Origin of the sequence: Actibacterium sp. MT2.3-13A, from assembly GCF_018139985.1 — a bacterium.
GTDB lineage: Bacteria > Pseudomonadota > Alphaproteobacteria > Rhodobacterales > Rhodobacteraceae > JAGSOU01.
Genome location: NZ_JAGSOU010000002.1, coordinates 53,669 through 109,570 on the forward strand (window position 1 = coordinate 53,669; position 55,902 = coordinate 109,570).

Consider the following 55,902-nt stretch of genomic DNA (forward strand, 5'->3'; position numbering starts at 1 on the left):
GGAGTATTTTCGCCAAGAAGAACGGGGGGCGGCCCGGAACGCGCGCGCGCCGGGCCGCGATGGGGTCACGACATGATGTCGTAGGCGCGTTCGCCATGCACGTTGAGGTCGAGGCCGCCGACCTCGGTCTCCTGGTCGACGCGCAGCGGCGTGACCAGCGCACAGAGCTTGATCAACGCATAGGTGACGACCACGGTGAAGACGCCGACCACGGCCAGCCCACCCAGCTGGGCGGCCCAGCTGCCCGCGCCGAGCACCGCGATCATGATCGTGCCGAAGATTCCGCCCACGCCATGCACCGCGAAGACGTCGAGCGTGTCGTCGATATGCAGTCGGTTGCGCACCAGGTTCACCGCCTCCTGGCACAGCACGCCGGCGATGGCGCCGATGATCAGCGCTTCGACCGGGCCGACGAAGCCGGAGGCGGGCGTGATCGAGGCGAGGCCTGCGATGGTGCCGGTGACGAGGCCCACGAGGGACGCCTTGCCGTATTTGACCTTTTCCCACAGCGCCCAGCTGAGCGAGGCGGTGGCCGCCGAGATATGGGTGACGGTCAGCGCCAGCGCCGCGCCGCCGTCGGCGGCGAGCTGCGAGCCGCCGTTGAAGCCGAACCAGCCCACCCACAGCATCGCCGCGCCGATCATCACGAAGCCCGGTGCATGCGGCGGCGTGGTCTTGTTGCGCCGCGGGCCCAGCACCACGGCCAGCAGGATCGCGGCGAGGCCGGCGGTCTCATGCACCACGATGCCGCCGGCGAAGTCCCGGACGCCAGTCGCGCCGAAGATCCCGCCATCGGCAAGGAATCCGCCGCCCCAGATCCAGTGCACGACCGGAGCGTAGCACAGCAGCATCCACAGCCCCGAGAACAGCAGCACGAAGCCGAAGCCGATGCGTTCGACATAGGCGCCGACGATCAGCGCGGGGGTGATGATGGCGAAGGTCATCTGGAAGGCGAAGAACAGCACCTCGGGCAGGGTGCCGCTGAGGCTGTCGGCATCGACGCCGCGCAGGAACGCCTTGCCCAACCCGCCCCACCAGGCGCCCCCGTCGCCGAAGGCGACCGTGTAGCCCGCGGCGAGCCAGAGCACGCTCATCAGGCAGGCGATGGCATAGACATGCATGAAGACGCTCAGCACGTTGCGCGCGCGCACAAGCCCGCCGTAGAACAGCGCGAGCCCCGGCAAAGTCATGAATAGCACCAGCGCCGTTGCGACGATGATCCAGGCGGTATCGGCCCCGTTCATTTCCCCTTCCTTTCCCTTTTTCTTGGTGTTGGAGGCGAAAGAGCCGCTGGCGGGCGCAAAAAAAAGGGGCAATGGGCGAAAAACGGGCCCAACGCCCGGGCGTTTTGCGAAACGCCCAAAAAAGTGGCGGATGTTTTGTGGGTTTGCCTGATTTGCGGGCGGGCGATGCCTAGGATCTCAGCGCGTCCAGAAGCAGCTTCAGCGCGTGCTCGACCGTGGCGCGGCGCACGTTCGACCGGCCTATGGCGCCGAATTCGACGGTCTCGCTGCGACTCGGCGCGCCGTGCGCGGCCAGGCCGAAACAGACGCGTCCCTCCGGCTTGTGATGTGAGCCGCCGGGCCCGGCGATGCCGGTGACGGCGACGGCCAGCCCGGCCTGCGAATGCGACAGCGCGCCCTCGGCCATCTCGCGGGCTGTCTCTTCAGAGACCGCGCCGTGGGCCTCCAGCGTGCCGGGCCGCACCCCCAGCATCTCCTGCTTGGAGAGGTTGGAATAGGTCACGAAGCCGCGGTCGAAGACATGCGAGGAGCCCGGCACCTCGGTCAGCGCGCCGGCGATCAACCCGCCGGTGCAGCTTTCGGCAGTGGCGATCGTCACGCCCTTTTCGCGGGCGGTCGCGATCAATGTGCCGGCCGGATCAAGAGTCATGCCATGATCACCCCGTGATACAGCCCCGCCGCCAGAAACACGCCGATCCCGGCAAAGAGGCCGGCGATCAGGTCATCCAGCATCACGCCGACCGTGCCGCCCATTCGGTCGGCGCGGCCGACCAGCCAGGGCTTCCAGATGTCGAACAGGCGGAACAGAACGAAGGCCCCGACCCAGCCCGGCCAGGGGAAGTTCCAGCTGTCCAGCCCGGCCATCCAGAACCCCAGCGAGGGCGCCAGCAGGGCCAGCCATTGCCCGGCCACCTCGTCGATCACGATCTCGGACGGGTCGGTGTCGGAGGCCTCGCGGGTGGCCATGTCGCGCGCGACGGACCAGAAGCCAAGCGCGGTGACGGCGACGGTGGCCAGCGCCAGCAGCGGGAAGCCGCCCAGCCCGTGGATCAGCAGCCCCAGCGCCACCGCCGCGGCCGAGCCCCAGGTGCCGGAGGCCGGGCGCAGCGTGCCGACGTAAAAGACGGTGGTCAGAATGCGGATGTTCATGCTTTCACCAGGGTTGCGGTGGCCAGGGCGGCGATGCCTTCCTCGCGGCCGGTGAATCCCAGCTTTTCCGAGGTGGTGGCCTTGACGCTGATGCGCTCCTCCGCGACGCCCATGATCGCGGACAGCGCGGCACGCATTGCCTGGGCGTGCGGGCCGATCCTGGGGCGCTCACAGATCAGGGTGACGTCGGCATGGCTGAGGGTGAAGCCCGCCGCGCGGACCTGTTCCATCGCGTGTTCGAGGAAGATGTGACTGGCAGCGCCCTTCCATTGCGGGTCGGAGGGCGGGAAATGCTGGCCGATATCGCCCAGCGCCAGCGCGCCGTAGATGGCGTCGGTCAGCGCGTGCATGCCGACATCGGCGTCGGAGTGGCCCTTCAGCCGGTGGCTGTGCGGGATCTTGATCCCGCAGAGAACCACCGCCTCGCCGGCCTCGAACGCATGCACGTCGAAGCCGTTTCCGGTGCGGATATCCATGCCATCTCTCTCCTGAAGGATGCGGGCCGCGCGGTCGAAATCGCCGGGGAGGGTGATCTTGATGTTGTCCTCTTCGCCCTCGACGATGGCAACGTCAACCCCGTGGGCCAGTGCCACCTCGACATCGTCGGCCGCGCCCGCGCCGTGGATGGCGTGGGCGCTGCGGATCGCGTCGAGGTGAAAGCCCTGCGGGGTCTGCGCGCGGTAAAGCCCGGTGCGCGGATGCGGGGCGACCACGCGGCCGCCGGCGCCGCGCCACAGCGCGTCGGTGACGGGCAGGGCGGGGGCGGCGCCGCGGTGCTCGGCCAGCGCGTCGAGCACCCGGTCGATCAGATCGGCGCTGACCAGCGGGCGCGCGCCGTCGTGGATCAGCACGGTTTCAGCCGCCTCGACCGCGGCCAGACCGGCCAGCACCGAGGCGTCGCGCGTCGCGCCGCCCTCGACCACGGTCAGTCGGTCGGCCAGATCGCCGAGGCAGTCGCAGAACAGGTCGGCATCGTCGGGGTGGCGGACCACCACGATCTGGCCGATCCGCGGGTGATCGGCAAAGGCGGAGACCGCGCGGGCCAGCACAGCCTGGCCCCCAACCGCGCGGTATTGCTTTGGAATCTCCCCGCCCGCGCGGGTGCCGCGCCCGGCGGCGACGATGATGGCGGCGCTCTTCATCGGACCTCTCTTCTTGCCTCATTTCCGTGTATGACGTGCCGGTCCAAGGGGCAATGGCGCAGTTTGCCCCCGGGCTGTGCCCAAATTTTGGTCAAAATGCGTTTCTGCCGCATTTCGCGCCACATGCGCGATTGCCTTTTCGCGTCGGGGCGATTAGCTCAGATGGGAAACTGCACAAGGATTAGGCATTTGGCCATTCAATTGGCAGATATCGCGCTCGACCCGCCGGTCTTTCTCGCCCCGCTGGCGGGGATCACCGACCTGCCGTTCCGCGACCTCGTGGCCTCCTTCGGGGCCGGACTGGTGGTCTCCGAGATGGTGGCGAGCCAGGAGATGGTGCAGGCCAAGCCCGGCGTGCGCGAGCGCGCCGAACTGGGCTATGGCCTCGAAAACACCGCCGTGCAACTCGCCGGGCGCGACGCGCATTGGATGGCCGAGGCCGCCCGCATGGTCGAGGCCAATGGCGCGCGGCTGATCGACATCAACATGGGCTGCCCGGCCAAGAAGGTGGTCAACGGCTATTCCGGCTCGGCGCTGATGCGCGACCTCGACCACGCGCTGGGCCTGATCGAGGCGGTGGCGGGCGCGGTGTCGGTGCCGGTGACGCTGAAGACCCGGCTGGGCTGGGACGAGGGCCTGCTGAACGCGCCGGAACTCGCCCGCCGGGCCGAGGGGGCGGGGGTGCGGATGATCACCATCCACGGGCGCACGCGCTGCCAGTTCTACAAGGGCCGCGCCGACTGGGCGGCGATCGCGAAGGTCAAGGCGGCGGTCTCGATCCCGGTCATCGCCAATGGCGACATCGTGGACGCAGGCTCGGCCCGCGTCGCGCTGGAGCTTTCGGGCGCCGACGGCGTGATGGTCGGGCGCGGCGCGCAGGGGCGGCCATGGCTGCTGGCCCAGATCGCGGCGGCGCTTTGCGGCGTGCCCGCGCCTCAGGTGCCGCAGGGCGCGGCGCTGACCGACATGGTGGCGGGGCATTACGAGGCGATGCTGTCCTTTTACGGCGCGGCCCTGGGCCTCCGCGTCGCGCGCAAGCACCTGGGCTGGTACATGGACGAGGCCGGCACCCCGCCCGGATCGCGCCGCGCCGTCCTGACCGAGCGCGACCCGCGCCGGGTTCTGGCGCTGCTGCCCGGCGCGCTGTCCTGCAAGGAAAGGATCGCGGCATGACCGTGCAGCACGATCGGATCTGGTCCTCGCTGCCGATCCCGGCCTTCATCCTCGACCCGCAGGACCGGATCGACGAGATCAATCCCGCGGCAGAGACCTTCGTCAACGCCTCGATCCGGGCGCTGCAGGGTGTGCCGGTCTGGGACCGGCTGGCGGTGGACGCGCCGCTGGACGAGGCCTTCGCCCGGGTGCGCGAGAACCACTCCGAGCTGTTCATCAACGATGTCGATGTCAGCTCGGGGCAGCGCGCGCCGGTGTTGTGCAACCTCCAGATCGCCCCGCTGAGCGACGCGCCGGACAAGCTGCTGCTGCTGGTCTCCCCGCGCGAGATCGCCGGACGCCTGGGCCGCGCGCATTCCTCGAAAACCGCGGCCAAATCCGCGATCGGCATGGCCGAGATGCTGGCCCATGAGATCAAGAACCCGCTGGCGGGCATCACCGGGGCGGCGCAGCTTCTGTCGATGAACCTGACGCCCGAGGATCAGGAGCTGACCGACCTGATCGTCGCCGAGAGCCGCCGCATCGTGAAGCTGCTGGAGCAGGTGGAGCAGTTCGGCAACCTGCGCCCGCCCGAGCGCAGGCCGGTCAACATCCACGACCTGCTGGACCGCGCGCGGAAATCCGCGCTGGTGGGTTTCGCCGCCGAGATGCAGATCGTCGAGGATTACGACCCCTCGCTGCCGCCGACCTGGGTCGATGGCGACCAGTTCCTGCAGGTCTTTCTGAACCTGCTGAAAAACGCCGCCGAGGCGGCCGAGAAGGGCGGCGGCACGATCCGGCTGCACACCTTCTACGACCAGTCGCTGCGGCTGCGCGCGACCGACGGCTCGGACCGGCCGCTGCCGCTGCAGGTGGAAATCATCGACGACGGTCCCGGCCTGCCGCCCGAGATCGCCGGCGACATTTTCGAGCCCTTCGTCTCTGGGCGCGAGAACGGCACCGGGCTGGGGCTGGCCCTGGTGTCAAAGATCATCTCGGACCACGACGCCTGGATCGCGGTGGATTCGGTGCCCGGGCGCACCGTGTTCCGCATCTCGCTGCCGGTGGCGCCGAAACCCACGGAGGATGACTGATGGATGGCACGGTTCTGGTCGCCGATGACGACCGCACGATCCGCACGGTTCTGACCCAGGCGCTGACGCGCGCGGGCTGCAAGGTGCACGCAACCTCGTCGCTGATGACGCTGATGCGCTGGGTCGAGGAGGGCAAGGGCGACCTGGTGATCTCGGATGTGGTCATGCCCGACGGCAACGGTCTGGAGGCGCTGCCCAGGATCGGCGAGATGCGCCCCGGACTGCCGGTGATCGTGATCTCGGCGCAGAACACGATCATGACCGCCATCCAGGCCGCCGAGGCCGAGGCCTATGATTACCTGCCCAAACCCTTCGACCTGCCCGACCTGATGAAGCGCGCCGCCCGCGCGCTGGAGACCAAGCGCCGCGCGCCCGCCCCGCGGCAGGCCGGCGCGGGCGAGGCCAATGACGACCTGCCGCTGGTCGGGCGCACACCGCAGATGCAGGCGCTCTACCGGCTGGTGGCGCGGGTGATGAATACCGATCTGCCGGTTCTGATCACCGGCGAGAGCGGCACCGGCAAATCGCTGATCGCGCGCGCGATCCACGATTTCTCGGACCGCCGCACCTTGCCCTTCGTCACCGCCACCGCCGGCGAGTTGGAGGGGATGGACGGCCCCTCGACGCTGCTGGCGCGGGCGCGCGGCGGCTCGATCCTGTTCGACGAGGTGTCGGACCTGCACGACGAGGCGCAGGCGCGCATCGTGCGGATGCTCGACGGTCTGGGCGACAACGCGCCGCGGGTGATGGCCTCCAGCCAGACCGACCTGATGCGGCGGATGGAGGCGGGAGCGTTCCGGCAGGACCTGTTCTACCGCCTCGGCGGGGTCACCATCGCGGTGCCCTCCTTGCGCGAACGGGTCGACGACATCCCGCTGCTGGCCGATCATTTCCTCGCCCGCGCCGAGCGCGACGGCCTGCCGCTGCGCCGCTTCGCCGAGGACGCGATGGACCTGGTGCGCGCCTATTCCTGGCCCGGCAACGTGCGCCAGCTGGAAAACACCGTGCGCCGGCTGGTGGTCACCAATTCCGAAGAGGTGATCACCCGCGCCGAGGTCGAGCAGGTGCTGGGCAACCAGCCCGAGATCGAGCCGCTGGTCGGCGGCGGCGACGGCGAGAAGCTCTCGGCCTCTGTGGCCAAGCACCTGCGCCGCTATTTCGATCTGCATGGCGGCGTGCTGCCGCCGCCGGGCCTCTATCAGCGCATCCTGCGCGAGGTGGAGCTGCCGCTGATCGAGATCGCGCTGGACGCCACCGGCGGCAACCAGGCGAAATGCGCCGACCTGCTGGGCATCAATCGCAATACTTTGCGCAAGAAGATCACCGATCTGGATATTCGCGTGACACGCCGCCGGAAGTTGATGTAAAAAGGCAACATCTGTGGCGCTTCGGTGTCAGGCTTTCGGGGCGCCGCAGCACAAGGCGGTAAGCCGCGAGACAGCGGCGCAACGAAAAGAGGCCGGCGGTGCTCAGCCCCGCGCGAAGCGCAACATGGGAACGCGTGGCGCGACTGCGTCGCCAGCGGCGTGTTCAGAATGCCACGGCTCTGGGCGTGGTGATCCTTGGCCCGGTACTGGCCATTGCCACCCTTCTGCTGCTCGGGCCGCTCGATCAGGGGGCGAGCTCCCTGTGGCTGCGGCTGATCCTTCTCACCGATCTCGTTTATGCCCTTGTGGTCGCCGCGCTGGTGACGCAGCGGGTGGCGCAGATGATCGCCGCGCGGCGGCGCCGTTCGGCCGGGTCGCGGCTGCACCTGCGGTTGACCGGGGTGTTCGCGCTGCTGGCGCTGATCCCGACGGTCCTGGTCGCGGTCTTCGCCGGCCTGACGGTGAACATCGGCCTCGAAGGCTGGTTCTCCGACCGGGTGCGCACGGTGCTGAGCACCTCGCTCGCCGCGGCGGAAGCCTATGAGGAGGAACACCGCCGCGACCTGGAAAAGGACGCGCGCGTGCTGGCCGGCTATCTCAACATCGCACGGCAGGCGACGTTCTTCCTCTCCGAGGGCGAGTTGCGACAGGTGCTCAGCCAGGCCCAGGGGCAGGTGCAGCGCGGGCTGAAAGAGGCCTATGTGATCGACGGCGGCGCCGAGATCGTCGCGCGCGGCGAACGCTCCTACCTGTTCGATTACGAGGCCCCCGCGGCCGACCAGATCGCCCGCGCCGCCGCGGGCGAAGTGGTGATCCTCGAAGACTGGGACAACAACGAGTTTCGCGCGCTGCTGCTGCTCGACGCCTATGTGGACAAGTTCCTCTATATCTCCCGCACCGTGGATGGCGAGATCCTGAACCTGCTGGACGACACGCGGGAGACCGTCCGCCTCTACCAGCAACTCGAAAGCGAACGCGGGCGGCTGCTGTTCGAATTCGGGCTGCTCTATCTCGGGTTCGCGGTGATCCTGATCCTCGCCGCGGTCTGGCTGGGCCTGTGGTTCGCCGAGCGCCTGTCGCGCCCGGTGGGCCGGCTGGCGGGCGCGGCGCAGCGCATCGGGGCGGGCGACCTCGACGTGCGGGTGATCGAGGAAAAGGGCGATGACGAGATCGCCATGCTGGGCCGCGTGTTCAACCAGATGACCCGGCAGCTCAAGGGACAGCGCGACGCGCTGATGGACACCAACCGCCAGATCGAGCGGCGGCGGCGGCTGTTCGACTCGGTGCTGGGGTCGGTCACGGCGGGGGTGATCGGGCTGGACGCCGAGGGGCGGATCGACTTCGTCAACCGCTCGGCCCTGCAACTGCTGGATCTCGACGAGGCGGGCGACCACGAGCGCCCCCTGGAGGCGGCGGTGCCGGAGTTCACGCCCCTGTTCGAGCGGCTTCGTGCCGGCCCCTTCGAGGCCGCGCAGGAGGAGCTGAAGCTTACCCGCCGCGGCAAGCTGGAGAACCTGCTGGTGCGGATGGCCATGCGGCGCAGCGCCTCCGGGCAGCTGGAGGGCTATGTGGTGGCCTTCGACGATGTGACCGATCTGGTCTCGGCGCAGCGCATGGCGGCCTGGGGCGACGTGGCGCGGCGCATCGCGCATGAGATCAAGAACCCGCTGACCCCGATCCAGCTGTCGGCCGAGCGCATCAAGCGCAAGTTCGGCCGGCTCATGGATGCGGAGGCGGCCGCGGACCTGGATCAGTATACAGACGTGATCGTGCGGCAAACCAATGACTTGCGTCGCATTGTTGATGAGTTCTCCAAATTCGCGCGCATGCCCGAACCCGACCGCCGCCCCGGCGATCTGGCCGCGCTGGTGCGCGATGCGGTGGTGCTGCAGGAGAGCGGCCAGCCGGGGGTGCGGATCGCCTCGGACCTGCCGGCCGGGCCGGTGATGACCGAGCTTGACGCCACCATGATCAGCCAGGCCCTGACAAACCTGATCAAGAACGCTGGCGAAGCCACGGAAACACTTATCGAAAAAGGCGCACCTGAGGGATATGCCCCGGAAGTCCGCGTGGCGCTGAAGGTGGCCGGCGGCATGGCCGAGATAACCGTCGCCGACAACGGCATCGGCCTGCCCGAGGACCGCGCGCGACTGTTCGAGCCCTATGTCACCACGCGCGACAAGGGCACAGGGCTGGGCCTGCCCATCGTGAAGAAGATTATCGAGGAACATGGCGGCACGCTGGTGTTGCGTGACGCCCCCGTCTTCGACGGCTGCACCCATTGCGGGGCGCTGGCCGAGATCCGCCTGCCGTTGCTGGCAACGGCCGGGCGCGACGGGAGTGAGGGAGAGAGAGTGCAAAATGAGTGATATTCTGATCGTTGACGACGAGCGCGACATCCGCGAACTGATCGCCGATATCCTGCGCGACGAGGGCTATACCACCCGGCTGGCGGCCAATTCCGACGACTGCATGGCCGAGATCAACAGCGAGCCGCCGGCGCTGATGATCCTCGACATCTGGCTCAAGGACAGCCGGATGGACGGGATCGACATCCTGACCAAGGTCAAGCGCGACAATCCCGAGATCCCGATCATCATCATCTCGGGCCACGGCAACATCGAGATCGCGGTCGCCGCGATCAAGCAGGGCGCCTATGACTTCATCGAGAAGCCCTTCAACATCGACCAGCTGCTGGTGGTGATCCGCCGCGCGATGGAAACCTCCCGGCTGCGCCGCGAGAACCTCGACCTGCGCCGCCGCGAGACCGTCATGGCCGAGATGATCGGATCAAGCGCGTCCTTCAAGGCACTGAAATCGCAATTGGAAAAGGTCACGCGATCGAACGGTCGGGTGATGCTGACCGGCCCCGCCGGCAGCGGCAAGGAGATGGCCGCGCGCTTCATCCATGCCCAGTCGAACCGCGCCGCGGCGCCTTTCGTCTCGGTCAATTCCGCCTCGATCGAGCCTGAGCGCATGGAGGAGGTGCTGTTCGGCCGCGAAAGCCCCGAGCGCGGGGTCGAGCCGGGGCTCCTGGAGCAGGCGCATGGCGGGGTTCTCTATTTCGACGAGGTGGCCGACATGCCGTCCGGCACCCAGTCCAAGATCCTGCGGGTGCTGGTTGACCAGCAGTTCCAGCGCGTCGGCGGCACCGGCAAGGTGCGGGTGGACCTGCGGGTGATCTCGTCCTCGACGCGCGACCTGGAGGCGGAGATCGCGGCCGGCACGTTCCGCCAGGAGCTCTACCACCGGCTCAACGTGGTGCCGATCGCGGTGCCCTCGCTGGAGGACCGGCGCGAGGACATCCCCGAGCTGGCCGCGCATTTCATCGCCGAGTTCAACCGCAGCCAGGGCCTGCCCCTGCGCGAGATCAGCGACGAGGCCGCGGCGTTGCTGCAGACGATGCGCTGGCCGGGCAACGTGCGCCAGCTCAAGAACGTGGTCGAGCGGGTGCTGATCCTGGGCGAGGGCACCGGCCCGATCTCGGCGCGCGAATTGCCCGCCCAGCAGGAGGAGCCCGCCGACGAGGGCCGCATCGTGCTGTCCGGGGGGCTGGCCACGCTGCCCCTGCGCGAGGCGCGCGAACTGTTCGAGCGCGAATACCTGCTGACCCAGATCAACCGCTTCGGCGGCAACATCAGCCGCACCGCCAATTTCGTGGGGATGGAGCGCAGCGCCCTGCACCGAAAGCTGAAATCGCTCGGCGTGGTCACCACCGCCAAGGCCGGCGCCCGGGTAGCGCGGCTCGACGACGACAAACTCGGCTGATTGACCCCTCGGGGCGCATCTGCGAAGGATGAGCCAAAGAGCCGAGCCGGGAACAAAAGCCGATGAAGGTCATCATATGCGGCGCGGGGCAGGTGGGTTGGCAGATCGCCCGCCACCTTGCCAGCGAAAAGAACGACGTCACCGTGGTCGACAACGATGCCGACCTGGTGCGCCGGGCCACGGACACGCTGGATGTGCAGGGGATCGCGGGTTTCGCCTCCTATCCCGACATCCTGGAGCGCGCCGGCGCGCGCGACGCCGACATGATCATCGCGGCCACCTATTCGGACGAGGTGAACATGGTCACCTGCCAGGTGGCGCATTCGGTCTTCGCCATCCCGCGCAAGATCGCCCGGCTGCGTTCGCAGTCCTACCTGACGGCGATCTATTCCGATCTCTACCGACGCGAGCACATGCCGATCGACGTGGTGATCAGCCCCGAGCGCGAGGTGGCCGAGGCCGCGCTGCAGCGCCTGGCCGCGCCTGCCGCCTTCGACACCGAAAGCTTCCTCGGCGGCGGCGCGCAGCTGCTGGGCATCGACATCGACGCCGAGTGCCCGGTGATCAACACCCCGCTGCGCCAGTTGACCGACCTGTTCTCGACCCTGCGGGCGGTTGTGGTCGGCGTGCGCCGGGAGGGCACGCTGTTCGCGCCCGAGCCCGGCGACCAGCTGTTCCCCGACGACCAGATCTATGTCTTCAGCCACACCGACGACGTGGACCGCACGCTTGAGATCTTCGGCAAGACCACCAAGAAGCAGGAACGCGTGGTGGTCGTCGGCGGCGGCAATGTCGGGCTGGCCGTGGCGCAGGCGCTGGAGGCGCGGGCGCAGCGGGTCCGCGCCAAGGTCATCGAGAAAAGCCGCAGCCGCGCCGAACGCGCCGCCGACGCGCTGGAGCGCACCATCGTTCTACATGGCGACGGGCTGAGCCGCGACCTGTTGCACGAGGCCAATATCCAGCGCGCCGACGCGGTGCTGGCGGTCACCGACGACGACAAGACCAACATGCTGGCCGCGGTGCGCGCCAAGGCGATGGGCTGCCCGATGGCGATCTGCCTGGTCAACGACCCCTCGCTGGTGCCGCTGATGCGGCCGCTGGGGATCGACGCCTATATCAACCCGCGCGCCACCACCGTCAGCTCGATCCTGCGCCATATCCGGCACGGCCGCGTGCGCGGCGTCTATTCGATCGGCGACGCCGAGGCCGAGGTGATCGAGGCGCAGGTGCTGTCGACCTCGCCCATCGCCGGGCGCGCAATCCGCGAGATCGACTTTCCCGAGGGGGTGCTGGTCGGCGCGGTGCAGAAGGGCGACAAGGTGATCCGGCCCGTCGGCGGCACCCGGATCGACGAGGGCGACGTGATCGCCCTGTTCTCGCTGGCCGCCGACGTGCCCGAGGTGGAGCGCCTGCTGCAGGTCTCCATCGACTTCTTCTGAAGACCGATGCACAGGCTTCTGAACCTCTCGCTCGTGACCATCGTGATGGGGGTCGGCGCGCTGGCCATGTTCGTGCCGGTGCTGCACGGGCTCGCGGTGCGCGACTGGCTGACCGCGCGCAGCTTCTTCTACTCCGGCACGCTGTTCCTGACCCTGACGCTGCTGATCGCGATCGCCGGCTACAACGGCCGCACCCGCAACCTCGCGCGCAGCCACCTGGTGGCGATGCTGGCCGTGTTCACGGTGCTGCCGCTGATGCTGGCCGTGCCGTTTCACGAGGCGGTGCGCAACACCCGGTTCCTCAACGCCTATTTCGAGATGGTCTCGAGCCTGACCACCACCGGCGCCACGCTGTTTCCCGACCCGGGCCGGCTGGCGCCGACGGTGCATCTGTGGCGCGCCATCGTGGGCTGGATGGGCGGGTATTTCATCTGGCTGACGGCGATCGCCGTGCTCGCGCCGATGAACCTCGGCGGGTTCGAGGTGACCACGCCCGCGCCCGCGGGCCGAGGCGCGCGCCAGCTCGAGGGGCCGACGCACAGGACCGATCCGCGCGAGCGGCTGCTGCGCTTCAACGGCCAGCTGATGCCGATCTATGTCGGGCTGACCGGGGTGCTGTGGCTGTTGCTGATCCTGGCCGGCGACACGCCCTTCGTGGCCGCCTGCCACGCCATGTCGGTGCTGTCGACCAGCGGTATTTCCCCGGTCGGCGGATTGCAGGGCGCTCCCTCGGGCATTCTGGGCGAGCTGATGGTCTTCGTCTTTCTGGTGTTCGCGGTCTCACGCCAGAGTTTCACCAACGGGCTGAAGCCGGCCACCGTCACCCGCGTCGTCCGCGACAGCGAGTTCCGCATGGGGCTGGCGGCGGTGATCGCGCTGCCGCTGCTGCTGTTCGCGCATCACTGGATCGGCGCCTACGAGGTGGCCGAGCAGCAGAACCTGCTGGCCGCGTTGCGCGCGCTCTGGGGCAGCGTTTTCACGGTGCTGTCCTTCCTGACGACGACGGGTTTCACCTCGGGCGACTGGATCGAGATGCGCAACTGGTCGGGGCTGCAGACGCCGGGGCTGATCCTGGTCGGGCTGGCGATGATCGGCGGCGGCGTGGCGACCACCGCCGGCGGCGTCAAGCTGCTGCGCGTCTATGCGCTCTACAAGCATGGCCAGCGCGAGCTGGAGCGGCTCTTCCACCCCTCGTCGGTCGGCGGGGCCGGTCCGATGGCGCGGCACATCCGTCGCGGCGGCGCCTATATCTCCTGGGTGTTCTTCATGCTGTTCGCGCTGAGCGTCGCGGTGGTGATGGCGGCGTTGTCGCTGACCGGGCTGGGATTCGAGGCGGCGATGGTGCTGACGGTCTCTGCGATGTCGACCACCGGGCCGCTGGCCGCGGTCGCCGGCGAGACGCCGATCCTCTATGGCGGGCTGGGCGACGTGGCGAAGATGATCCTCGCGGCGGCCATGGTGCTGGGCCGGCTGGAAACGCTGGCCATCATCGCGCTGCTCAATCCCGAACTCTGGCGGCACTAATGCCTCAGTGCCGAAAATTACCGAGTAACGACCTGTTTTTGGGGCTGGAATCTCCGCCTGCGGCGCTTCATACTCTAAACCACAAGCGCAACCAGCTGCCCTTGGTCGGGCAGACGAAAGAAAAAGGCAAGAACCAATGGCTGCCGATAAACAAAATTTGCAGGACGCATTTCTCAACCACGTCCGGAAGACCAAGGTTCCGGTGACGATTTTCCTGATCAACGGGGTCAAGCTGCAGGGCGTGATCACCTGGTTCGACAATTTCTGTGTGCTGCTGCGCCGCGATGGCCAGTCGCAGCTTGTCTACAAGCATGCGATCTCGACCATCATGCCGGCGCAGCCGATCAGCCTCTACGAAGGTGAGGACTGATCACGGGCCTCGAAGATCACAGCCCCCGCGCGACCCGCGCCTGGGTGCTGCACCCCGACATCACCTCCGACCGTGACCGCCGCGCCGCCGCGCCGGCGCTCGAGGAGGGCGTATCCCTCGCCGCCGCGCTGCCCGATCTGGAGGTCGTCGGCGCCAATGTGGTGAACCTGCCCAAGGCGCGCGCCGGATGGTTGTTCGGCTCGGGCAAGATCGCGGAACTGGGCGCGCGCTTTGACGCGGCCGAGGTCGACCTCGTGCTGATCGACGGGCCGGTGACGCCCGTCCAGCAGCGCAACCTGGAAAAGGAATGGAAGGTCAAGATCCTCGACCGGACCGGCCTGATCCTTGAGATCTTCGCCAACCGCGCCCGCACGCGCGAGGGCGTGCTGCAGGTCGAACTGGCCGCGCTGAGCTACCAGCGCACCCGGCTGGTCCGCGCCTGGACCCATCTGGAGCGCCAGCGCGGCGGCCTGGGATTCGTGGGCGGGCCGGGCGAGACCCAGATCGAGGCCGACCGCCGCGCCATCGACGAGGCGATCACGCGGTTGCGCCGGCAGCTCTCCAAGGTGGTCAAGACCCGCGACCTGCACCGCGCCGCGCGGCGCAAGGTGCCGTTCCCGGTGGTGGCGCTGGTCGGCTACACCAACGCCGGCAAATCGACGCTGTTCAACCGGCTGACCGGGGCCGATGTCATGGCCAAGGACATGCTCTTCGCCACGCTGGACCCGACCATGCGCGGCGTGACGCTGCCCACGGGCATGAAGGTGATCCTGTCGGACACGGTGGGCTTCATCTCGGACCTGCCGACGCAGCTGGTCGCGGCCTTCCGCGCCACGCTGGAAGAGGTGCTGGAGGCCGATCTGATCTGCCATGTGCGCGATATCTCGCATCCCGACAGCGAAGAGCAGGCCGAGGATGTGGAGGGCATCCTGGCCGATCTCGGCGTGGACCCGGAGCGGCCGAAATTCGAGATCTGGAACAAGATCGACCGGCTGCCGCAGGAGGCGCGCGCCGCGCTTGAGCTCAAGGCAGCGCGGCAGCAGGATGTCTTTGCCCTCTCGGCGCTGACCGGCGAGGGGATCGAGCCGCTGCTCGGCGCGATCACCCAGGCGATGGACGAAGAGCGGATAACGCGCGAACTGACCCTCGGGTTCTCCGAGGGGCGCAAGCGTGCCTGGCTCTACGATCAGGGCGTGGTGGAGGCCGAGGAGCAGGGCGAGGACGGCTACGCGGTAACGGTGCGCTGGACCGCGCGGCAGGAAAAACGCTTCCGCGATCTCTGACCGGGGCCGAAATTTCGCGGAAATTTCGATCGATTTTTCCGCGAAAAATCGGCGCCGCCGTGCCGCCTAGTCCTGCGCGGGCTTCAGCCGGGTCACGCCCACGGCGGCGGCGCGGGCGAGCGCCGGGTCGAGCGACATCGGGATATATTCGCCGCGCCGCCACAGCTCGCCCAGGTCGTCGTAATGGCGCGACAGCGGATGGCCCGACTGCCCCGTAGAGATGACGAAGACCGAGCTATCGGGATCGGCGAAGTCATAGACCCCGCGATAGCCTGCCCCGTGCACATTGGCAAAGGGTGTCGGATCCTCGCCCGAGGTCAGGCCGCGCTGCAGCGTGTTGTCGCCGCCCGAGGTGGATTGCCGGATGTTGACCAGCCATTTCAGCACCGGCACCTCGCCCAGCACCGGGTGGTCGTGGCGGGCCTGGTGCGCCTCGCCCCAGCGCAGGGTTTCCAGGTTGCCGCCGTAGTTTTCGCCGATCCAGATCAGCGCCTCGTCCAGCGCGACCCGCGCCATGTCGGTGCAGCTTTCCTTCGCGGTCGACTGCACCACGTCGCACCAGGCCGCGGCGCCGTCAACATCGCGGAAGACGCGCTCCAGGAACAGCGGCTCGACATGGACGAATTCCTGCGCCAGCGGGCCCAGTTCGTCGCGGATCAGCCGGTCCTGCAGATGCCGCAGCCAGGTGGCGTAGATCAGCGGCTCGGGCATGTGCTCGTTCATCTCGCCGTTCCAGTTGGCCAGCAGTTCCAGCGCCCGCTGGCGCAGGTGCTCGGGCGTGCCGTCGGGGGCGGGATCGCCGGTGAACCACAGGTCACGCGCGATCAGCGGCAGCAGGGCGCGGGCGGTGAAGCTGACGGTGTCGAGCTGCGCCTCGATGAAACTGTCGCGGGTGTGCACCTCGCGGTTCTGCATCAGGCGCTGCCAGCGGTTGACGCGCTGGGTGTCGCCCCAGTCGAAGCTGACATGCAGCGGAAAGGGGCGATCGACGATCTTGTTGTTGGTGTTGCCGAGGATCCCGCCCTGGGGCGCGACGAAGCGCGGGTTGGCGGCATACCCCAGCATGCCTTGCCAGCGGTTCTGCGCCAGCCAGCCGGGGGCGGGCAGGCGGCCCTGGCTCTGATGCGTGGCGTCGCGGCGGGGCATGGCGCCGATCAGCTGCATGGCGATCTTGTCGCGGTCCACCAGAACCAGGTTCTGCGCCGGGGCGACGAATCCTGCGCCGGCGGCCAGCCCCTCCTCGACCGAATGCGCCCGCATCAAGGCCATCGCCGCGCTCATCGAGCTGTCCTCGGCGGTCAGCGCCGTCCAGGACAGCGCCGCCACATGGCCCTTGGGCGTGACCGAGGCCAGGTCGTAATGCGATCCGGGCAGGACGGGGCCGTTGTCGGACCAGCGCAGGGTGATGGTCAGCGGCTCGCCATCCTTGACCCGGATGATCGAACGGCGGGTCTCGAAGGGCTTGTAGCCATCCGGGGTCAGGTATTGCGTCGGATCCTCGGGGTTGAGCCTCTCGATGAACAGGTCCTGGTCGTCGAGATAGGAGGAGGTGATCCCCCATCCCAGCCGCGCGCTGCGCCCGGCCAGCACCACGGGCATCCCCGGAATGGTGCCGCCGATCACGCCCCCGGTGCTGAGCTCCAGCCGCGCGAGATACCAGATCGAGGGCGCGGTGAAGCCGAGGTGCGGATCATTGGCCAGCAGCGTGCCGCCCGCCGCGGAGCGCGACGGCGCCGCCGCCCAGGCGTTGGAGGCCCCGGCCGAGCCGCGCCGCGGGAAGGGCGAGAGCGGGTCGTCCGCGATGTCGAGCGCGGCGAAGCTGCGCGGGACGCCGGGCATCAGCTGGGCGTAGTCGGGCAGGGCGGCCACGCCCTGGCCCGGCGCGTCGGGCAGGATGTCGGCCACCCGCGCCTCGGGCAGCGCCAGCGAGACCCGCGCGCGCAGCACCTCGTCCTCGATCTTCGCAGTCAGCTGCAGCGCCATCAGCTTCATCACCGCGAGCGAATCCGCGGGCTGCCAGTGGGCGATCTCGGGCGAGAACAGGAAGAATTCGGGCGCGCCGCGGCCCATCGCCTCGGCGTTGACGGTGGCGATCCAGGCGTTCACGCCGCGTGCATAGGCCTCCAGCGCGGCGCGGGTCTGCGCGTCCTGCGCGGCGAGCGACTGCGTGGCCAGCCCGTAGAGGTCGAGCCGGCGCATCAACTCGTCGGTCCGGGCGCTGCGCGGGCCGAAGATCTCGGACAGGCGGCCCTGCGCGGTGCGCCGCATCATGGTCATCTGCCACAGCCGGTCCTGGGCATGGGCGAAGCCGAGGCCGAAGAACACGTCGGCGTCGCTTTCGCCGAAGATATGCGGCACGTTGGCGTTATCGCGCACGATCTCGACCGGGGCGCTGATGCCCTCGACCCGGTGGGCGGCCTGGTATTCCGGCAGCGAGCGCGACGCCAGGTAGTAAACCCCGATGGCCGCCAGCGCCGCCAGCACGACAGTCGCGGTGAACAGACGCAGAAGCCAGCGGAAGAGCGTTGCCATGGGGCCCTCGTATTGACGGGATGCTCCCATCGGTTACTAAGGAGGTAACCAGAGAGCAAGCACCGACAAGGGAGAAACCATGGCTAAAGTTGCATTTTTGGGCCTGGGCGTGATGGGCTATCCGATGGCCGGTCACCTGGCGGCCAAGGGCCACGAGGTGACGGTCTACAACCGCACCGCCGCAAAGGCCGAGGCCTGGGTCAAGCAGCATGGCGGCGCCATGGCCGCCACCCCCGCCGAGGCCGCGGCGGGCAAGGATTTCGTGATGGCCTGCGTCGGCAATGACGACGACCTGCGCGCGGTCTGCGCCGGGCCGGACGGTGCGCTCGGCGCGATGGCGTCGGGCAGCGTCTTCGTCGATCACACCACGGTCTCCTCCAAGGTCACGACCGAGCTTTACGCCGTGGCGAAAGAGCGCGGCGTCGCCTTCGTGGACGCGCCGGTCTCGGGCGGCCAGGCGGGCGCCGAGAACGGCGTTCTGTCGGTGATGTGCGGCGGCGACGAGGCGGCCTATGCCCGCGCCGAGCCGGTGATCGACGCCTACGCCCGGATCTGCCGCCGCATCGGCGAAAGCGGCGCCGGCCAGATGACCAAGATGTGCAACCAGATCGCCATCGCCGGGCTGGTGCAGGGCCTGTCCGAGGCGCTGCATTTCGCGGAGAAGGCCGGTCTCGACGGTCGCGCGGTGGTCGAGGTGATCAGCCAGGGCGCCGCGGGCAGCTGGCAGATGTCGAACCGCTACGAGACCATGCTGGACGACCATTTCAACCACGGCTTCGCCGTGGACTGGATGCGCAAGGATCTGGACATCTGCCTGTCCACCGCCAACGAGACCGGCGCCAGCCTGCCGGTCACCGCGCTGGTCGATCAGTTCTACAAGGACGTGCAGAAGATGGGCGGCGGGCGCTGGGACACCTCGGCCCTGATCAAGCGCCTGCGCGCGATGGGCTGAACCGCCCCGCCGGTCCTCCCCGCCGGGGGATACCGCCGGCCGGCGCGCCCTGCCGCGAAACGAAAAACGCCCCCGGCGACGGGGGCGTTTGTGTATCTGGCGATCGCTTCGCGCTCAGGGGATGATGCGCGTGTATTTCGTGCCTTCCAGCGTGGCCCCCACGATCAGACCGGCCTGGCCGAAGACCAGCGCGATGACGGGATCGAGCGCTGTCAGCGTCTCGGCGCTGATGTTGCCGCCCTGGTCGTTGATCGCGTATTCCATGTCAGCGCCCGCCGACCAGCCCGCGCTGTAGCGGAAATCGCGCAGCGCCTCGTCGGTCATGAAGAACAGCGCGTGGGCGTATTGCTGCGCGCCGATCTGGAAGCCGAAGGTGGCCTGCGCCGCCGAGTAGTAGTCGACCGTGGCGTCCTCGATCCGCAGCGCGCCGCGGCCGTAGGCGCCGCCGACCATGAAGCCGGCCTTGGTGATCAGCGGCATCCACAGGATGCCGCGCGCCTTCTCGGCCAGTTCGGCCGTGCCGGGGTAGCGCCCGAACAGGTAGTCGCGCGTCTTGTCGACGCGGGCGTCGATGGTGCGGCTGCCGTTGCTGTTGATGCCATTGCCGCAGGCGGCGGTCAGCGCAGTGCTTGCGCCGGCGCCGATCAGGAAGCTGCGCCTGGAAAACATGCTCATGGGGTCGTGCCCTCGTCTTGCCTCTGTTCTTGGCCTTTTCCGGCCATTGCCCCAAATTATAGGGGGTTTCGCCGCCCAAGTCATCAGGTGTTGTGGTCTTGGGCGGCTTCCTGCCGGATCACCGGCCCGCCAGCAACCGTGCCACGGCGGGGGCGAAATAGGTCAGGATGCCGTCGCATCCCGCGCGCTTGAAGGCCAGCAGGCTTTCCATCATCACCTTTTCGCCGTCGAGCCAGCCATTGGCCGCCGCCGCCTGCAGCATCGCGTATTCGCCGGAAACCTGGTAGGCGTAGGTCGGCACGCCGAACGCGTCTTTCACCCGGCGGCAGATGTCGAGATAGGGCATGCCCGGCTTGACCATCACCATGTCGGCGCCTTCCAACAGGTCGCGCTCGACCAGGCGCAGCGCCTCGTCCGAATTGGCGGGATCCATCTGGTAGGTGGCCTTGTCGCCCTTCAGCGCGCCCGACGCGCCCACCGCGTCGCGGAACGGCCCGTAGAAGGCCGAGGCATATTTGGCCGAGTAGCTGAGGATCGCCACGTTGGGATGGCCCGCCGCCTCCAGCGCGCGGCGCATGGCGCCGATGCGCCCGTCCATCATGTCCGAGGGGCCGAGGATGTCGGCGCCCGCCTCGGCCTGCGCCAGCGCCATCTTGACCAGAGCCTCGACGGTCTCGTCATTCACGATCTCGCCACCGCGCACGATGCCGTCATGGCCGTTGGCGTTGTAGGGGTCGAGGGCGATGTCGGTCATCACTGCGATCTCGGGCACCGCCGCCTTGATCGCCCGTATCGCGCGGTTCGACAGGTTGTCGGGGTTCCACGCCTCTTCGCAGCTTTCGGTTTTCAGCGCGGGGTCGGTGTAGGGGAAGATGCAGATCGCCGGGATGCCCAGCGCATGGGCCTCGCGCGCGGCCTCCACCGCCTTGTCGATCGACAGCCGGTTGACGCCGGGCATCGAGGGCACCGGCTCCACCACGCCCTCGCCGTCGCGCACGAAGATCGGCCAGATCAGGTCGTCGGTGCTCAGCGCGTTTTCGCGGGTCAGCGCGCGCAGCGCGGGCGATTTGCGCGCGCGGCGCAGACGGGTGGCGGGGAAGGGGGCAACGGTGTTGCGCATCGGGCGGTCCTCGGGCATTTGGTTTTCCGATTGGGTGACACGGATCGAGGGCCATCTCAAGGGTGGGATTCGCATTGGGCCGGCGCTAATGTCGCCGGAAACAAGCTGGGGGCAGGCCGTTGGACTGGTATCAAACCGTCTTTGAACTGATCGACATGCGGTCCTTCTCCAACCTGTGGTACTGGATCGCGCTGGCGGTGCTGTGGTCGAGCGCGTCGCATTTCGTGATCGGCGTGCCCTTCGACCTGGTGCAGCGCGCGGCGCGCAGCGGTGGCCAGGCAGAGCAGGACCTGGCCGACCTGGTGCGGATCAACGTCAACCGCATCCTCTACATCACCGGCAATGCCGGAACCCTGTTGATGTCGCTGGCCTCGTTCCTGCTGACGGTGCTGGCCATGCTGGGCTGGGTCTATGGCAGCGAGTTCTGCCAGGCGGTGTTCCTACTGCTGTTCCCGATGTGCCTGGTGGCGCTGCTGAGCGCCCGGACCGCGCGGCGCATCGCGGCGCAGGCGCCCGAGGGCCAGCAATTGCACAGGCGGCTCAAGCGGCACCGCTTCTACACCCAGGCCATCGGCATGGTGTCGATCTTCGTCACCGCCTTCTGGGGGATGCTGCAAAACATGCAGATCGGTGTTCTGGGTGGTTGACTTCGCCGCCCGTGTCCTTAGGTCACGCTGTCATGTCCCAGCCTGACCATATCACTCTCGGCGGCGCCCCGGAGGGCTTTGACGCCCGGCTCCTGGCCCGCGAACTCGAAAAGCGCGGCACGCCGGTCGTGCATGTCGCCCGCGACGACAAGCGCCTGGCCGAAATGCGCGCTGCGCTGGAGTTTCTCGCCCCCGACATCGTGGTGCTCAGCTTTCCCGGCTGGGATTGCCTGCCCTACGACCGGGTGTCGCCCCATGCCGACATCTCGGCGGCGCGGATGGCGACGCTGGCGGCGCTGGCGCATGGGGTTCCGGGGCCCTTCGTGCTGCTCACCACGCTCGGCGCGGCGACCCAGAGGCTGCCCGCGCGCGCGGTGCTGAAGGAGGCCGCCTTCTCGGCCCGCGTGGGCCAGCGCATCGACGAGGCGGCGCTGCGCGCCTTCCTGGTGCGGATGGGCTTCGTGCAGGCGCCGACGGTGACCGAGCCCGGCGATTACGCGGTGCGCGGCGGCATCATCGACATCTTTCCTCCGGGGCAGGAGGGGCCGGTGCGGCTGGATCTTTTCGGCGACGTGCTGGACGGCGCGCGCCGCTTCGACCCGGCCACACAGCGCACCACGGAGGCCCTGAAGGTGATCGAGCTGGCGCCGGTCTCCGAGGTCATCCTCGACGAGGCCGCGATCACGCGGTTCCGGCAGAACTACCGCATCGAGTTCGGCGCGGCGGGCAGCGACGACCCGCTCTACGAGGCGGTCAGCGCCGGGCGCAAGCAGCAGGGAATGGAGCATTGGCTGCCGTTCTTCCACGAAGAGCTGGAGACGCTTTTCGACTACCTGCCGGACGCCTCCGTCTTTCTCGACGACCAGACCACGCCGGCGCGGCTGTCGCGCTGGGAAAGCATTGCCGACCAATACGATGCCCGGCGCGAGGCGATGGCGCAGAAAAGCCGGCTGGAGACCGTCTACAAGCCCTGTCCGCCGCGGCTGCTCTATCTCGACGACGCGGCCTGGGGGCAGGCGGTGGCGCGGCACCGGGTGGTGCAGCTCAGCGCGCTGCCGCGCGGCACGGGGCCGGGTGTCCTGGACGCCGGCGGTCGTATCGGGCGCAACTTCGCGCCCGAGCGCAGGCTCGAAAACATTAATCTTTTCGAGGCTCTGAAGGATCATATTCAGGTAAAGCTCAAGGATGGCGCGGTGCTCGTCGCCTCCTATTCCGAGGGCGCGCGCGAGCGCCTGACCGGGCTGCTGAAGGACGAGGGTGTGACCGGCATGACGCCGGTGAAGGACGCGCGCGAGATCGGTGCGAAGGGCCTATACCTCGCCGTCTGGGCGCTGGAACACGGCTTCGAAAGCCCCGGCCTGACCGTGATCTCGGAACAGGACGTGCTTGGCGACCGGCTGATCCGCGCGCCGAAAAAACGCAGGAAGGCCGAGAACTTCCTGACCGAAGCTCAGGCGCTGTCGCCGGGCGATCTGGTGGTGCATGTGGACCACGGGGTGGGCCGCTACACCGGGCTTGAGACGGTGACGGCGGCGGGCGCGCCGCACGAGTGCATCGCGCTGGAATACGCCGGCGGCGACCGGCTGTTCCTGCCGGTTGAGAATATCGAGCTGCTCAGCCGCTTCGGCCACGAGGAGGGACTTCTCGACAAGCTCGGCGGCGGCGCCTGGCAGGCCAAGAAGGCGCGGATGAAAGAACGCATCCGCGCGATCGCCGACAAGCTGATCCGCGTCGCCGCCGAGCGCGCGCTGCGTCATGCGCCGGTGATGGCGCCGACCCAGCACATCTGGGAGGAATTCTCCGCCCGCTTCCCCTATCAGGAAACCGAGGACCAGCTGCGCGCGATCGAGGACGTGCTGGAGGACCTCGGCCGGGGCAGCCCGATGGACCGGCTGATCTGCGGCGACGTCGGCTTCGGCAAGACCGAGGTCGCCATGCGCGCGGCCTTCGTCGCGGCGATGTCCGGGGCGCAGGTGGCGGTGATCGCGCCCACGACGCTGCTGGCGCGGCAGCACGCCAAGGCGTTCCAGGAGCGCTTCCGGGGCTTCCCGCTGGTGGTGCGGCAGCTGTCGCGCTTCGTCTCGGCCAAGCAGGCGACCGAGACCCGCGCGGGGCTGGCCGAGGGCACGGTGGACATCGTGATCGGCACCCATGCGGTGCTGGCGAAAAGCGTCAAATTCGCCAATCTCGGCCTGCTGATCATCGACGAGGAGCAGCATTTCGGCGTCACCCACAAGGAGCGGCTGAAGCAGATGCGCTCGGACATCCATGTGCTGACGCTGACCGCGACGCCGATTCCGCGCACGTTGCAGATGTCGCTGACCGGGGTGCGCGACCTGTCGATCATCGGCACCCCGCCGGTGGACCGCCTGTCGATCCGCACCTATGTGTCGGAATTCGACGCGGTGACCATCCGCGAGGGGCTCTTGCGCGAGCATTACCGCGGCGGGCAGAGCTTCTACGTTGTGCCGCGCATCACCGACCTGGCCGAGATCGAGGCCTTCCTGCGCGAGCAGGTGCCCGAGGTCAGCTTCATCACCGCCCACGGCCAGATGGCGGCGGGAGAGCTCGACGACCGGATGAACGCCTTCTACGACGGCAAATATGACGTGCTGCTGGCCACGACCATCGTTGAATCCGGCCTCGACATCCCGACCGCCAACACCATGGTGGTGCATCGCGCCGACATGTTCGGGCTGGCGCAGCTCTACCAGATACGGGGCCGGGTGGGGCGGGCCAAGACCCGCGCCTATTGCTACCTGACCACCAAGCCGCGCGCCAAGCTGACGCCGCAGGCCGAAAAGCGGCTGCGCGTGCTGGGCAGCCTCGACACGCTCGGCGCGGGGTTCACGCTGGCCAGTCAGGACCTCGACATCCGCGGCGCCGGCAACCTGGTTGGCGAGGAGCAGTCGGGCCAGATGAACGAGGTGGGGTTCGAGCTCTACCAGTCGATGCTGGAAGAGGCGATCGCCAAGATCAAGTCGGGCGAGTTGGAGGGGCTGACCGAGGCCGACGAGCAATGGGCGCCGCAGATCAACCTCGGCGTGCCGGTGCTGATCCCGGCCGATTATGTGCCCGATCTCGACGTGCGGCTGGGCCTCTACCGGCGTCTCAGCGGGCTGACCACCAAGGTGGAGCTGGAGGGTTTCGCCGCGGAACTGATCGACCGTTTCGGCAAGCTGCCGAAGGAGGTCAACACGCTGCTGCTGGTGGTGCGCATCAAGGCGATGTGCAAGCGCGCGGGCATCGCGCGGCTCGACGGCGGGCCCAAGGGCGCGACGATCCAGTTCCACAACGACAAGTTCGCCTCGCCCGCCGGGCTGGTGGAATATATCCAGGCGCAGAAGGGCCTGGCCAAGGTCAAGGACAACAAGATCGTCATCCGCCGCGACTGGGCGAAGGACAGCGACAAGATCAAGGGCGCCTATGCCATCGCCCGCGACCTGGCCGAGAAGGTCGCTCAGGAAAAGAAGGCGGCCAAGGCCAAGGCCGGCTGACCGGCTTTCCCGCGAACACTCGCCCCTGGCGGCGTCGGGTGGATCGGCGGCCCGGGGCGGGCGTCGTGTTCGCGCCGAACAATCGGGCCGGTCACTCGGGGTGCATCACCGCGCGCTCCAACCGTGCCATGCGCCGGATCACGGCGAAGCCGATCGCGCCGCAGACCAGCACGCCGGCGGCCAGCGGCTGCGGCGTGCCGTCGAAGGCCAGCCCGATCGGGGCCGCGATCACCACACCCGCCACCGTCGCCGCCGCGCTGATCGCCGAGGCCGCCATGCCCGCGACATGCCCCATCGGCTCCATCGCCAGCGCGTTCAGGTTGCCCATGGTCAGGCCGACCATGAAGAACACCGAGGTCGTCCAGATGAACCAGGCCGGGAAGGCCACCGCATCGGGCCAGGGGCCGGTGAGGCTGATCAGCAGCATCAGCGCCGACAGCGCGATCTGCCCGCCCAGCGCCAGGGTCACCATGTGGCGCATCCCCAGCCGCACCACCAGCGTCGCGTTGATCACGCTGGCGCTGGCGGCGATCAGGGCGGTGAAGGCGAACCACAGCGGAAAGCTCTCGCCGCGCCCGAAGGTGATGTCATAGACCTGCTGGGTCGAACTCAGCACCGCGAAGAGCATCCCCATGCACAGCGCCTGAACCAGGATCGACAGGCGCACCATCGGGGTCGAGAACACCTCGGCCACCGCCGCCCGGAGCACGGGCACGCGCAGCGGGCGGCGGGCTTCGCGTGGCAGGGTCTCGGACTGGCGCAGCCCGACCCAGACCGCCGAGAGCACCGAAAACCCCACGAAGGCGCCGAAGATCCCGCGCCAGCCGGTCAGCGCCATGATCCCCGCGCCCAGCGTCGGCGCGAGGGCCGGCACCAGCGTGAAGATCAGCATCACCAGCGACATCAGCCGCGCCATCTGCCGCCCCTCGTAGAGGTCGCGGACGATGGCGATCGCCACCACCCGCGGCCCGGCCGCGCCCAGCCCCTGCAGGAACCGCGCCACCAGCACCAGTTCAAGCGAGCGCGCGGTCCAGGCCGCCGCGGCCGACAGGCAGTAAAGAGTCGCGCCCGCCATGATCACCGGCTTGCGCCCGAAGGCGTCCGACAGCGGCCCGGTGAAGAAGGTCCCCACACCCATCCCGAGGACGAAGCTGGTCAGGATCAGCTGCGCGCGGTTGAGGTTGCCGGGGCTCAACTCCTGCCCGATCTCGGGCAGGGCGGGCAGCATGGCGTCGATGGAAAAGGCGATTGTCGCGAACAGCATCGCGATCATCGCGATGAATTCCGGCTGCGACAGGCGGCGGGGCATCACTCTGCCCCGCGGCGGAGATTCTCGCTGATCTCGTCGATCACCTGGCGCCACAGCTCGGTCGGCTGGGCGCCGGTCAGCACATGCTGGTTGGCCACGATGAAGGTCGGCACGCCGTTCACGCCGCGGGCGCGGGCATGGGCGTCGCGGGCGCGGATCGCCTCGGCATCGGCGTCGCCCTCCAGCAGGCGGCGGATGGCGGGGCCGTCCATTTCGGCGCGCTCCGCGACCGCGACCAGAACCTCGGTGTCGCCGATATCCTGGCCCGTCTTGAAATACGCCTCGAACAGGAAGGAGACGACCGCCTGCTGCTTGCGCTCGATCCCCGCCCAGTGGATCAGGCGATGGGCGTTCAGCGTGTTCGGCGTGCGCGTGATGGCCCCGAGATCGAGCTCCAGCCCGGCCTTGGCCGCAGCCTCATGCACCGGCAGATAGGCCCGCACCGCCTGCTCCTTGCCGCCGAATTTCGTCTCAAGGTATTCGCGCCGGTCCATGCCCTGCGCGGGCATGTCGGGGTTCAGCTGGAACGGGTGCCATTCGATGGTGAAGGGGTGGTCGGGCCGCTCGGCGAGGGCGCGATCGAGCAGCGTCTTGCCGATGTAGCACCACGGGCAGATCGGGTCGGAGAGGATGTCAAGCTTGACCATGGGCGGCCTCGTATTGCTGGCGGATCAGGCGCCGGTTGAGCTTGTTGTTCGCGCCCCTGGGCAGGGCGTCGAGATGGACGTAGAGGCGGGGTTGCTTGTAACGCGCCAGCCGCTCGGCGGCGAAGGCCCTGAGCTCCTCCTCGGGCAGTTCCGCGCCGGTATAGAAGGCGGCGATCACCGTGGTGTCGGCCTTGACCGCGATCTCGGTCGCGGCGGCCTCGTGGATCGCGGGGTGCTGGCTGAGCGCGGCCTCGACCTCGACCGGCGAAACGCGGAAGCCGCCGGCATTCATCATGTCGTCGGCCCGGCCCAGATAGGTGATCGCGCCGTCCTCGGCCATCGCCACCATGTCGCCGGTCAGGAACCATTCGCCGTGAAAGCGGGATGCGGTCTCGGCCTCGGCCTTCCAGTAGCCCAGCATCAGGCCCGGGTCGCGGCGGGAGACGGCGAGCTGGCCGGGCGTGCCGCGCGGCACCGGCTGGAAATCCTCGCCCAGCACCGCGATGCGGCGGCCGGGCTGCGGGTAGCCGGAGGCGGGCACGGGCGCGGGCCGCGCCGGGCTGCCCGAGATGAAGGTCGAGCATTCCGACATCCCCAGCGCCTCGTAGATCGGGGTGCCGGTGGCCTCCGTCCAGGCCGCGCGCAGCGCCTCGGGCAGTTTCTCGCCCGCCGAGAGGCCGTGGCGCAGCCTGGGCAGGTTGAGCGCTGCGTCGCCCTTGAGCATCTGGCGATAGACGCCCGGGGCGGCGGCGAAGATGGTGGCGTCGAAGCGTTTCAGGAGCAGCGGCAGCGCCTGCGGGGTGACACCCTCGCCCGGGATCAGCGCCGTGGCGCCGATCGACCACGGGTCCAGCAGGCCGGTGCCCAGCGTGTAGGTCCAGTTGAACGCGCCGGCGTGCAGCAGGCGGTCATTCGCGGTCAGGCCATACCAGCCCTCCCACATCATGCGCCGCGCCCAGACCGCGCGATGGGCGTGGACCACGCCGCGCGGCACGCCCGAGGTGCCCGAGGTGTAGATCATGTAGGCGGCGCGGTCGGGGTCGCCCATCGCGTAATCGGCCGGCGCGTGGCCGAAGAAGCGTTCGAGCGCCGCCGTGTCGATCACCGGCGCGGGATGGTCGGGCCGGGCGATGCCGGGGCCGGCGATGACCAGTGCCGGGTCGATTTCCGCCGCGAGCTTGGTGATCTCGGGCGCGGTGAGCTGCGAGGAGGTGGGCACCGGCAGCAGTCCCGCGGCGATGGCGCCGAGAAAGGCGATGGGGAAATCCACCGTGTTGCCGAGCCGCAGCAGAACCGGCGCGCCGGGCCTGAGCCCCATCGCGGCCAGCCCGCCGGCGACGCCGCGCACGGCCTGTTCCAGCCGGCCGTAGCTCCAGCGCTCGGCGCCGGCGGGTCTGACCACCGCCAGCGCGATCTTGTCGGGCTGCGCGGCGGCCTGGCCCAGCACATAGGCGGCCAGGTTGAACGGCGCGGGGCAGGGGGCGGGGCCGTGGAGATCGAAGAGCGACTGCATGACGTTCTGCTACGCCGCGGCCGTTGCAGTTGCAAGGGCCGGGGTGGCGGTCTACATGCACATCCCATGAGCGAAAAAGAGCAACCCAGCATCATCCGCCTCGCCCGCGCCTCCGGCGCGGCGGCGCGCGTGGAGCCGCTGAATCTCGGCCAGCGGGTGCGCGAGCTGCGCAAGCGGCGCGGCTGGACGCTGGAACAGGCGGCGCGGGAGGCCGGGCTCGCGCGCTCGACGCTCTCCAAGATCGAGAACGGCCAGATGTCGCCGACCTACGAGGCGCTGAAGAAGCTGGCCGAGGGATTGCAGATCTCGGTGCCCCAGCTCTTCACCCCGCCGGTGAAGGACCAGGTGAACGGGCGCATGGCGGTGACGCGCTCGGGCGAGGGCGGCGCCCATGCCACCGCCACCTACGAGCACGAGCTGCTGGCCGGCGCCCTGACCAAGAAGCGGATGCTGCCCTACCGCGCGCGGGTGCGGGCGCGCTCGATGGAGGAATTCGATGGCTGGGTGCGCCACGACGGCGAAGAGTTCCTCTATGTGCTGACCGGGGTCATCCGGCTCTACACCGAGTTCTACGAGCCGGTGGAGATGCGCCGCGGCGACAGCGCCTATTACGACGCCACCATGGGGCACAACGTGATCTCGCTGTCCGAGGAGGACGCGACGATCCTCTGGGTGACCTCGCTGGATTGAGGCGTGGCTGGGGGCGCTGCCCCCAGACCCCCGGAGTATTTGCGCCAAGAAGAAGGGAAGCTTCCCGAGGGGCCGGCGCGGGCGCGGGACGCCTCAGAACGCGTTGCGCAGGCTGCGGGCGCCGGCGGCGATGTCTTCGCCCATGCCCTCGACGGTGCCGCATCCGGCGAGGCCCAGGGCCAGGATGATCAGGGCAATGCGGATCATGCTCATTTCTCCTCATACCACCAGACATCGGGCTGGAAGCCGATCCAGTCGCCGTAGATCGGGATACGATCGGGGTATTTCAGGCGCGCGTCATGGGCGATGCGCGAGACCGGCGCATGCCAGATCGGGATGACGTAGCGGCCGGCCGCCAGCACCCGGTCGAGCGCGCGGGCGGCGGCGGTGAAGTCCTCCTGGGTCGTGCTGTTGAGCAGCCGGTCGATCAGCGCCTCGGCGGCGGGGCTGTCCATGCCCATCCAGTTCGGCGTGCCGGGCTGGGTGACGCCCTCGCGGCCCCAGTAGAAGCGCTGCTCGTTGCCGGGGCTGAGCGAGGCGCCGCGCGCGTAGAAGGCCATGTCGAAATCGTAGCCGCGGGTGCGCTCCTGGTATTGCGCGTTGTCGATCATGGTGACGCGCGGCGCGATGCCCAGCCGGGTCAGCGCGTCGAGATAGAGATCGACGATCTGCTGGTGTTCGGTCGCGCCCTGGTTGAGCAGGATCTCGAAGCTGAAGGGGGTGCCCTGGGCATTGCGCAGCACGCCGTCCCGGGCGACGCGCCAGCCGGCCTCCTCCAGCCGCTTGAAGGCGAGGCGCAGGTTCTTGCGGTTGGCGGGGCGGCCGTCGGAGACGGGCAGGGCGTAGCCCTCCAGCGCGCCGGGGAGCAGGGTATCGGCGAAGGGTTCCAGCAGCTCGCGCACGCGGCCCTCGGCCGGGCCCGCGCGCATGCCGAGCACCGAGTTGGAGAAATAGGAGGTGATGCGCGGCTCGGCGCCGCCGGTGAGCGTCTGGTTGATGAATTCGAAGTTGAAGGCGTGGATCAGCGCGTCGCGCACGCGCCAGTCGGAAAACGCCGGGCGGCGGGTGTTCATCACCAGCCCCTGCAGGCCCGAGGGGCGCTGGTGCGGGATCACCGATTTCACCATCTTGCCCTCGCGCATTGCGGGGAAATCGTAGTTGCTGTCCCATTTCGCGGCGCTGGTTTCGCGGATGGCGGAAATCACGCCGGCCTTGAAAGCCTCGGCCATGGCGGTGGCATCGCCGAAGAATTCCATGCGGATCTCGTCGAAATTATGGGTGCCGCGGCGGAAGGGCAGGTCGCGGCCCCAGTAATCGGGGTCGCGTCTGAGCGAGACGAAGCGGCCCGGCTCGAAATCGTCGATCACATATGGCGCGGTTGAGATCGGGATCACGTCGAGGCCGCTTGCGGTGAAATCGCGCCCCTCCCATTGCGCCTTTTTCAGGATCGGGCGCAGGCCGAGGATCAGCGGCAGCTCGCGGTCCGGCGTGTTGAAGGTGAAGCGCACGCGGCGGTCGTCCAGGGCCTCGGCGGTGGCGATCTTCTCCCAGGCGTCGGCGTAGCGGCGGTGGCCGATCGTGCCCAGGGTCTCGAAGGACCACAGCACGTCCTCGGCCGTGACCGGGCTGCCGTCGGAGAATCGCGCCTCGGGGCGCAGGGTGAATTCCACCCAGTCGCGCGCCGGCCCGGTTTCGACCGATTCGGCCAGCAGACCGTAGAGCGAGAAGGGTTCGTCCCAGTTGCGGCCCATCAGGGACTCGTAGGCGAGGAAGCGCAGCTGCCAGGGAACGCGGCCCTTGAGGATGTGCGGATTGAGGCTGTCGAAGCCGCCGACCTCGCCGGTGACGATGCGCCCGCCCTTGGGCGCCCGCGGATTGGCATAGGGCAGGGACACAAAATCAGGTGGCAGGGCGGGCTCGCCATACATAGCTATGCCGTGCTGCGGTTCGGCACTGGCGAATCCGCTCGCCAGAATCAGCGCGGCCAGCGTCCGTCCGAGCCCGCGGCGGGCGAAAAAAATTGGTCTCATTTCCACGACAATTCCCGGTATCCCTGTTTTCATTGGGCCGGAGCCTAGGCGCGCTTTTGTGACTTTTCAAACTTTTAGCTTGGAGCTGAGCGGCGGTTTGCGTATAAAGGGGGCACTGCTCGATAGGTTTCTTGCCTGTATGAAACCTGCCTCAATAACTTAACGCCGGCTTCGCGCCGGCGTTTTTTTTGGTGGCGCAAACCGGCTTCCCTTTGCACCTGCGACATATATGCTCGCCCCGTCCAACGAGGGGAGACACCGCAAATGTCGCTAAAGGGAAAAACCGCCGTCATCACCGGATCGAATTCGGGAATCGGGCTGGGCGTGGCCATCGAACTGGCCCGCGCCGGAGCCGATATCGTGTTGAACTCGTTCACCGACCGCGACGAGGATCACGCGCTGGCCGCGCGTCTGGCGCAGGATCACGGGATCGAGGCGCGCTACATCGCCGCCGACATGTCGAAACCGGGCGACTGCCGGGCGCTGATCGAACGCGCCGGCGCCTGCGACATCCTGGTTAACAACGCTGGCATCCAGCATGTCGCGCCGATCGACGAGTTTCCCGCCGAGAAATGGGATGCGATCATCGCGATCAATCTCAGCTCCGCTTTTCACACCACCGCCGCGGCGCTGCCGAAGATGCGCGCGGCCGGCTGGGGGCGGATCGTCAACATCGCCTCGGCGCACGGGCTGACCGCCTCGCCCTTCAAATCGGCCTATGTCGCGGCCAAGCACGGCATCGTCGGGCTGACCAAGACCACGGCGCTGGAAACCGCCGAACAGCCGATCACCTGCAACGCGATCTGCCCGGGCTATGTCCTGACCCCGCTGGTCGAGGCGCAGATCCCCGACACGATGAAGGAATACGGGATGGATCGCGACGGGGTGATCCGCAACGTGATGCTGGCGCGGCAGCCGTCGAAGGATTTCGTGACCGTGGAGCAACTGGGCGGGACGGCGGTGTTCCTGTGCTCGGACGCGGCGGCGCAGATCACCGGGACGACGATCAGCGTGGATGGCGGCTGGACGGCGTTGTGACGGGGGACGGGGCGAGGGGCGCCGCCCCTCGCGCTCCCCGGGATATTTGAAGCCAGAAGAAGGCAGGAGCGGCGCGTCAGAGTGCGCGCAGCAGCGCGGCGGCCAGCGCCCACATCACCAGGGCGATGCCGAGATCGAGCCCCTGCCAGGCGCGCCGGCTCTGCATGAGCGGGGCGAGCAGGCGCGCGCCGTAGCCCAACGAGAAGAAGAAGGTGAAGGAGGCGGCGGAGGCGGCCAGCGCGAAGGTGATCCTGTCGCCGGCGGCCGCGTATTGCGTGGAGACCGCGCCGATCAGCCCCAGCGTGTCGAGATAGACATGCGGGTTGAGCCAGGTGAAGGCGGCGCCGGCGGCCAGGGTGGGCCAGAGGGCCGCGGATTGCCCCTGCGCGGTCAATGCGCCGGCACCGCGCCAGGCGGCGCGCAGGCGCAGCCCGCCGTAGACCGCGAGGAAGGCCGCGCCGGCCAGCGTCATGGCGCGCGGCAGCCAGGGCGCCAGCGTGACCAGCGTGCCGAATCCCGCCACGCCCGCCGCGATCAGCACCGCGTCGGAGAGCGCGCAGAGCAGGCAGAGCCAGAACACATGGGCACGCAGCAGCCCCTGGCGCAGCACGAAGGCGTTCTGCGCGCCGATGGCCAGGATCAGGGACAGCGCCGTCAGGTAGCCGGTTGCGGCCGCGCCCAGCATCGGCGGGTCACTCGGCGGGGGGCTCGTGCAGGGGTTCGGCCACGATGGGCGGGCCTGCGGGGTTCTTTTCGTTGGGGTAGACGAGGCCCGCCGAGATCACCAGCTTGGCCGCGTCCTCGATCCCCATGTCGAGGAAGATCACGTCCTCGCGCGGCACGAACAGCAGGAAGCCCGAGGTCGGGTTCGGCGTGGTCGGCAGGAAGACCGAGATCAACGGCTCGTCGCGCGGGATTCGGCGGTCGATCTCGCCCTTGGTGGCGGTTGAGACGAAGGCCACGGCCCACATCCCCTTGCGGGGATATTCCACCAGGCAGGCGCGGTCGAAGGAGGTCTCGGACTGGGCGAAGACGGTTTCGGCGAGCTGCTTCACCCCGGAATAGATCGAGCGCACCACCGGCATGCGGTCCACCAGCCCCTCGCCCCAGCTCAGCAGGGAGCGGCCGATCAGCCCCTTGGCGATCCAGCCCACGAGCACGGTGAAGATCAGGAAGAACACCACGCCGACGCCGCGGATGTTGACCTGCGTGTCCTCGCCGAAGATCTGCCTCAGCACGGTTTCGGGGTGATAGGCATTGGGCACGAAGGGCAGCACGAAGCCGTCGATCCAGCCCACCACGGTCCAGATCAGCCAGACGGTCAGTCCGATCGGGGCGATCACCACGATCCCGGTGAGGAAGGAGTTGCGCAGCCACCCCAGCGGGCGCCGCCGCCTGCGGGTCTGCTCGGTGTGGTCGTCCTGGTCGTTTTCGAACATGCTGTGCCCTGCTCCCTTTGCAGCGCAACTTAGGGGCTCGACGCGGCGTCCACAATATCGCGCGGCGGGCCGGGCGGCGTTTCCTTCAGCTGTTGCACAAGTGCCGGGCGATCGCCGCGGCCAGCCGCGCATTGTTCAGCACCAGCGCGATATTGGCCTCGAGCGAGCGGCCCCCGGTGCGCTCGAAGATGCGCTGCAGCAGGAAGGGGGTCACGGATTTGCCGGCGACGCCCGCACGCGCGGCGTCGGACAGGGCGGCGGCGATGATCGGGTCGATCTCGTCGCGCGGAATCTCGGCCTCTGGCGGGATCGGGTTGGCGATCAGCTGGCCGCCGGCCAGCCCGAGCGCGCCGCGCAGCCGGTGGGCGCGGGCGATCTCGGCGGCGCTGTCCATCCGCAGCGGCGCGGGCAGGCCGGAGCGGCGCGACCAGAAGGCAGGGAAATCGTCGCTGTGGTAGCCGATGACCGGCACGCCGAGGGTTTCCAGCACCTCCAATGTCTTGGCCAGGTCGAGAATGGCCTTGGCGCCGGCGGCAACCACCGTGACCGGGGTCCGGGCCAGTTCGCCGAGGTCGGCGGAGATGTCGAAGCTCAGTTCGGCGCCGCGGTGCACGCCGCCGATGCCGCCGGTGGCGAAGACCGCGATGCCCGCGAGATGCGCGCAGATCATGGTGGCGGCGACGGTGGTGGCGCCGGTCCCGCCCGTCGCAAGGCAAGCGGCGAGATCGGTGCGGCTGAGCTTGCGCACCGCTTTCGCCTGCGCCAGCGCAGTCAGCTGGTCGCCGGTCAGGCCGGCGTGGATCCGGCCCTCGATCACCGCGATGGTGGCGGGCACGGCGCCGGCGGCGCGCACCGCCGCCTCGACGGCGCGGGCGGTCTCCAGGTTCTGCGGCCAGGGCATGCCGTGGGTGATGATGGTGCTTTCCAGCGCCACCACGGGGCGGGCTTCGGCGAGGGCGGCGGCGACCTCGGGCGAAAAGTCGAGGGGCAGGGTCATGTCAGTCTCCCGATACATGGCGGGCGGCGGCGGCGAGCGCGGCCTCGAGCGCCGCGGCGCGATCCGCCCCGGCGCATTCGGCCGCGATATGGGCGGCCATGAAGCTGTCGCCGGCGCCGGTGACGCGGCGCAGCGTCACCTTGGGCGGCCGGCGGGTGATCGGCCCGCCCGGCGTAGCATCGGTCACCGGGCCGGCGCCGGCCGTGACCAGCGCGCGCGCCGCTCCGGCCGCGTGCAGGCCTGCGGCGGCGGCGGCGCTGTCCGCGAAGCGGGTGCCGCAGAGCAGACCGGCCTCTTCGAGATTGACGTAGAAGCTCGCGCGCGGATGGCCGAGCAGCGGGCGCAGCCGCTCCGCCTTGCCGGGGCTGGCGGGCGCCACACGCAGGTCGGCGGCGGCGAAAAGCGGGCTGTGCGCGATTTCGGCCAGCAGGGTCTCGGTGAGATTGCCGTCGAGGGCGATCAGGCCGGGGTAGGGGGCGTGCGGCGCGCCGAGCCGCCCGTCGGAAAGCGCGGCCAGGATGGCGTTGCCCGCGGCTTCGAGCGAGCGGGCATCGGCGATGGCGGCCACCAGCCCGCGCGCGTCCTCGACCGCGATGTAGCGGTCGGTGGGCAGATCGGCGCTGCGGTGGACGTGGTCGGTGTTCAGCCCCATCGCCCGCGCCTCGGCCAGCAACTCGCGCCCCTCTGCATCCTCGCCCACCACGCTGAGCAGCGCCGGCGCGAGCCCGTGGCGGCGCAGCGCCACGGCGATGTTCATCGCCACGCCGCCGGGCAGGCGGCGGATATGGCCGGGCATGTCGGCGCCGGGGGGCATGGCGGCGGGGCTGCGGCCGATCACGTCCCACAGGACGGAGCCGATGCACAGGATGTCGGGGCGCGTGGTCATGGCCCGGATTTGGACCGCGGGCGGCGCGCTTGGCAAGCGGGGGATGCCTCCGGCGGCGATATTTCCGGCCGGAAGAAGGGGGCGGGGGTTGCGCCCGGGCGGAGGGCGGTGTAAACGCGCGCTCACTTCACAGGCGGGGTTTGGGCCGGGCGGGGAGAAATCCCGTGACGGTCCGCCGGTTGGGCATCAGCCCTTGAAGACCCCGCTCAGGCGCAAACCGGAAAGGAAAAGACATGGCGCTTCCCGAATACACCATGCGTCAGCTGCTGGAAGCTGGCGTTCACTTTGGCCACCAGACGCAACGCTGGAACCCCCGTATGCAGGAGTTCATCTACGGCGAGCGCAACGGCATCCACATCCTCGACCTGACGCAGACCGTGCCGATGCTGGACGCGGCGCTGAACGCGGTCCGCGAGACCGTCGCCAAGGGCGGCCGCATCCTGTTCGTCGGCACCAAGCGCCAGGCGCAGAAGCCGGTGGCGGACGCCGCCGAGAAATGCGCCCAGTACTACATGAACCACCGCTGGCTGGGCGGCACGCTGACCAACTGGAAAACCGTTTCGCAGTCGATCCAGCGCCTGAAGGCCATCGACGAGCAGATGGAATCCGGCGCCGAAGGCCTGACCAAGAAGGAACGCCTGGGCATGGAGCGCGAGCAGGCCAAGCTGCAGGCCAGCCTGGGTGGCATCCGCGAAATGGGCGGCCTGCCGGACCTGCTGTTCGTGATCGACGTCAAGAAAGAGGATCTGGCCATCCTCGAGGCCAAGAAGCTGGGCATCCCGGTGGTCGGCGTGGTCGACACCAACTGCTCGCCCGCGGGTGTGGACTACATCATCCCCGGCAACGACGACGCCGCGCGCGCCATCTCGCTCTATTGCGACCTGGTCAGCCGCGCCGCGCTGGACGGCATGACCGCCCAGATGGAAACCGCCGGCTTTGACCTCGGCGCCCTGGAAGAGGGCATCGAGGAAGCCGCGGTGGCCGAAGAGGCCGGCGCGGAGGGCTGAGCGCCCGCTGTCACGGAATTGATACCGGGCGCGGGTAAGGCCGCGCCTGGGCATCACACAGGAAATCGAGGAGAGCCAAGATGGCAATCACCGCAGCAATGGTGAAGGACCTGCGCGACCAGACCGGCGCAGGCATGATGGACGCCAAGAAGGCGCTGACCGAGACCGACGGCGACATGGAAGCCGCCGTCGACTGGCTGCGCACCAAGGGTCTGGCCAAGGCCGCCAAGAAATCGGGCCGCACCGCGGCAGAGGGCCTGGTGGCCGTCGCCGTCGAAGGCGGCAAGGCCGTGGCCGTGGAAGTGAACTCGGAAACCGACTTCGTCGCCAAGAACGCCGAGTTCCAGGACATGGTCGCGCGCATCGCGCAGGCCGCCTTGGGCGCATCGGACATCGAGGCGCTGAAGGCAGCCGACCTCGGCGGCAAGACCGTCGCCGACATCCTGACCGACAAGATCGCCACCATCGGCGAGAACATGACCCTGCGCCGGATGGCGTCGATCGAGGGCGATACCGTGGTGTCCTACATCCACAACGCCGCCGCCGAGGGCATGGGCAAGATCGGCGTGCTGGTCGCGCTGAAGGGCGACAACGAGGCCTTTGGCCGCCAGGTCGCCATGCATGTCGCCGCCGCCAACCCGGCCTCGCTGGGCGAAGCCGATCTCGACCCGGCCGTGGTCGAGAAGGAGCGCCAGGTGCAGATCGACATCGCGCGTGAATCGGGCAAGCCCGAGCAGGTCATCGAGAAGATGATCGAAGGCCGGATGAAGAAGTTCCTGTCGGAGGTGACCCTGCTGGGCCAGGCCTTCGTGATCAACCCCGACCTGACCGTCGAGGCCGCCGCCAAGGAAGCCGGCGTCGAGATCACCGGTTTCGTGCGCCTCGAAGTGGGCGAGGGGATCGAAAAGGAAGAAGAGGACTTCGCCGCCGAGGTGGCCAAGGCCGCACAGGGCTGAGCCCTTGCGCGGCCCGGTGCGCCGGGCCGCGTCTTGCCAGGCGCCGGGCGACCGCAATGTCGCACAAAAAAACGGTGCAGTCGGATCGACTGCACCGTTTTCCTGTTGCGCCACACCTGTTGGGGATGAGGACAGGACGCAATTTAGGCGCCGCACCCGCCGGCCGACTATAGACCGGCTGGGCACGACATTCCGGTTTCCCGGACGACCCGGAGCCTATGCAAGAATTGCGCATCGCTCCTGGCCGCTGTTCCCTGGCATCAATTGCCACCACTCACGGAACAACTTTATTATGCATCTTTACCCAAGGAGAATTAAGTCAGGAAATCCCTACCCTGACCATTTGGACAAAATCACGGCTCGACCAGGAAAATCTGGTTCTGGACCGCGGCCTTGAGCACGGCCTGGGTGGTCGTTTCCACCTCCAGCGCCTCGCGGGCGAGGCGCAGATGCTTCTCGACGGTGGCGGAGGTCAGCCCCATGATCGTGGCGATGTCGGCCGTGGTCTTTCCGTCGCTGACCCATTCCAGCGCCTCGCGCTGGCGCGGGGTCAGGGCACGCCCGCCCGGATTGTAGGGCAGGTTGACCAGTTTCAGATGCGCCACGTTCCACAGCAACTCGATCTTGCGCCCGTGTTGGGCCCAGATCTCGTCCACGTCGTCTTGGCTCACCCCGGATGGCGCAGACAGACCGACGGCGCCTTTCGCGCGTGACGACAGTTCCATGAAGCTGATCGTGTAACCCGCGGTCACGCCGTGTTTGCGGTTGAATTCCATCACCCGCAACTCTTCCGGGGTCATCGCGCCGGCCTCGGCCCGTTCCCGCATCCAGTGCCACGAACAGGACCCGACATGATTGGCCGCCCAATGCACCATCGGCGCGTCGAAATACAGGCCGCCCTTGATGAAGGGGTCGATATAGCCGCTCTCGTGATTGGACAAGATCAGCAGGTCATGCGGATTGCCGAAGGATCGGGCCATGCGATACCGGGTGAAGCCGTAGATCACCCGGTCGAATCCGTAGTCGGCCATGCGCGGCGGCAGGTGCGACCAGACCTCCTCGATGTTGCGCGCCGATACGATCGCCTCCAGGTCGTCGAGCATTACGCGCCCCCCTGGAGATGCTCCAACAAGGCGTCGATGGCCAGCCCGTAGCCCGCCGCGCCGAAGCCGCAGATCTGCCCGAGCGCGACCGGCGCGATAAAGGATTTGTGCCGGAACGGCTCGCGCGCATGGATGTTCGACAAATGCAGTTCGATCACCGGCAGCGCCACCGAGGCGATGGCATCCATCAGCGCCACAGAGGTGTGGGTGTAGGCGCCGGCATTCAGAATGATGCCGTCGTGAACCCCGCGCGCGGCGTGGATCGCATCAAGCAGCACCCCTTCATGGTTCGACTGAAGGAAATCCAGACCGATTCCCAGGTTTCGCGCCTTGGTCCGGCAGGCATTCTCGATGTCGGCCAGGGTCACGCGGCCGTAGACCTCCGGCTGGCGGGTGCCCAGAAGGTTGAGATTCGGCCCGTTCAAGATCAGTAGTGACGGCATAAGTAGTCCCCCTAGCTGCACTTTTAGACAGGTTTCCCCGGGGATGTCGAGACCCAACGGCGCAAATGTGGCAGCGCTAACAGTTTCTGCTAGAATTGACCGGGCAGGGAGCTCGACGCGCATGGCTGACGGGAAGTTCGACGTGATCATCATCGGCGGAGCCGTCATGGGCAGCGCTGCGGCGTTCTGGCTGACGCGGCTGGCCGGGCAGGGGCTGAAGGTGCTGGTCCTGGAGGCCGACCCCAGCTATGCGCGCGCCTCAACCGCGTTGTCCGTCGCCTCGATCCGGCAGCAGTTCTCGACGGCTCTGAACGTGAAGATTTCACGATATGGAATTGAGTTTATTAGAAACATCAGGAATCATGCCGGGCCGGAAGGTGGCGTGTCCGATCTCGGTCTGATCGAGAACGGCTATCTCTTTCTCGCGGGCAGCGCCGAAAAGGCGGCGCTGATGGCCGAGTTGCAGCAGATCCAGCGGGCCGAGGGCGCGGCGACCGAGCTGCTCGACCGCGCGGAGCTGGCGGCGCGCTTTCCCTGGCTGGCGCTGGACGATGTGGTCCTGGGCAGCTTCGGCCCGCGCGACGAGGGCTGGTTCGACAACATGGGGCTCATGGGCGCGCTGAAATCAGCGGCCCGCGCCGGCGGGGTCCGTTTCCGCCACGCGCGGGTCTGTGGGCTGAGCCGCCGGGCAAACCGCGTCACGGGCGTGACCCTGGAGGACGGCACCCGTCTGCGTTGCAGCGCGGTCATCAACGCGGCGGGCACCTCGGCCGCGGCGGTGCTGCGGATGCTGGGCGAGGTTCTGCCCGTAGAGCCACGAAAACGCACGGTTTTCTTGATCGATGCGCCAAAGGCCCGCCACCGCGACGCGCCGCTTCTGGTCGATCACACCGGCTTCTACCTGCGGCCCGAGGGCGACCACTGGATCTGTGCCACGGTGCCCGATGGCGACGGGCCGGCCGACCCGGAGGATTTCGAGCCGGATCATCATCTGTTCGAAGACGTGATCTGGGAACGGCTCCATGCGCGGGCGCCCGGGTTCGACGCGATCAAGGTGTTGCGCAGCTGGGCCGGGCATTACGCCTATAACACGCTCGATCAGAACGCGATCGTCGGACGCTGGCCGGGACTGGACAACCTGTACCTGATGAACGGTTTTTCCGGTCACGGGCTGCAACAGGCGCCGGCCATCGGGCGCGGCATCGCAGAGCTGATCACCGGCGGGGCGTATCGGAGCCTGGATCTGTCGCCGCTGGGGCCGGATCGCATTGGCGCGAACCGGCCATTCCTGGAAAAAGCCGTTGTGTGAAGGGGTTTGCCGCCGATCTTGACCGGATGCCAATGCAAGATATGGGGTGTATCCCCTCAGCATACGTAAAGACTCGACTCACGTGGAGGACTCGTGAGATCAGATTGTTATGCCAGTTCTACGCACGATACTCACCGTTGCCACGGTGCTCGGGATTTTGGTCTCCCCATTTGATTGGGGGCAACTTCCCATGATGTACCCTAGTATTTTGGGCTTTTTGCCAGATTGGGTTTTCACGACTCCCGGTCTGATCTCGCTTGTCCTTTTGGTCGCATATATTTCGGCTGAGGTACGAAATATTCGACGGTGGCTGCAATATAAGTGGCTGTCGCCAGAACGAGCTGCTAGGTGCCTGAGGCATCATTTTGGAAAATCAGAACTAGATTATTTCGCGGCCATGATTGACTTCCCGGTGGAGCAAGGTGGATGTTTGGCGGATGTTGCGATGGACTTCCTGGAGCAAGGCGTTAGCAACGGTCATGTTGCTATGCGGGGGAAGTTGGAGAATGGTAGCTCTTTGATGCGCGTTCCAACCCCACTGCAAGATCACACGTACTCCCGTGTTCAACATAGACCGCCATCTGAAGCGCAAATAGGATCTGACGGGAACACTTATGTTGATCTAGAATTCCGGCGCTCAGATATTAAGAAATGGGTGAAAAAGATTAGGAAAGACGAAGATGCAAAATCTAAAAACAGCTCGGCAGAAGGGAAAAATTGACGAATTCGTCAAAGAGCACGAGGCCGACCCACAAGGCGACCTCGACAAGCTGGATGCTACGATTAAGAACCCAACTAATGGAACCGAGAAAGCAGTTCGTCAAGCATCGTCTCTGGCTGCATCCGACGATTAAAGCGGTACTCAAACTCCTTGACGTATCGCTCAAGGTGCTTGTGCGATACGCTTGTGTGGGTGCCCGCAATAGACTTCTTCAAGTGATTGAAAAAGCTCTCGATCTGGTTGGTGCTGACGCCATCAAGCGTAGCGTATTCGCCTTGGCCGTGGTTGACGGTCTTGTGGGTGTAGTCGTCAACCGGCAGAGCCTTCTTGTAGGCGCGGTGTTCGTCGGTGTGAACCTCTGACCCAGGCTTCACGTTGTTAGTAATCTGCGGGAGCAGAGACCAGCGCTGTTGATCGGGAACGACTTTCAGGATCACGTCACCGCCGCGCTCCATCATGCCCATGACAACGGCCTTGCGCTCACGCCAGTCCATTCCGGTGGTAACGCCGCCGTAGAAGGTTTCATCGACTTCCACGACCTCACCAGCGCCGCCGAGAGGCGCGTCACCGTCGATAGCGGCCATGTGGTCGCGGATCAGGCACGCCATGCGCCACGCGGTCTTGTAGGTCACGCCAAGCTGGCGTTGCAGTTCCTTGGCGCTGACGCCGTGCTTGGACGTGGTGAACAGGAAGATCGCGTAGAACCACAGTTGAAGCGGGGTGCGGCTCTTTTCGAAGATGCTGCCGACCATCGGATGAATGTGATGGCCGCACCATTGGCAAGAATAGGCTTGCTCGGACTTGAGGCGATACCACTTGGCCGAGCGCTCACACTTGGGGCAGACGTGGCCTTGTCCGAAGCGAACATTAAAAAGATGCTCTAAGCAGGCGTCATCATTCGGAAACTTCTGAAAGAACTGGCGAACGGTGGTCGGTTTCATGGCTGTGTCCCCTCTGATACTAATCAGATGGGAACGAGGCTACCGTATGTCAAGGGGATACACGCCCAAGATATTAACATAATACTGATTATCGGAATCAGCCCAGAGCGTAGCCGGCGCCCCGCACCGTGCGGATCGGGTCTTCTCCGCCGAACTGGCACAGCGCCTTGCGCAGCCGTCCGATGTGGACGTCGACCGTGCGCGTGTCGACATAGATGTCGCGCCCCCACACCCGGTCGAGCAGTTGCTCGCGGCTCCAGACGCGGCCCGGTTTTTCCATGAAGGTGCTCAGCAGCCGGAACTCGGTCGGCCCCAGCTTCAGCTGTTCTCCGTCGCGGAAGACCTTGTGGGTCTCGGAGTCCAGAACGATACCCTGGAATTCCAGCCGCTCTCCGACCGTGGCCGGCCGCGTGCGGCGCAGCTGGGCGCGCACGCGGGCCATCAGCTCGACCAGCGAATACGGCTTCACCACATAATCGTCGGCGCCGGTCTCAAGCCCCCTCACCCGGTCCACCTCCTCGGCCCGGGCCGAGAGCATGATGATCGGCACGCCGCGGGTCTCGGCCCGCGATTTCAGCCGCCGGCACACCTCGATCCCCGAGACCGAGGGCAGCATCCAGTCGAGGACGATGATGTCCGGGACCGCTTCCTCGGCCAGCAGCAGCGCTTCCTCGCCGTTTTCGGCGCTGGTGACGGCAAAGCCCTCGGCCTCGAGGTTATAGGCGAGCACCTCGCGCTGCGCCGGCTCGTCCTCGACCACCAGAACGGTGGGCCGCTCGACCGTTGCCATTACGGGGCCTCATCGGCGGCAAAGGCGGTGGCGTCGCCCTTGGGGCGGCTGTCCTCGGGCATTTCGCCGGTGGTCAGGTAGATCACCTGCTCGGCGATCGAGGTCACATGGTCGCCCATGCGCTCGATGTTCTTGGCGATGAAATGCAGGTGCATGCAGGCGGTGATGTTGCGCGGATCCTCCATCATGAAGGTCAGGAATTCTCGGAACAGCGCGTTGTACATCTGGTCCACTTCCTCGTCCCGCCGGCGCACGTCCTCGGCGAGTTCGGCGTCGCGCTGGATATAGGCGTCCAGCGCGTCCTTCATCATGCCCTCGACGGTCTTGGCCATGCGCCGGATGGCGCCCGAGGACCCCTCGATCGGGGCCATCTGGACCAGCACCGAGGTGCGCTTGGCCATGTTCTTGGCATAGTCGCCCACGCGTTCGAGATTGGCGCTGATCTTCATCACGCTGAGCACGGTCCGCAGGTCCGAGGCGGCGGGCTGGCGCAGCGCCAGAACGCGCGCGGCCTCTTCGTTGACCTGCTCTTCGAGGGCGTCGATGACCCTGTCGTTCTCGCGCACGCGGCGGGCGAGTTCCTCGTCGCGGTTTTCCAGCGAGTTCGCGGCCGACAGAATGGCCTCCTCGACGAGGCCGCCCATCTTCATGATCAGCGCCTGGATCGACTCCAAGTCTCGGTCATAGGATTTGACGATATGTTGATCGGGCATGATTGCGGGCCTCCCTAGCCGATGCGACCAGTGATGTAGCTTTCCGTGCGCGGATCGCTGGGATTGGTGAAGATGTGGCCGGTCTCGCCGTATTCGACCAGGTGGCCGAGGTGGAAGAACGCGGTCTTCTGGCTGACCCGCGCCGCCTGCTGCATGGAGTGGGTCACGATCACCACCGAATAGCTTTCGCGCAGTTCGTCGATCAGTTCCTCGACCTGCGCCGTGGCGATCGGGTCGAGCGCCGAGCACGGCTCGTCCATCAGCAGCACCTCCGGCTCGGTGGCGATGGCGCGCGCGATGCACAGCCGCTGCTGCTGGCCGCCCGACAGCCCCGTGCCGGGGGCGTCCAGACGGTCCTTCACCTCGTCCCAGATGGCGCCGCGGCGCAGGGATTTCTCGACGATCTCGTCCAGGTCGGCCTTGTTGCGGGCCAGCCCGTGGATGCGCGGCCCGTAGGCGATGTTGTCATAGATCGACTTGGGGAACGGGTTGGGCTTCTGGAACACCATGCCGACCTTGGCGCGCAGCTGCACCGGATCGACCTTGGGGTCGTAGATGTCCTCTCCGTCGAGCAGGATCGTGCCCTCGACGCGGGCGATGTCGATCGTGTCGTTCATCCGGTTCAGGCAGCGGAGAAACGTTGACTTGCCGCAGCCCGAGGGACCGATGAAGGCGGTCACCGTCTTGTCCTCGATGTCGATATCGACATCCTTGATCGCGTGATTGTCGCCATAATAGACTTGGCAGCCCCGCGCGGAAATCTTGACCTCTTTGATGCCCACCGATCTCTCCAGAATTCGCATGTCGTTCATTGCGGCGGTCCCCGTTACCAGCGGCGCTCGAAGCGCCGGCGCAGCAGGATGGCGATGATGTTCATCGTCATCAGGAACAGCAGCAGGATGATGATACCGCCCCAGGCGCGCTCATAATAGGCCGGGTCTGCGCGTTTCGCCCATTCGTAGATCTGTGCGGGCATCGCCGAGTTCGGATCGAGGAAGCCCGAGCCGATGCCCTGCGGGTAGTTCGAGGCGATGTAGCCCACCATCCCGATCAGCAACAGCGGCGCGGTCTCGCCGAGGGCCTGCGCCAGCCCGATGATGGTGCCGGTCAGGATGCCGGGCATCGCCAGCGGCAGGACGTGGTGGAACACCGACTGCATCTTCGAGGCCCCTACCCCTAGCGCCGCGTCGCGGATCGAGGGCGGCACCGCCTTCAGCGCGGCGCGGGTCGAGATGATGATCGTCGGCAGCGTCATCAGCGTCAGCACCAGGCCGCCCACCAGGGGCGCCGACTGCGGCAGATGTGCGAACTGAATGAACACCGCGAGGCCGAGGATGCCGAAGACGATCGAGGGCACCGCGGCGAGGTTCGAGATGTTCACCTCGATCAGGTCGGTGAAGCGGTTCTTCGGCGCGAATTCCTCAAGATAGATCGACGCCGCCACGCCGATCGGCAGCGACAGCCCCAGGACCACCAGCATCATGAACAGAGAGCCCAGCATCGACACGCCCATGCCGGCCTGCTCGGGCCGCGATTCGGAGGCGTCGGCGCCGGTGATGAAGGCCCAGTTGAAGCCTTTGCGCAGCATCCCGGCCGCGACCATCGCATCGGCCAGATCGAGATGCGCGGCGCTGATGTTCTTGTCGCGCGCGATCGAGTCGCGCGTCACGCGGCCCTTCAGGTAGCCGTCCACCCGGCTGGAGGCGAGCAGGCGGAACTCCACCGTCTCGCCGATTCTGCCGGGGTTGGCGATGACGTAGTCGCGCACCTGCGCGGCGGCGCTGGCCGACAGCAGGGCGCGGTATTCCTTGGGTTTTTCGAAGGTGCTGTCGATCCCGCGCTCGGCCAGCATGGTCTGCAGCGCCTCGTCGATCAGCGGGCTGTAGCCGAAGGTGGAGACCTTCTTGATATCCTCGATGTCGCGCGCCCCCTTCTTGTCCAGCTTGGCCGGGTCCAGATAGACCGGCGCAGTGACGAAGCTTTGCTGGAAGGCGCCCGTGCCGTTGAGCAGGATCACCGACAGCAACGCAATCACGAAGGCCACGCCGATCGCCACCGCGACCATGCCGTAAAGGCGGAAGCGTTTCTCGGCGGCGTTGCGGCGCCGGGTGCGCGCATCGGTGGCGTAGAGCGAACCGCCGGTCCGCCCCGCCGGCGCGCCGCGCCGGGGCTGGTTTGCGGAGAGATCGGTCATTCGTACTGCTCCCGATACTTGCGGACGATATAAAGCGCGAACACGTTCAGCCCGAGGGTGATCACGAACAGCGTCATGCCCAGGGCGAAGGCCACCAGCGCCTCGGGCGAGGCGAAATCGGCGTCGCCGGTCAGCTGGCTGACGACCTTGGCGGTGACGGTGGTCATCGCCTCGAACGGGTTGAGGCTGAGCTTGGCCGCGGCCCCTGCCCCCAGCACCACGATCATGGTCTCGCCGATGGCGCGCGAGGCGGCCAGCAGGATCGCCCCCACGATCCCCGGCAGCGCGGCGGGCAGCACCACCTGTTTCACGGTTTCCGATTTCGTGGCGCCGAGGCCGAGGCTGCCGTCGCGCATCGCCTGCGGAACCGCGTTGATGATGTCGTCAGACAGCGAACTGACGAAGGGGATCAGCATCACCCCCATGACCAGGCCGGCGGTCATCACTGCCGTGCCGCCCTGCATCCAGTTCACGCCCAGCAGCCCGCCCTGCCCGAAGACGCTGACCAGCAGCGGCCCGACGGTCAGCAGCGCGAACAGGCCGTAGACGATGGTGGGGATGCCGGCCAGGATCTCCAGCATCGGCTTGGCGATGGCCCGGACTTGCGGGGAGGCGTATTCCGACAGGTAGATCGCGGCGAACAGCCCGATCGGCACCGCCACCAGCAGCGCGATCAGCGAAATATAGAGCGTCCCCCACAGCAGCGGCAGGATGCCAAGCTCCGATCCGCCGCCGAAGCTCGGGCTCCAGGTCCGGCCAGTGAAGAAATCCAGCGCCGGGTAGAGGCGGAAGAACTCGGCGGTGTTGAAGATCAGCGACAGGATGATGCCCAGCGTGGTCAGGATGGCGATTGTCGAGGCGAGGATAAGCAGCGCCTTGACGCCCGCCTCCACCACGTTGCGGGCGCGGAAATCCTTGTCGGTTCGGGCCAGCGCGAGGGCCAGTCCACCCAGCGCCAGCGCCAGCACCAGCCCGGTCATCAGCCAGCGCCCGGTGCCGCTCAGCACGCGGTAGCGCTGCGCGGCGGTCAGCACCTCGGGGCGCACCTCCGCCCCCAGCGCCACGCCGACGCGGCCCAGCAACTCGCGGATATCGGTGGTCTCGGGGCTGAGCGTGCCGGCCTCCTGCGCGGTGATCGCGCCCTGCTGCACGGCCAGGTCCAGCCCCTCGGCCACGCGGCGCACGTCGCTCATCACCAGCGACAGGTTGGAACCCTCCCCGATCGCCGTGTCCGGGATCATCCCCGAGACCCGGCTGTCGATCAGCAGCGGCTGGACCAGCAGCCATCCCATCAGCAGCAGCAGCGCCGGCACCCCCGCCGAGAGTGCGGCGTTGAGCCCGTAGTAGGAGGGCAGCGAATGCAGGCGCCGCGCATCCCCCCCGGCCGAGCCGAGGGCGCGCCCGCGCCCGAGGAAATATCCGACCCCGCCAAGCGCGATCACGATCAGGATGAGCCACAGGACAGGCATGCGTCCCTCGTTCAGTTGCGGTTGGCCCTAATAGGCACAAAAGAGCGGCGCGGTAAACCGCGCCGCTCCAAGAAGCGACTGGCGCTCAGTTCATGGTCTTTTCGTCAGCCACGGCGGCCTGGGTCTCGGCCAGCTCGGGGTCCGACACCAGGCCGTAGGCGGCCAGCGGGCCGTCCGGGCCGGCGATCTCGTCGGCGACGAAGAATTCGGCATATTCCTTCAGGCCGGGGATCACGCCGATATGCGCCTTCTTGATGTAGAAATACAGCGGACGCGACACCGGGTATTCGCCCGAGGCGATGGTCTCGGTCGAGGGCGCGACGCCCGACATGGTGGCCACTTTCAGCTTGTCGGTGTTGTTCTCGTAGAAGGCCAGGCCGAACACGCCCACGCCGTTGCGGTTGGCGTCGATGCGGGCCAGGGTCTCGGTGTAGTCGCCGTCGATATCGACCGAGCGCCCGTCGGTGCGCACGGCGATGCAGGCGTCCTCGGCGTCGTCCTCGGACATGCCGGCCGCGACCATGGCTTCCAGCGCGCCGGTGGCTTCGCAGCCCGCGGCCAGGACCTTCTCTTCAAAGACTTCGCGGGTGCCGTGCTTGGTGCCCGGGATGAAAGCGGCGATTTCGGCGTCCGGCAGATCGGCGTTGAAATCCGACCATTTGGTGTAGGGGTTGTCGACCAGCGCGCCGTCCTTCACCACTTTCGGCGCCAGCGCGTTGTACCAGTCGGCCGGCTCAAAGGCGGCGAAGGCCGGGCCGTCGATCTGGCTGGCGAAGACGATCCCGTCATAGCCGATGCGGACCTCGATGATGTCGGTCACGCCGGCCTCGGCGCAGGCCTTGATTTCCTTGTCCTTGATCTTGCGCGAGGCGTTCGCGATGTCGATGGTGTTCTCGCCCACGCCCTCGCAGAAACGCTTCAGACCGGCCGAGGAGCCGCCCGATTCCACGACCGGGGTCGGGAAGTCGAAGTTTTCGCCGAAGGCTTCGGCCACGATCGAGGCATAGGGAAGGACGGTCGAGGAGCCGGCAATCTGCACGTTGTCGCGCGCGGCGGCGGCGGTGGCAGAAACGGCAGCGATCGCCAGAGCGGAGGCGGTCAGTTTCACAGAGGACATATAGAGCTCCTGGTGTCAGTGTCCGGTCGTCAGAAGTGGCGACCCTGCCGCGGTCCCTAGACCCCGGGCACAATGGTTTTGTGACAGGAGTGTAACGCTTTCGTGACAACCGCCCTACTCCGCCTGCGACCTTCTGGCACAAAAAAACGCGGGCGCTCGGGCGCGCGGGGCTAAGCCACTGGCAGCATGACGGAAAACGTGCTTCCCTGCCCCGGCTGGCTTTCGATGCGGAAGCGGCCTCGATGGCGGTTGACGATATGTTTGACGATGGCCAGGCCCAGCCCGGTGCCCCCCATCTCGCGCGAGCGGTGGCTGTCGACTCGGTAGAATCGCTCGGTGAGTCGCGGAATGTGCACCGGATCGAAGCCCTCTCCCCGGTCCTGCACGTCGATGCGCACGCCGGGCCCGCGGAAGGCCAGCTCGCGCTCGCTGTGGGTGATGCGGATGCTCACCAGCCCGCCCGAGCCGCCATATTTGATCGCGTTCTCGATCAGATTGGTGAAAACCTGCACCAGCTGGTCGGCATCGCCCTGGACCTCGACATGCCGGTCGTCGCCGGTCAGTTCCAGGCGCACCCCGGCCTCGCCGGCCATCGGGCGCAGGGTCTGCACCGTGGACTGAACCAGCGCGACCACGTCCACCCGCCCGCCCGGGCGCATACGCTCCTCGCTTTCGACGCGGCTGAGCGACAGCAGGTCGCTGACCAGCCGGTTCATGCGCTCGGCCTCGCGCTCCATGATCGTCAGGAACCGCTCGCGCGCCGCCGCGTCGTTGCGCGCCGGTCCCTTCAGCGTCTCGATGAAGCCCAGCAGCGCGGTCAGCGGCGTCTTCAGCTCATGGCTGACATTGGCCACGAAATCGCGCCGGATCTGGCCGGCCTGCTCGCGTTCGGTGATGTCCTCGAAACAGACCAGCACCCCGGCCTCGCGGTCCTCGCCCACCGGGCTGGCGCTGACCTGGTAGGTGGCCTCGCGCGACAGGTCGGTGGTGAGATAGCGGATGGTGCGGCGCTGATGCAGGCGCAGGCTCTCCTCCACGCAGTCCAGCAGCGCCGGCTGGCGCAGCACCGAGATGTAATGCCGGCCCAGCCCGCCCCGCCCGAACATCTGGCGCGCGGGTTCGTTCATGGCCGCCACGCGCTCGTCCCGGCTGACCAGCAGCGCTGGCAGGGGCACCCCGTCCAGGATGGTTGAGATCAGTTCGCTGTTCATCGCATGACGGCCCGCTTGCAGGGGAAAGACGCCGCGCAAGGTTGCCCGGCCGGGCCGGTTTGTAAACCGGACACGCGCGAAAACGACTTTTCCTCGGCGAATGGTTTGCTTTTGACAGGTTGAGCCAGTTGGGTTTGAATGCGCGGCATGGCACGTCGCCGCATTTTTGTATGTCTGAGTAAAAACCAACCATAAGCCGGCCACCCCTCTGGCCAGGTGCCAAGACAGAGAAACCGCGCCGATGTCCCGCCGCCTTTCGCAGTTGCTCGACCTTCCGGCCACGCCGCCGGCTGAGCCGATGGTGCTGCTGGTGGGCCTGACCGCGGGTGACCTGCCCGGTCGCCACGGGCCGCTGAGGTCGGCGCGGCTGGAGACGCTGCCCTATATCCTGTTGCATGCGGCGCTGGCGCTGGCGCCCTGGGCCGATTGCGTGGTCTCGCCGCTGGTGAGCGACCAGTTCGACGCGCTGGACCTGGCCTGGGAACTGGAGGCCGCCGGCTATCGCGGCCGCTACTATGTGGTCGCGCCGCCCCTGCCCCGGGCCGACCTTGTCCTGCGCGAGCTCAACGAGATCGCGCCGCGCGTCCAGGTCGAGTTCCTGCCGCGGGTCTGGCACTGAGGCAGCGCGGCTCAGCCCGCCGCCTGTTTCGCCGCCGCCGTCATCTCCCCGATCAGCAGCTCGGCGGGCTCCACCCCCACCGACACCCGGAAGAATCCCTCGCTGATTCCCAGCGCCGCGCGCCCCTCCGGCGTCAGAGCCCGGTGCGAGCTGGACGCGGGATGCGACAGCGTGGTGCCGATATCGCCCAGCGTGGGGGCAAAGGCGATGTCGGGGCAGGCGCGGGTGAAGGCATTGGCCGCCGCGCGCCCGCCCTCCAGCTCGAAGCTCAGCATGTTGCCGCTGCGCGCGCCCAGCAGCTCTCCGGCGCGGTTGTGGTCGGGGTGATCGGCCCGGCCCGGGTAGAGCACCCGTTTCACGCCCGGCGTCTGGGCCAGCGCGTCAGCCAGAAGTGTCGCGTTCTCCTCCGCCCGGTCGTAGCGCAGCTCGAAGGAATAGAGGCCGCGCTCGGCCAGCCAGCAATCGAAGGGGCTGGGCGTCAGGCCGAGCGTGACCGCGCTGTCGTAGATCTTCTTGCGCAGCCCCGCGTCCTTCAGCGCCACATAGCCCAGCGTCACGTCTGAATGCCCCGCCAGAAGCTTGGTGACCGAGTGGATCACCACATCGGCGCCATGCTCGAACGGGCGGAAGGCGCGCGGCGTGGTGAAGGTGTTGTCCACCACCAGCAGGATCCCGCGCGCGGCGGCCAGCGCAGCGATGCCCTCGATGTCGGCCACCCGCAGCGTGGGGTTCGACACCACCTCGACCAGGATCATCCTGGTCTCGGGGCGCAGCGCGGCCTCGATGGCGGCGACATCCGTGGGGTCGGCCAGCGAGGTCTGCACGCCGAAGCGCGGCAGTTCCTCCGCCATCATCCGCAGCGACCGGCCATAAAGCTGATCGCCCCCAAGAACGTGATCGCCCGCCTTCAGCCCGCCGATCATCACCGCCGTCACCGCCGCCATGCCCGACCCGAGGATGAGACCGCCCTCCGCCCCCTCCAGGCCGTCGATCTTGTTGGCCAGCACATCGGCGTTCGGATGACCCTCGCGCGCATAGGTATAGCCCTTGGACCGCCCCTCATATTGCGCGTCCAGCGCATCGGGGCTGTCCGAGGCATAGACCACCGAGGGCTGGATCGGCGTGCCCACGGGGCGCGAGGCACTGTCCGGCCAGGGGGTGCGGCGTACGACGGTCTTGGGGGTCTCGGTCATCGAGGGCTCCTTGGGGTGTTCGGATGGGGCTGCGGAACCGGCGGCCTACTCGGCCACCGGGGCCAGGCCGTCGCGGAACCTCTGCATGTTCTGCTGGTAATGCAGCGCCGAGGCGCGCAGCCCGGCGATCGCCTTTTCGTCGAGCTGGCGCACCACCTTGCCCGGGGCGCCCATCACCAGGCTGCCGTCCGGAATCTCCTTGCCCTCGGTGACCAGCGCGCCGGCGCCGATCAGGCAGTTCCTGCCGATTCTGGCGCCGTTCAGGATGGTCGCGCCCATGCCGATCAAGCTCTCGTCGCCGATGGTGCAGCCATGCAGCATCGCCTTGTGACCGATGGTGCAGTTCTTGCCCACGGTCAGCGGAAAGCCCATGTCGGTGTGCATCACGCAGTTTTCCTGCACGTTGCTGCCCGCGCCGATGGTGATCGGCTCGTTGTCGCCGCGCAGCGTCGCGCCGAACCAGACCGAGGCGTTCTCTTCGATGATCACCCGGCCGATCAGGTTGGCGTCGGGGGCGATCCAGTAATCGCCCCATTCGGGCAGTTGCGGCGCATGGCCGTCCAGCGCGTAAAGGGTCATTGCCTCTCCTCGAATTCCTTGTTCAGCCGGCGCACGAACTCGTTCAGCCCGGTCTGTCGCTCCCGTTTGAGCCGCTCGGCGGTGACGATGGCCTTCAGCTCGTCATAGGCGGCGTCGAGATCGCGGTTCACCAGCACATAGTCATATTCGGCCCAATGGCTGATCTCGTCACGCGATTTCTGCATCCGCCCGGCGATCACCTCGTCGCTGTCCTGGCCGCGGGTTTTCAGCCGCCGCTCCAGCTCGGCGATGGAGGGCGGCAGGATGAAGATCGACACCACGTCCTTGCCAAGCGCCGAGTTGCGCACCTGCTGTCCGCCCTGCCAGTCGATGTCGAACAGCACGTCGTGGCCGGACAGGATCGCCTCTTCGACCGGTTTGCGGGGCGAGCCGTAGAAATTGCCGAACACCTCGGCATGTTCCAGCATGCCGCCGGTGTCGATCAGATCCTCGAACTCGGCGCGGTCGAGAAAGAAATAGTCCCGCCCGTGCTCCTCGCCGGGGCGCGGCGCGCGGGTGGTGGCCGAGACAGAGAAGCGGAACGCCGGATCCCAGTCCAGCAGCCGCCGGGTGAGCGTCGATTTCCCGGCGCCCGAGGGCGAGGAAAGGATGATGAGAAGCCCGCGCCGGTCGGCCATGCCTTACTCCACGTTCTGAACCTGCTCGCGCATCTGATCGATGGTGGCCTTGAGGTCAAGGCCGATGCGGGTCAGATCCGTGGATTGTGCCTTGGAACACAAGGTGTTGGCCTCGCGGTTGAATTCCTGCATCAGGAAATCCAGCTTGCGGCCCACCGGCCCCTGCCCGGCCAGCAGATCGCGCGCGGCGGCGATGTGGGCGGTCAGCCGGTCCAGCTCCTCGCGGATGTCGGCCTTGACCGCGATCAGGGCCAGTTCCTGCGCCACGCGGGCCTCGTCGGCGCCCTCGGCGTTGTCCATGACGCGGGCGAGGTTCTCGCGCAGCAGTTCGTGGCTGCGCGCGGCGCGGGCCTCGGCGGCCGCGGCGGCCCTGGCGACCTGCGACTCGACCGTGTCCAGCTGGCCCTGCAGCACCGCGACCAGCGCCCGCCCCTCGGCCGCCCGCATGGCTGTGAAATCGTCCAGAAGCGCGGGCAGATCCGCCATCAGCGCCTTGAGCAGAGGCGCGGTGTCCTCCTCGGCGCCGGAGCCCATCTGGACGCCGCGCATCGTCAGCACCTCGGCCGCCGTGGTCGGGGCGAGCGCCAGATCGTGCAGCCGCGCCGCCGCCTCGATCCGCTTCAGGGCCGAGAGCACCGCGGTCATCGCCGGCTCGTCGATCTGGATTTCCTCCCCGCCCGCCTCGCGCGTCACCCGCAGGGTCAGGCTGACATTGCCGCGCGCCAGCCGCCCGGTCAGCGCCGCGCGCACGCCCTGTTCCAGTCCCGCGATCCAGTCGGGCAGCCGCAACCGCAGGTCGAGGCCGCGCGCATTGACGCTGCGGATGTCCCAGGCCCAGCGATAGTCGCCCCGCCCGCCCGTTGCGGCCGCGAAGCCGGTCATGGAGTGAACCATTCGTTCCGTCGTCCCTGCATGTTCGGGCGGCGCGCGCCCGGTTCCGGTTTGGGGTGTCGTTCTGCCCCGCGATAGCACAGGCCGCGGCCGGGCCACAACGCCCCCAACCCCGTCTGCCGCGGCAAATGAAAAGGGCCGGGCAAAGGCCCGGCCCATGATCCGTTCGATCCGCCGGCGGGTCAGCCCACCGCGACCTCGCGGTCGTCGCGCATCGCCGACAGTTCCTCGGCCACGAGGAAGGCCAGCTCCAGCGACTGGCTGGCGTTGAGGCGCGGGTCGCAGGCGGTGTGGTAGCGGTCGGAGAGATCCTCGTCCGACACCGCGCGCACGCCGCCGGTGCATTCGGTCACGTCCTTGCCGGTCATCTCGACATGCACGCCGCCGGGGATGGTGCCCTCGGCCTTGTGCACCGCGAAGAACTCCTGCACCTCGCGCAGCACATTGTCGAAGGGCCGCGTCTTGTAGCCCGAGCCCGACTTGATCGTGTTGCCGTGCATCGGGTCGCAGGACCACAGCACGTTGGCGCCCTCGGCCTGGACGGTGCGGATCAGCCGCGGCAGATGATCGCCCACCGTGCCCGCGCCGAAACGCGCGATCAGGGTCAGCCGGCCAGGCTCGTTCTCGGGGTTCAGCGTGGCCATCAGCCGCTTCAGGTCGTCCTCTTTCATGGAGGGGCCGCATTTCAGGCCGAGCGGGTTGATCACGCCCTTGCAGAATTCGACATGCGCGCCGTCGGGCTGACGGGTGCGGTCGCCGATCCAGATCATGTGGCCCGAGCCCGCGATGGTGGCGCCTGTGGTCGAATCCACGCGCGTCAGCGCCTCTTCATATTCCAGCAGAAGCGCCTCGTGCGAGGTGTAGAAATCCACCTCGCTGAGCTTGGCGCTGGTGTCGGCGTTGAGGCCGGCGGCGGTCATGAAGTCCAGCGTGTCCGAGATGCGGTTCGCCATCTCGCGGTATTTCTGCGCCTCTTCCTGGTCGGTGAAGCTGAGCGTCCAGGAATGCACCCGGTGCACATCGGCGAAACCGCCCTTGGAGAAGGCGCGCAGCAGGTTCAGCGTCGCCGCGGCCTGGGTGTAGGCCTGCAGCATCCGCTTGGGATCGGGAATGCGCGCGTCGGCGGTGAACTCGAACCCGTTGATGATGTCGCCGCGGTAGCTGGGCAGCTCGACGCCGTTGACCACCTCGGTCGGCGCCGAGCGCGGCTTGGCGAACTGCCCGGCCATGCGGCCGACCTTCACCACCGGCACCTTGGCGCCGTAGGTCAGCACCATCGCCATCTGCAACAGCACCTTGAAGGTGTCGCGGATACCGTCGGCGGAGAATTCGGCGAAGCTCTCGGCACAGTCGCCGCCCTGCAGCAGGAAGGCCTCGCCGCGCGCGGCCGCGCCCAGTTTCTGCTTCAGCTTGCGGACCTCGCCGGCAAAGACGAGCGGCGGATACTTGGCAAGCTGCGCCTCGACGGCGGCCAGCGCTTCGGGATCCGTATACTCGGGCATCTGAATCCGGGGTTTTGCTCTCCAGTCAGATTTGTGCCACTTCGTCATCGTCTTCGCTCCAGGGGTCTGCAAATTTGCGCCCGTCTTTATAGGCCGGCGAGGCCGCGCGCGCTACCGCAAAAACGATGCACGCCGCGATCCGATCCTCAAATGCGACATGATGGCTTGATTGCGACAGGCAAACCTGTTTTCGCTGGAAACCGGATCTGCCAAGGGAGCGCGGTGTGGAGGAAGTCGTCCGCCCCGAACATATCGTGGATGTCGAAGCCAGCGGGACACGGCCGCGGCGCTTCGTCTTTGTGCTGCTCGACCAGTTCACCATGCTCAGCTTCGCCTGCGCGATCGAGCCCCTCCGCATCGCCAACCGGATGGCGGGCAAGACGCTTTACAGTTGGAAACTCGCCGGCGAGGGCGGGGATTTCGTGAGCTGCTCCAACGGCACCGCGTTCAAGCTGGACATGGACCTCGACGAGGTGAACCGCGAGGACGTGGTGCTGGTCTGCGGCGGGCTGGAGGTGCAGAAGGCGACCACGCGGCGGATCCTGAACTGGCTCCGGCGCGAGGCCCGGCGCGGGGTGGCCATCGGGGGGTTGTGCACCGCCGCCTACACGCTGGCCAGGGCCGGGCTGCTGGACGGGCGGCGCGCCACCATCCACTGGGAGAACCACGACAGCTTCGCCGAGGAGTTCGAGGAGGTCGAGCTGACAAAATCGGTCTTCGTGACGGATGGCAATCGCTTCACCACCGCCGGCGGCACGGCCTCGATCGACCTGGTGCTGAAGATGATCGCCGACGACCACGGCGAGGATCTGGCCAACGCGGTCGCCGATCAGCTGATCTATTCCTCGATCCGCACGGACCAGGACACCCAGCGCCTGTCGATCCCCACCCGCATCGGCGTGCGTCACCCCAAGCTCAGCCAGGTCATCCAGATGATGGAGCACAACATCGAGGAGCCGATCAGCCCCGCGCTGCTGGCCAAGGAGGTGGGGATGAGCACCC

Annotated in this window: 51 protein-coding genes (1 of these 51 running past the window's edge); 20 read left to right on the forward strand and 31 right to left on the reverse strand. The window is 67.7% G+C overall.

Annotated elements, in window-relative coordinates; translation table 11 throughout:
* Positions 1 to 65: 65 nt before the first annotated feature.
* The 4 genes from KCI33_RS02345 to KCI33_RS02360 form a co-directional block, all read right to left on the reverse strand.
* Positions 66 to 1,244, reverse strand: a complete 1,179-nt coding sequence (locus KCI33_RS02345; protein ID WP_212523144.1) for an ammonium transporter — start codon at positions 1,242 to 1,244, stop codon at positions 66 to 68.
* Between the two features lie 169 nt (positions 1,245 to 1,413).
* Entirely contained in the window at positions 1,414 to 1,893 is a 480-nt protein-coding gene (locus KCI33_RS02350) for a CinA family protein (protein WP_212523145.1), read from the reverse strand.
* Positions 1,890 to 2,393, reverse strand: coding sequence for a phosphatidylglycerophosphatase A (locus KCI33_RS02355; RefSeq protein ID WP_212523146.1), 504 nt, complete (start codon positions 2,391 to 2,393; stop codon positions 1,890 to 1,892). Before KCI33_RS02355 ends, KCI33_RS02350 begins: the two co-directional genes overlap by 4 nt.
* Positions 2,390 to 3,535 carry a bifunctional 2-C-methyl-D-erythritol 4-phosphate cytidylyltransferase/2-C-methyl-D-erythritol 2,4-cyclodiphosphate synthase gene (locus tag KCI33_RS02360; protein ID WP_212523147.1) on the reverse strand — a complete coding sequence of 382 codons (1,146 nt, stop codon included), beginning with the start codon at positions 3,533 to 3,535 and terminating at the stop codon, positions 2,390 to 2,392. The genes KCI33_RS02355 and KCI33_RS02360 overlap by 4 nt, the downstream gene beginning before the upstream one ends.
* Positions 3,536 to 3,724: 189 nt before the next feature.
* Here KCI33_RS02360 and dusB point away from each other — a divergent pair, with 189 nt between their 5' ends.
* The 9 genes from dusB to hflX all read left to right on the forward strand — a co-directional run bounded on the left by dusB (position 3,725) and on the right by hflX (position 15,532).
* A complete protein-coding gene (dusB, locus tag KCI33_RS02365; RefSeq protein ID WP_249138869.1) occupies positions 3,725 to 4,708 on the forward strand; it encodes a tRNA dihydrouridine synthase DusB in 984 nt (327 codons plus the stop codon).
* On the forward strand, positions 4,705 to 5,781 hold the full coding sequence (locus tag KCI33_RS02370) for an ATP-binding protein (RefSeq protein WP_212523149.1): 1,077 nt from the start codon (positions 4,705 to 4,707) through the stop codon (positions 5,779 to 5,781). The genes dusB and KCI33_RS02370 overlap by 4 nt, the downstream gene beginning before the upstream one ends.
* Positions 5,781 to 7,148 (forward strand): sigma-54 dependent transcriptional regulator, encoded by a 1,368-nt coding sequence (locus KCI33_RS02375; RefSeq protein ID WP_212523150.1) that lies wholly within the window; start codon positions 5,781 to 5,783, stop codon positions 7,146 to 7,148. Before KCI33_RS02370 ends, KCI33_RS02375 begins: the two co-directional genes overlap by 1 nt.
* Before the next feature lie 98 nt (positions 7,149 to 7,246).
* Positions 7,247 to 9,517 carry a PAS domain-containing sensor histidine kinase gene (locus KCI33_RS02380; protein ID WP_212523151.1) on the forward strand — a complete coding sequence of 757 codons (2,271 nt, stop codon included), beginning with the start codon at positions 7,247 to 7,249 and terminating at the stop codon, positions 9,515 to 9,517.
* Positions 9,510 to 10,916 (forward strand): sigma-54 dependent transcriptional regulator, encoded by a 1,407-nt coding sequence (locus KCI33_RS02385; RefSeq protein ID WP_212523152.1) that lies wholly within the window; start codon positions 9,510 to 9,512, stop codon positions 10,914 to 10,916. Before KCI33_RS02380 ends, KCI33_RS02385 begins: the two co-directional genes overlap by 8 nt.
* Positions 10,917 to 10,978: 62 nt before the next feature.
* A complete protein-coding gene (gene trkA / locus KCI33_RS02390) occupies positions 10,979 to 12,355 on the forward strand; it encodes a Trk system potassium transporter TrkA (protein ID WP_212523153.1) in 1,377 nt (458 codons plus the stop codon).
* Between the two features lie 6 nt (positions 12,356 to 12,361).
* Positions 12,362 to 13,879, forward strand: coding sequence for a TrkH family potassium uptake protein (locus tag KCI33_RS02395; protein ID WP_212523154.1), 1,518 nt, complete (start codon positions 12,362 to 12,364; stop codon positions 13,877 to 13,879).
* A 136-nt stretch (positions 13,880 to 14,015) separates the two neighbouring features.
* Entirely contained in the window at positions 14,016 to 14,249 is a 234-nt protein-coding gene (hfq, locus tag KCI33_RS02400; RefSeq protein ID WP_212523155.1) for an RNA chaperone Hfq, read from the forward strand.
* Positions 14,249 to 15,532 (forward strand): GTPase HflX, encoded by a 1,284-nt coding sequence (gene hflX, locus KCI33_RS02405; RefSeq protein WP_212523371.1) that lies wholly within the window; start codon positions 14,249 to 14,251, stop codon positions 15,530 to 15,532. The genes hfq and hflX overlap by 1 nt, the downstream gene beginning before the upstream one ends.
* A gap of 66 nt (positions 15,533 to 15,598) precedes the next feature.
* On the opposite strand, the gene KCI33_RS02410 is transcribed toward hflX, so the two are convergent.
* Positions 15,599 to 18,064 (reverse strand): penicillin acylase family protein, encoded by a 2,466-nt coding sequence (locus KCI33_RS02410; RefSeq protein WP_212523156.1) that lies wholly within the window; start codon positions 18,062 to 18,064, stop codon positions 15,599 to 15,601.
* 79 nt (positions 18,065 to 18,143) lie between these two features.
* Here KCI33_RS02410 and KCI33_RS02415 point away from each other — a divergent pair, with 79 nt between their 5' ends.
* Complete coding sequence (locus tag KCI33_RS02415; protein ID WP_212523157.1) at positions 18,144 to 19,016, forward strand: NAD(P)-dependent oxidoreductase; 873 nt, start codon at positions 18,144 to 18,146, stop codon at positions 19,014 to 19,016.
* A gap of 114 nt (positions 19,017 to 19,130) precedes the next feature.
* On the opposite strand, the gene KCI33_RS02420 is transcribed toward KCI33_RS02415, so the two are convergent.
* Entirely contained in the window at positions 19,131 to 19,691 is a 561-nt protein-coding gene (locus KCI33_RS02420; protein ID WP_212523158.1) for a YSC84-related protein, read from the reverse strand.
* Positions 19,692 to 19,809: 118 nt separating this feature from the next.
* Positions 19,810 to 20,811, reverse strand: coding sequence for a porphobilinogen synthase (hemB, locus tag KCI33_RS02425; protein WP_212523159.1), 1,002 nt, complete (start codon positions 20,809 to 20,811; stop codon positions 19,810 to 19,812).
* A gap of 119 nt (positions 20,812 to 20,930) precedes the next feature.
* Between hemB and KCI33_RS02430 the strand changes: the two genes are divergently transcribed.
* On the forward strand, positions 20,931 to 21,458 hold the full coding sequence (locus tag KCI33_RS02430) for a component of SufBCD complex (RefSeq protein ID WP_212523160.1): 528 nt from the start codon (positions 20,931 to 20,933) through the stop codon (positions 21,456 to 21,458).
* 32 nt (positions 21,459 to 21,490) lie between these two features.
* On the forward strand, positions 21,491 to 24,955 hold the full coding sequence (gene mfd, locus KCI33_RS02435) for a transcription-repair coupling factor (protein WP_212523161.1): 3,465 nt from the start codon (positions 21,491 to 21,493) through the stop codon (positions 24,953 to 24,955).
* A 91-nt stretch (positions 24,956 to 25,046) separates the two neighbouring features.
* On the opposite strand, the gene KCI33_RS02440 is transcribed toward mfd, so the two are convergent.
* From KCI33_RS02440 to KCI33_RS02450, 3 genes are read right to left on the reverse strand one after another with little or no spacing between them, the layout of a single operon-like run.
* Positions 25,047 to 26,264, reverse strand: a complete 1,218-nt coding sequence (locus tag KCI33_RS02440; protein WP_212523162.1) for a multidrug effflux MFS transporter — start codon at positions 26,262 to 26,264, stop codon at positions 25,047 to 25,049.
* Entirely contained in the window at positions 26,264 to 26,911 is a 648-nt protein-coding gene (locus KCI33_RS02445; protein ID WP_212523163.1) for a DsbA family oxidoreductase, read from the reverse strand. Before KCI33_RS02445 ends, KCI33_RS02440 begins: the two co-directional genes overlap by 1 nt.
* The gene (locus KCI33_RS02450) at positions 26,898 to 28,424 is read right to left on the reverse strand and encodes a class I adenylate-forming enzyme family protein (RefSeq protein WP_212523164.1); all 1,527 of its coding nucleotides are present in this window, start codon (positions 28,422 to 28,424) and stop codon (positions 26,898 to 26,900) included. The genes KCI33_RS02445 and KCI33_RS02450 overlap by 14 nt, the downstream gene beginning before the upstream one ends.
* Positions 28,425 to 28,490: 66 nt before the next feature.
* On the opposite strand from KCI33_RS02450, the gene KCI33_RS02455 reads away from it, so the two are divergent.
* A complete protein-coding gene (locus KCI33_RS02455; RefSeq protein WP_212523165.1) occupies positions 28,491 to 29,114 on the forward strand; it encodes an XRE family transcriptional regulator in 624 nt (207 codons plus the stop codon).
* A 93-nt stretch (positions 29,115 to 29,207) separates the two neighbouring features.
* Here KCI33_RS02455 and KCI33_RS02460 read toward each other — a convergent pair whose 3' ends face one another.
* Together KCI33_RS02460 and KCI33_RS02465 are read right to left on the reverse strand one after the other, a co-directional pair.
* A complete protein-coding gene (locus KCI33_RS02460) occupies positions 29,208 to 29,321 on the reverse strand; it encodes an entericidin, EcnA/B family (RefSeq protein WP_249138870.1) in 114 nt (37 codons plus the stop codon).
* A gap of 2 nt (positions 29,322 to 29,323) precedes the next feature.
* Positions 29,324 to 31,144, reverse strand: a complete 1,821-nt coding sequence (locus tag KCI33_RS02465) for an extracellular solute-binding protein (protein WP_212523166.1) — start codon at positions 31,142 to 31,144, stop codon at positions 29,324 to 29,326.
* Positions 31,145 to 31,408: 264 nt separating this feature from the next.
* Here KCI33_RS02465 and KCI33_RS02470 point away from each other — a divergent pair, with 264 nt between their 5' ends.
* The gene (locus KCI33_RS02470) at positions 31,409 to 32,182 is read left to right on the forward strand and encodes a 3-hydroxybutyrate dehydrogenase (RefSeq protein ID WP_212523167.1); all 774 of its coding nucleotides are present in this window, start codon (positions 31,409 to 31,411) and stop codon (positions 32,180 to 32,182) included.
* Between the two features lie 76 nt (positions 32,183 to 32,258).
* Here the strand turns inward: KCI33_RS02470 and KCI33_RS02475 are convergent, their stop codons facing one another.
* From KCI33_RS02475 to KCI33_RS02490, 4 genes are all read right to left on the reverse strand, one after another.
* Positions 32,259 to 32,867: a LysE family transporter gene (locus tag KCI33_RS02475; protein WP_212523168.1), complete on the reverse strand. Its 609-nt coding sequence runs from the start codon at positions 32,865 to 32,867 to the stop codon at positions 32,259 to 32,261.
* A gap of 7 nt (positions 32,868 to 32,874) precedes the next feature.
* Positions 32,875 to 33,621: a DUF502 domain-containing protein gene (locus KCI33_RS02480; protein ID WP_212523169.1), complete on the reverse strand. Its 747-nt coding sequence runs from the start codon at positions 33,619 to 33,621 to the stop codon at positions 32,875 to 32,877.
* Between the two features lie 85 nt (positions 33,622 to 33,706).
* A complete protein-coding gene (locus KCI33_RS02485) occupies positions 33,707 to 34,618 on the reverse strand; it encodes a pseudouridine-5'-phosphate glycosidase (protein WP_212523170.1) in 912 nt (303 codons plus the stop codon).
* 1 nt (position 34,619) lies between these two features.
* Positions 34,620 to 35,504, reverse strand: a complete 885-nt coding sequence (locus KCI33_RS02490; RefSeq protein WP_212523171.1) for a PfkB family carbohydrate kinase — start codon at positions 35,502 to 35,504, stop codon at positions 34,620 to 34,622.
* A 233-nt stretch (positions 35,505 to 35,737) separates the two neighbouring features.
* Between KCI33_RS02490 and rpsB the strand changes: the two genes are divergently transcribed.
* Complete coding sequence (gene rpsB, locus KCI33_RS02495) at positions 35,738 to 36,511, forward strand: 30S ribosomal protein S2 (RefSeq protein ID WP_212523172.1); 774 nt, start codon at positions 35,738 to 35,740, stop codon at positions 36,509 to 36,511.
* Positions 36,512 to 36,591: 80 nt separating this feature from the next.
* Positions 36,592 to 37,467, forward strand: a complete 876-nt coding sequence (gene tsf / locus KCI33_RS02500; protein WP_212523173.1) for a translation elongation factor Ts — start codon at positions 36,592 to 36,594, stop codon at positions 37,465 to 37,467.
* Positions 37,468 to 37,820: 353 nt separating this feature from the next.
* On the opposite strand, the gene KCI33_RS02505 is transcribed toward tsf, so the two are convergent.
* Positions 37,821 to 38,570, reverse strand: coding sequence for a LuxR family transcriptional regulator (locus KCI33_RS02505; protein ID WP_212523174.1), 750 nt, complete (start codon positions 38,568 to 38,570; stop codon positions 37,821 to 37,823).
* Positions 38,570 to 39,013, reverse strand: coding sequence for a type II 3-dehydroquinate dehydratase (gene aroQ / locus KCI33_RS02510; RefSeq protein WP_212523175.1), 444 nt, complete (start codon positions 39,011 to 39,013; stop codon positions 38,570 to 38,572). The genes KCI33_RS02505 and aroQ overlap by 1 nt, the downstream gene beginning before the upstream one ends.
* 121 nt (positions 39,014 to 39,134) lie before the next feature.
* Here aroQ and KCI33_RS02515 point away from each other — a divergent pair, with 121 nt between their 5' ends.
* Both KCI33_RS02515 and KCI33_RS02520 read left to right on the forward strand, forming a co-directional pair.
* Complete coding sequence (locus KCI33_RS02515; protein WP_212523176.1) at positions 39,135 to 40,322, forward strand: FAD-binding oxidoreductase; 1,188 nt, start codon at positions 39,135 to 39,137, stop codon at positions 40,320 to 40,322.
* 109 nt (positions 40,323 to 40,431) lie between these two features.
* Entirely contained in the window at positions 40,432 to 41,043 is a 612-nt protein-coding gene (locus KCI33_RS02520) for a hypothetical protein (RefSeq protein ID WP_212523177.1), read from the forward strand.
* 74 nt (positions 41,044 to 41,117) lie between these two features.
* On the opposite strand, the gene KCI33_RS02525 is transcribed toward KCI33_RS02520, so the two are convergent.
* The 8 genes from KCI33_RS02525 to KCI33_RS02560 form a co-directional block, all read right to left on the reverse strand.
* Entirely contained in the window at positions 41,118 to 41,984 is an 867-nt protein-coding gene (locus KCI33_RS02525) for an IS1595 family transposase (protein WP_212523178.1), read from the reverse strand.
* Positions 41,985 to 42,081: 97 nt separating this feature from the next.
* Positions 42,082 to 42,774 carry a phosphate regulon transcriptional regulator PhoB gene (phoB, locus tag KCI33_RS02530; RefSeq protein ID WP_212523179.1) on the reverse strand — a complete coding sequence of 231 codons (693 nt, stop codon included), beginning with the start codon at positions 42,772 to 42,774 and terminating at the stop codon, positions 42,082 to 42,084.
* Positions 42,774 to 43,487 (reverse strand): phosphate signaling complex protein PhoU, encoded by a 714-nt coding sequence (gene phoU, locus KCI33_RS02535; protein ID WP_212523180.1) that lies wholly within the window; start codon positions 43,485 to 43,487, stop codon positions 42,774 to 42,776. The genes phoB and phoU overlap by 1 nt, the downstream gene beginning before the upstream one ends.
* A gap of 14 nt (positions 43,488 to 43,501) precedes the next feature.
* Positions 43,502 to 44,299: a phosphate ABC transporter ATP-binding protein PstB gene (gene pstB, locus KCI33_RS02540; protein ID WP_212523181.1), complete on the reverse strand. Its 798-nt coding sequence runs from the start codon at positions 44,297 to 44,299 to the stop codon at positions 43,502 to 43,504.
* 14 nt (positions 44,300 to 44,313) lie between these two features.
* Positions 44,314 to 45,681 (reverse strand): phosphate ABC transporter permease PstA, encoded by a 1,368-nt coding sequence (gene pstA, locus KCI33_RS02545; RefSeq protein WP_212523182.1) that lies wholly within the window; start codon positions 45,679 to 45,681, stop codon positions 44,314 to 44,316.
* Entirely contained in the window at positions 45,678 to 47,150 is a 1,473-nt protein-coding gene (pstC, locus tag KCI33_RS02550; RefSeq protein WP_212523183.1) for a phosphate ABC transporter permease subunit PstC, read from the reverse strand. The genes pstA and pstC overlap by 4 nt, the downstream gene beginning before the upstream one ends.
* An 85-nt stretch (positions 47,151 to 47,235) precedes the next feature.
* The gene (locus KCI33_RS02555) at positions 47,236 to 48,267 is read right to left on the reverse strand and encodes a substrate-binding domain-containing protein (RefSeq protein WP_212523184.1); all 1,032 of its coding nucleotides are present in this window, start codon (positions 48,265 to 48,267) and stop codon (positions 47,236 to 47,238) included.
* Positions 48,268 to 48,437: 170 nt separating this feature from the next.
* Positions 48,438 to 49,478 carry an ATP-binding protein gene (locus tag KCI33_RS02560; protein ID WP_212523185.1) on the reverse strand — a complete coding sequence of 347 codons (1,041 nt, stop codon included), beginning with the start codon at positions 49,476 to 49,478 and terminating at the stop codon, positions 48,438 to 48,440.
* 241 nt (positions 49,479 to 49,719) lie between these two features.
* Between KCI33_RS02560 and KCI33_RS02565 the strand changes: the two genes are divergently transcribed.
* Positions 49,720 to 50,097, forward strand: a complete 378-nt coding sequence (locus KCI33_RS02565) for a hypothetical protein (protein WP_212523186.1) — start codon at positions 49,720 to 49,722, stop codon at positions 50,095 to 50,097.
* 11 nt (positions 50,098 to 50,108) lie between these two features.
* Here KCI33_RS02565 and KCI33_RS02570 read toward each other — a convergent pair whose 3' ends face one another.
* The 5 genes from KCI33_RS02570 to KCI33_RS02590 all read right to left on the reverse strand — a co-directional run bounded on the left by KCI33_RS02570 (position 50,109) and on the right by KCI33_RS02590 (position 54,948).
* A complete protein-coding gene (locus KCI33_RS02570) occupies positions 50,109 to 51,290 on the reverse strand; it encodes an aminotransferase class I/II-fold pyridoxal phosphate-dependent enzyme (protein ID WP_212523187.1) in 1,182 nt (393 codons plus the stop codon).
* Positions 51,291 to 51,335: 45 nt separating this feature from the next.
* Positions 51,336 to 51,869, reverse strand: coding sequence for a gamma carbonic anhydrase family protein (locus KCI33_RS02575; RefSeq protein ID WP_212523188.1), 534 nt, complete (start codon positions 51,867 to 51,869; stop codon positions 51,336 to 51,338).
* On the reverse strand, positions 51,866 to 52,507 hold the full coding sequence (gene gmk / locus KCI33_RS02580) for a guanylate kinase (protein WP_212523189.1): 642 nt from the start codon (positions 52,505 to 52,507) through the stop codon (positions 51,866 to 51,868). Before gmk ends, KCI33_RS02575 begins: the two co-directional genes overlap by 4 nt.
* 3 nt (positions 52,508 to 52,510) lie before the next feature.
* Positions 52,511 to 53,389: a YicC/YloC family endoribonuclease gene (locus KCI33_RS02585; protein ID WP_249138871.1), complete on the reverse strand. Its 879-nt coding sequence runs from the start codon at positions 53,387 to 53,389 to the stop codon at positions 52,511 to 52,513.
* A gap of 191 nt (positions 53,390 to 53,580) precedes the next feature.
* Positions 53,581 to 54,948, reverse strand: a complete 1,368-nt coding sequence (locus KCI33_RS02590) for a 3-deoxy-7-phosphoheptulonate synthase class II (protein WP_212523191.1) — start codon at positions 54,946 to 54,948, stop codon at positions 53,581 to 53,583.
* A 176-nt stretch (positions 54,949 to 55,124) separates the two neighbouring features.
* Between KCI33_RS02590 and KCI33_RS02595 the strand changes: the two genes are divergently transcribed.
* Positions 55,125 to 55,902, forward strand: partial view of a GlxA family transcriptional regulator gene (locus tag KCI33_RS02595; RefSeq protein WP_212523192.1) — the 5' portion only. It continues 236 nt past the right edge of the window; the window shows 778 of its 1,014 coding nt (coding positions 1-778); the start codon lies at positions 55,125 to 55,127; its stop codon lies beyond the right edge, outside the window.

What these genes read in the sequence shown, in the direction of transcription:
- KCI33_RS02445 (WP_212523163.1), bottom strand. Translation starts at nt 26,911, where the DNA reads ATGGTCAAGCTTGACATCCTCTCCGACCCGATCTGCCCGTGGTGCTAC.
- gmk (WP_212523189.1), bottom strand. Translation starts at nt 52,507, where the DNA reads ATGGCCGACCGGCGCGGGCTTCTCATCATCCTTTCCTCGCCCTCGGGC.
- KCI33_RS02555 (WP_212523184.1), bottom strand. Translation starts at nt 48,267, where the DNA reads ATGTCCTCTGTGAAACTGACCGCCTCCGCTCTGGCGATCGCTGCCGTT.
- pstC (WP_212523183.1), bottom strand. Translation starts at nt 47,150, where the DNA reads ATGCCTGTCCTGTGGCTCATCCTGATCGTGATCGCGCTTGGCGGGGTC.
- phoB (WP_212523179.1), bottom strand. Translation starts at nt 42,774, where the DNA reads ATGGCAACGGTCGAGCGGCCCACCGTTCTGGTGGTCGAGGACGAGCCG.
- KCI33_RS02590 (WP_212523191.1), bottom strand. Translation starts at nt 54,948, where the DNA reads ATGACGAAGTGGCACAAATCTGACTGGAGAGCAAAACCCCGGATTCAG.
- KCI33_RS02475 (WP_212523168.1), bottom strand. Translation starts at nt 32,867, where the DNA reads ATGCTGGGCGCGGCCGCAACCGGCTACCTGACGGCGCTGTCCCTGATC.
- KCI33_RS02355 (WP_212523146.1), bottom strand. Translation starts at nt 2,393, where the DNA reads ATGAACATCCGCATTCTGACCACCGTCTTTTACGTCGGCACGCTGCGC.
- rpsB (WP_212523172.1), top strand. Translation starts at nt 35,738, where the DNA reads ATGGCGCTTCCCGAATACACCATGCGTCAGCTGCTGGAAGCTGGCGTT.
- KCI33_RS02470 (WP_212523167.1), top strand. Translation starts at nt 31,409, where the DNA reads ATGTCGCTAAAGGGAAAAACCGCCGTCATCACCGGATCGAATTCGGGA.
- KCI33_RS02570 (WP_212523187.1), bottom strand. Translation starts at nt 51,290, where the DNA reads ATGACCGAGACCCCCAAGACCGTCGTACGCCGCACCCCCTGGCCGGAC.
- aroQ (WP_212523175.1), bottom strand. Translation starts at nt 39,013, where the DNA reads ATGCCGTCACTACTGATCTTGAACGGGCCGAATCTCAACCTTCTGGGC.
- KCI33_RS02375 (WP_212523150.1), top strand. Translation starts at nt 5,781, where the DNA reads ATGGATGGCACGGTTCTGGTCGCCGATGACGACCGCACGATCCGCACG.
- trkA (WP_212523153.1), top strand. Translation starts at nt 10,979, where the DNA reads ATGAAGGTCATCATATGCGGCGCGGGGCAGGTGGGTTGGCAGATCGCC.
- KCI33_RS02450 (WP_212523164.1), bottom strand. Translation starts at nt 28,424, where the DNA reads ATGCAGTCGCTCTTCGATCTCCACGGCCCCGCCCCCTGCCCCGCGCCG.
- tsf (WP_212523173.1), top strand. Translation starts at nt 36,592, where the DNA reads ATGGCAATCACCGCAGCAATGGTGAAGGACCTGCGCGACCAGACCGGC.
- KCI33_RS02460 (WP_249138870.1), bottom strand. Translation starts at nt 29,321, where the DNA reads ATGATCCGCATTGCCCTGATCATCCTGGCCCTGGGCCTCGCCGGATGC.
- KCI33_RS02420 (WP_212523158.1), bottom strand. Translation starts at nt 19,691, where the DNA reads ATGAGCATGTTTTCCAGGCGCAGCTTCCTGATCGGCGCCGGCGCAAGC.
- KCI33_RS02525 (WP_212523178.1), bottom strand. Translation starts at nt 41,984, where the DNA reads ATGAAACCGACCACCGTTCGCCAGTTCTTTCAGAAGTTTCCGAATGAT.
- KCI33_RS02410 (WP_212523156.1), bottom strand. Translation starts at nt 18,064, where the DNA reads ATGGCAACGCTCTTCCGCTGGCTTCTGCGTCTGTTCACCGCGACTGTC.
- KCI33_RS02490 (WP_212523171.1), bottom strand. Translation starts at nt 35,504, where the DNA reads ATGACCACGCGCCCCGACATCCTGTGCATCGGCTCCGTCCTGTGGGAC.
- KCI33_RS02415 (WP_212523157.1), top strand. Translation starts at nt 18,144, where the DNA reads ATGGCTAAAGTTGCATTTTTGGGCCTGGGCGTGATGGGCTATCCGATG.
- mfd (WP_212523161.1), top strand. Translation starts at nt 21,491, where the DNA reads ATGTCCCAGCCTGACCATATCACTCTCGGCGGCGCCCCGGAGGGCTTT.
- KCI33_RS02385 (WP_212523152.1), top strand. Translation starts at nt 9,510, where the DNA reads ATGAGTGATATTCTGATCGTTGACGACGAGCGCGACATCCGCGAACTG.
- KCI33_RS02440 (WP_212523162.1), bottom strand. Translation starts at nt 26,264, where the DNA reads ATGCCCCGCCGCCTGTCGCAGCCGGAATTCATCGCGATGATCGCGATG.
- hemB (WP_212523159.1), bottom strand. Translation starts at nt 20,811, where the DNA reads ATGCGCAACACCGTTGCCCCCTTCCCCGCCACCCGTCTGCGCCGCGCG.
- KCI33_RS02465 (WP_212523166.1), bottom strand. Translation starts at nt 31,144, where the DNA reads ATGAGACCAATTTTTTTCGCCCGCCGCGGGCTCGGACGGACGCTGGCC.
- KCI33_RS02575 (WP_212523188.1), bottom strand. Translation starts at nt 51,869, where the DNA reads ATGACCCTTTACGCGCTGGACGGCCATGCGCCGCAACTGCCCGAATGG.
- pstA (WP_212523182.1), bottom strand. Translation starts at nt 45,681, where the DNA reads ATGACCGATCTCTCCGCAAACCAGCCCCGGCGCGGCGCGCCGGCGGGG.
- KCI33_RS02395 (WP_212523154.1), top strand. Translation starts at nt 12,362, where the DNA reads ATGCACAGGCTTCTGAACCTCTCGCTCGTGACCATCGTGATGGGGGTC.
- KCI33_RS02505 (WP_212523174.1), bottom strand. Translation starts at nt 38,570, where the DNA reads ATGCTCGACGACCTGGAGGCGATCGTATCGGCGCGCAACATCGAGGAG.
- KCI33_RS02480 (WP_212523169.1), bottom strand. Translation starts at nt 33,621, where the DNA reads ATGTTCGAAAACGACCAGGACGACCACACCGAGCAGACCCGCAGGCGG.
- phoU (WP_212523180.1), bottom strand. Translation starts at nt 43,487, where the DNA reads ATGCCCGATCAACATATCGTCAAATCCTATGACCGAGACTTGGAGTCG.
- hfq (WP_212523155.1), top strand. Translation starts at nt 14,016, where the DNA reads ATGGCTGCCGATAAACAAAATTTGCAGGACGCATTTCTCAACCACGTC.
- KCI33_RS02350 (WP_212523145.1), bottom strand. Translation starts at nt 1,893, where the DNA reads ATGACTCTTGATCCGGCCGGCACATTGATCGCGACCGCCCGCGAAAAG.
- KCI33_RS02560 (WP_212523185.1), bottom strand. Translation starts at nt 49,478, where the DNA reads ATGAACAGCGAACTGATCTCAACCATCCTGGACGGGGTGCCCCTGCCA.
- KCI33_RS02370 (WP_212523149.1), top strand. Translation starts at nt 4,705, where the DNA reads ATGACCGTGCAGCACGATCGGATCTGGTCCTCGCTGCCGATCCCGGCC.
- KCI33_RS02585 (WP_249138871.1), bottom strand. Translation starts at nt 53,389, where the DNA reads ATGACCGGCTTCGCGGCCGCAACGGGCGGGCGGGGCGACTATCGCTGG.
- pstB (WP_212523181.1), bottom strand. Translation starts at nt 44,299, where the DNA reads ATGAACGACATGCGAATTCTGGAGAGATCGGTGGGCATCAAAGAGGTC.
- KCI33_RS02345 (WP_212523144.1), bottom strand. Translation starts at nt 1,244, where the DNA reads ATGAACGGGGCCGATACCGCCTGGATCATCGTCGCAACGGCGCTGGTG.
- KCI33_RS02360 (WP_212523147.1), bottom strand. Translation starts at nt 3,535, where the DNA reads ATGAAGAGCGCCGCCATCATCGTCGCCGCCGGGCGCGGCACCCGCGCG.
- KCI33_RS02485 (WP_212523170.1), bottom strand. Translation starts at nt 34,618, where the DNA reads ATGACCCTGCCCCTCGACTTTTCGCCCGAGGTCGCCGCCGCCCTCGCC.
- KCI33_RS02520 (WP_212523177.1), top strand. Translation starts at nt 40,432, where the DNA reads ATGCCAGTTCTACGCACGATACTCACCGTTGCCACGGTGCTCGGGATT.
- KCI33_RS02515 (WP_212523176.1), top strand. Translation starts at nt 39,135, where the DNA reads ATGGCTGACGGGAAGTTCGACGTGATCATCATCGGCGGAGCCGTCATG.
- KCI33_RS02455 (WP_212523165.1), top strand. Translation starts at nt 28,491, where the DNA reads ATGAGCGAAAAAGAGCAACCCAGCATCATCCGCCTCGCCCGCGCCTCC.
- KCI33_RS02565 (WP_212523186.1), top strand. Translation starts at nt 49,720, where the DNA reads ATGTCCCGCCGCCTTTCGCAGTTGCTCGACCTTCCGGCCACGCCGCCG.